The organism is Streptomyces sp. NPDC050842 (assembly GCF_044456565.1).
In the GTDB taxonomy this organism is placed as follows: domain Bacteria; phylum Actinomycetota; class Actinomycetes; order Streptomycetales; family Streptomycetaceae; genus Streptomyces.
Genome location: NZ_JBITGA010000001.1, coordinates 845,091 through 900,368, shown reverse-complemented (window position 1 = coordinate 900,368; position 55,278 = coordinate 845,091). Strand labels below are relative to the sequence as shown.

Sequence of the window (55,278 nt, the reverse complement as noted above, 5' to 3'; positions counted from 1 at the left end):
TCTGGGCGATCCGCGTGGTCGTCGGGTCGGTGAGGGAGATGGACTCGGTGCTGATCATGTAGCAGAGGCCGCGGCCGAGGAACATGCCCGCGAGAGTGACGATGAAGGGCTGGATCTCGAAGGCGTGGATCACCCAGCCCATGAGGGCACCGCCCCCTGCTCCCACCAGGAGGACCACCGGCACCGCCAGCGCGAGCGGCAGGCCGTTCTGTTCGACGAGCCAGGCCGTCAGCATGGTCGACAGGGCCACCATCGAGCCGACCGAGAGGTCGATCCCGCCTGTGAGGACGACGAACGTCATGCCGATCGCCACGACGAGCAGGAAGCCGTTGTCGATCAGGACGTTGAGCAGGACCTGCGCGGAGAAGAAGCCTTCGTACTGCACGGACCCGATCGAGAACATCGCGACCAGCAGCGTGGCCGTCACCATGAGCGGCAGGCGGGCGGCGTGCCGTGCCGAGAAGCGGTGGAGCGGCTTGGTGAGGGTGGTGCTCACGGGTGGACCTCCTGCCGGCGGGCCGTCAGGTCGCCGGCCGCGGATGCCGGGTCCGGGGCGGCCGTTCGGCGACGGCGTGAGAGTCGCGCGCGGAACGCGGGCGACTGGACGAGACACACGACGATGACGACCAGGGCCTTGAAGACGAGGGTGGTCTCGGGCGGTACGCCGAGGGTGTAGATCGTGGTCGAGAGGGTCTGGATGATCAGCGCGCCCAGGACCGTCCCACCGAGGGAGAAGCGACCGCCCGTCAGGGCGGTGCCGCCGATGACGACGGCGAGGATCGCGTCCAGTTCGATCCACAGGCCGGCGTTGTTGCCGTCCGCACTGGACACGTTGGAGCTGATCATCAGGCCCGCCACCGCGGCGCACACGGCGCTGACGACGTAGACCATGACCAGGAGGCCGACTGCCCGGATGCCGACGAGTCGGCTGGCGACCGGGTTGCCGCCCACCGATTCGATGAGCAGCCCGAGCGCGGTCCGCCGGGTGACGAGGGAGGTGACGGCGACGAGGGCCGCGGCGAGGAGGACGGCGAAGGGGAGGGTGAGCCAGTAACCGCCGCCGATCATCTTGTAGGCGCTGCTGGACACGCTGATGATCTGGCCGTCGGTGATCAGCTGGGCCACGCCGCGCCCGGCGACCATGAGGACGAGCGTGGCGACGATGGGCTGGACGCCGAGCCGGGCGACGAGGAAGCCGTTCAGCAGTCCGATCCCGGCGGCCACGCCGACCGCCACCGCGATCGCCGACAGGACGGTGGACAGGCTCCCCGGGTCCTTCGCGGTGGCGATGTGCTCGCACGCGAGGGCGCCGGCGATGGCGACCGTCGAGCCGACCGAGAGATCGATGCCCCGGGTGGCGATCACGAGCGTCATGCCGAGCGAGACGAGGATCAGGGGGGCACCGAACTGCAGGATGTCGATCAGGCTGCCGTACAGGTGTCCGTTCTGGAGGCGGACGGCGAGGAAGTCATGGGTGAACACGACGTTCCCCACCAGCAGGGCGGCCAGCACGGCGGCGGGCCAGAACAGGCGGTGCTCGATGAGCCGCCGGGTGCCGGGCGCCCGGACCGGGCGCCCCCCGGCGCCGGTGTCGTCAGGTGGTGTCATGAGGTGGCTCCGGTGGCGATGGCGCCCAGGATCCGGTCGGGCGTCAGGGTCGTGTCGTTGGGGAGGGTGGCGACGAGCCGGTGGTCGCGCAGGACGCCCACGCGGTGGCTCAGCCGCAGCACCTCCTCGAGTTCGGCGGAGATGAAGAGGACCGCTGTGCCTTCCGCGGCCAGGCTGGTGACCAGTTTCTGGATCTCCGTCTTGGCACCGATGTCGATGCCCCTGGTGGGTTCGTCCAGGATCAGCAGCTCGGGGTCGGTGAGCAGCCATCGGGCGAGCAGCACCTTCTGCTGGTTGCCCCCGCTGAGGTTGCGGACCTGCGCCTCGGGGGCGGCCGGGCGGATGTCGAGGACCTCGATCCACCGGGCGGCGATCTCTTCCTGCCGGGTGCGGGAGAGGGGCCTGGTCCAGCCGCGTGCGGCCTGGAGGGCGAGCACGATGTTCTCGCGGACGGTGAGTTCGCCGATCAGACCCTCCGCCTTGCGGTTCTCCGAGCAGAAGGCGATCTTGTGGGCGATCGCGGCGCGCGGCGAGCGCAGGACGGCGCGCTTGCCGTGGATCCGCAGCTCGCCTCCGTCGGCGTGGTCGGCGCCGAAGAGCAGCCGGGCGGCCTCGGTGCGTCCGGAGCCGAGGAGCCCGGCCAGGCCGATGACCTCGCCGCGGTGGATGTCCAGGTCATAGGGCTGGACGCCACCGGCCCGCGCGAGGCCGCGGGCGCTGAGGAAGGGCGTGTCCCCGGAACCGGGGCCGTCAGTAGTGCCGGTGTGGGATGTCTCGGCCAGTTCGTCGAGAATGCCCAGTTCGCTGCCGACCATGCGGTGTACGAGGGTGACGGGTGTCAGCTCGTCGATCCGGTACTCGCCTTCGAGGCGCCCGTTGCGCAGGACGGTCACCCGGTCGCACAGGTCGAAGACCTGGTCGAGGAAGTGGGTGACGAAGAGGATCGCGACGCCCCGGTCGCGCAGTCTGCGGACCAGGGTGAACAGCTGGGCGACTTCGTCCCGGTCGAGGCTGGAGGTGGGCTCGTCGAGGATGAGGACCTTCGCCTTGACGTCCACGGCCCGTACGATCGCGACCAGTTGCTGGACGGCGAGGGAGTGCGTGCTCAGCGGCATGCGGACGTCGAGGTCGAGTTCCAGTTCGGTGATGAGGCGTGCAGCGCGTTCGTGGAGGGCCGACCAGTGGACCAGCCCCAGGCGCCGGGGTTCACGGCCGATGAGGATGTTCTCCGCGACCGAGAGGTTGGGGCACAGGTTCACCTCCTGGTACACCGTGCTGATTCCGGCGTGCTGCGCTTCCAGCGGTTCGGCGAATCGCTGGGGGCTGCCGTCGACGGAGACCGTTCCCGCGTCGGGCGGGTGGACGCCGGTGAGTACCTTGATGAGGGTCGACTTCCCGGCGCCGTTCTCGCCCATCAGGGCGTGGACCTCGCCGGGGAAGAGGCGCAGGTCCACCCCGTCGAGGGCGAGGACGCCGGGGAACGCCTTGCGGATGCCCTGGGCCTCCAGGACCGGCCGGTCGGTGCGGGTGGGTGTGGGGGTGGGTGGGGCTGCCATCCGCCCTCCTCTCCTGAGGGGTCGGGGGCGGCGCGAGGACCGCCCCCGGTCTGGTGCGGGCGTCGGGTCAGTACTGGCGGCCGGGCAGGGCGGCCGCGGCCTGGTCCTGGGTGAAGACGCCCTCCTTGACCTCGACCCGTCGCGGGACGCTCTCCCCCGCCGCGACCTTCTTGGCGAGTTCCATCAACTGGTCGCCGAGGAGCGGGTTGCACTCGACCACCACGTTGATCTTCTTCTCCTGCATGGCGACGAAGGCGTCCTTGATGCCGTCGACGGAGATCACCTTGATGTCGGTGCCCGGCTTCTTGCCCGCCTCCTCGATGGCCTGGATGGCGCCCAGGGCCATGTCGTCGTTGTGGGCGTACAGGACGTCGATGTCCTTGTGGGACTTGAGGAAGGCCTGCATGACCTCCTTGCCCTTGGCGCGGGTGAAGTCCCCGGTCTGGGACGCGACGACCTTGAACTTGGGCTCTCCCTTGATGACTTCGGCGAAGCCGGCCTTGCGGTCGTTGGCAGGTGCGGAGCCGGTAGTGCCTTGGAGCTCGACGACGTTGACCGGTTCGGAGGTCCCCTCGTACTCCTTCACGAGCCACTTGCCGGCCTCCTGCCCCTCCTTGACGAAGTCGGAGCCGAGGAAGGTCCGGTAGAGGGAAGTGTCCTGCGAGTCGACCGCACGGTCGGTGAGGATCACCGGGATGCCGGCGCCCTTGGCCTCCTTCAGGACGGTGTCCCAGCCGGACTCCACCACCGGGGAGAAGGCGATGACGTCCACCTTCTGCTGGATGAACGTGCGGATCGCCTTGATCTGGTTCTCCTGCTTCTGCTGCGCGTCGGAGAACTTCAGTGTGATGCCGGCCTTCCCGGCCGCCTCGCGTACGGACTTGGTGTTGGCGGTGCGCCAGCCGCTCTCGGCTCCCACCTGGGCGAACCCGAGCACCAGCTTGCCGTCGGAGGAGCCCTTGCCGGTGCCGCCGGTGGTACCGGTGGGCGCGGGCTCGGTGGTGCAGGCGGTCAGCACACCAGCGGCCAGAACGGCGGCGGTGATGGCACGGAGGGCTCTGTGGGCCATGTCGTGGTTCCTTTCGGGACGTGCGTCGTACAGGGCGGTGCCCTGAAGGGGCGGGGCCCGGCGAAGGAGTGGCTGCGCAGCGGTGGTCGAGCTGGGCGGAGGCGCAGTGTGCGTAGGCCCCCGACGACCGGTGGGCTGCCGAACGCGACACATTGTGAGCGCTAACAGACTCGTAACTCAAGGGTTCGTACGGCCGTTACCCGTTTTTGATGCGGAGATACGAGTCGCTGCACAGCTAGTCGCGACTCAAAGATGTGAGCGTTAACAGGGGCTACTGAGACGCCTTGCGACGCAGAAGGCCCCGCAGAATGAGGCCCGTTGACACACCTCACCATGCTTCGTATCGTCGCGACACAATTTCGAACGACGCCCGAAATATCGAACGTCAGGAGTCGCCCCATGTGTTCCACTCCGCCCACCGCCCAGGGCGGCTTCCTGTGAGCCGCCGAGGGCAGGCTGTCGTCCTCGACGCTCCCAAGACGTTTCGCCTCGTGCAGCACGCGCCTCGACAGGCGGGGCCCGGCGAAGCCCAGGTGCGCGTGCACGCCGTCGGGATCAGCCGCAGCGACCGCGACGTCTACCTGGGTCGCCGCCCCGTTCCGTACGTGCGCTATCCGGTCACCCCTGGCCACGAGTGGTCCGGCACCGTCACCGCCGTGGGAGAGGGCGCGCCCGCTTCCCTGCTCGGCCGCAAGGTCGTGGGCGAAGGGCTGCGGAACTGCGAGACCTGCGCGCCCTGCCGCGACGGCGACACCAACCTGTGCACCGTCGGCTACGAGGAGACGGGGTTCACCCTCCCCGGCGCCATGGCTCCCACCCTCGTCCTCCCCGCTCGTCTGCTGCACACACTCGCACCGGACGCCGATCTCACCGCCGCCGCGTTCCTCGAGCCGGCCGCCTGCGCGGCCGCCGCGGTCCTCAAGTCGTCCCCCCTGCCCGGCTCACGGGTGGCCGTCATCGGCTCCGGTGCCCTCGGACTGCTCGCCGCACAGCTCCTCTGCGCCTTCTCCCCGACCGAGCTGACGGTCGTCGGTACGAGCCCCGACCGAGCCGATCTGTCCCGTCGTTTCGGAGCCACCGCCTATTGGACGTGGGACCGAGCCTCCGGTCTCGCGGACTTCGACGTGGTGATCGACACCGCGGGCGCGACGTCGAGCGCGCACACCGCGACGTCCCTGCTGCGACCGGGAGGACGCCTGGTTCTCACGGGCATCCCGGTCCAGGGGGCGGTAAGGCTCGATCCCGCCCTGGTCGTCGCACGGCAGCTGTCGATCGGAACCGCCTTCGGAGCCTCCTCCGGCGCCTGGTCCTACGCCGTAAGCGCCTTCTCCGCGGGAAGGCTGACGCCGCTCGAACTCCTCACGCACCAGCTGGGCATCGACGAGTTCGAGCGGGCCATGGAACTCACGGGCAGCGGGGATCCCGGCGTCGGGAGAGTTCTGCTCCGTCCTTGAAACTCAGAGACCCGGGATCGCGTTCGCGGCGATGGCCCTGGCGTACCAACGGGCGCTGTGCTTCGGGATGCGCAGCTGGCGGCGTAATCGACGTGGACGGCGACGAAGCGTCGCCGGCGGGTCGCCTCGATGGCGGTCGGCGTGGGAGAGGCGGCCTTCGAAGGACGGGGTGAAGCCATACGCTCGGGGCTTCTCCCCGGATTGGGAGCGCTCCCAACAGATGGCGTCGAAACCCTGCCAGTCACCTTGACGGCCTGTCAAGGTGACTGGCAGGGACGGGCTGTGCGTTGCGCACGGGTGCCCGTGGAGGTGGGGCACGGCGGCGTAGCGGGCCGGAGCTCGGGGTCGGCCGGCAGGCCGGGCGGCCCGTCAGGCGCTGGCGCGGATGACCAGACGCGTGGGGAGGATCAGCGGGGTGGGGGCCTGCCCGTTGATGAGCGCGACGAGCATGCGCGCCATCTCACGACCGAGACCCTCTACGGGCTGGTGCACCGTGGTCAGCGGCGGATCGGCGCTCCTTGCCACGGCCAGGTCGTCGAAGCCGATCACGGCGACGTCGGCGGGGACGCGGCGGCCGGCATCACGCAGTGTGCGCAACGCCCCGGCCCCCATGTTGTCGCTGGCGGTGAACACTCCGTCCAGCTCCGGGTGCCGCGCCGACAGCGCGGCCATGGCCTCCGCTCCGCTCGACTCGGTGAAGTCGCCGGCTTCCGGCGGATACGGTTCGAGGCCGGCCGCCAGCATGGCGTCCTGGTAGCCGCGGTAACGGGCGCGCCCCACCTCGGTGTCCAGCCGCCCGCAGATCGTCACGACCCTGGTCCGGCCGAGCGAGATCAGGTACTCGGTCGCCGCGCGCGCTCCTCCGACGTTGTCCACGTCCACATACCACCGCGGGTCCAAGCCGACCGGGCGCCCACCGAACACCACGGGAATCTCTGCCTCTTCCGCCATGCGGGCCAGCGGATCGTCCTCGCGCAGCGCCATCAGCATCACTCCGTCGGCCCCCTTGGACCGGAGAAGCTGCTCCACGCGCCGGCGCCCCCGGTCGGAGGCTGCCAGACACAGCATCAGGTGCAGTTCGGCCTCCTCCAGCGCGGCCGAGGCACCCACGATCACCTGAGCGAAGAACGGGTCCGCGAAGATCGACGGATCCTCTCCCGAGACGACCAGAGCGGCCGCACCGGTCTGACGGGTCGCCAGCGCCCGGGCGGTCGGATTCGGCACGTATCCGAGTTGAAGGACCGCCCGCTCGACGGCCTCGCGTTTCGCGCGGCTGACGTGCGGGGCGTTGTTGAGCACACGCGAGGCCACCGAACGCGAGACGCCGGCCAGTTCGGCCACCTCGTCGAGTGTCGACTGCCGGTTCGGCACACCTTGCGCCATGAGCTGCCCTCCTCCCTCCATCTGAACACCTGGAAGGCTGGAAGCGCTTCCAGTTTCAGGACTGTAAACCCTTCCCCTCGTCCTGTGAAGTGCTGTTCAAGTGGGCGCACTTGACAGTCCCGATGGGCGCATCACACGATACGGCCACACCTCGGCCCCACAGATCATGGTCTGGGAACGCTTCCAGTGGGAGCGCTTCCACGGGCTCTTGTGCGTCCGGAGTGCGCTGGTGTCCCCGCCGGGGCGCCGCGTCCGTGAGCCGCCGCACGGAGAACTTCGTACCACCGCAATTCCTCACCGCGTCGCACCGCTCGGGACGAGAACGGTCGACGCGTCCGCCGTCAGGAAACCGAGGTACAGCCATGCGCCGCAGAATCCGCGCCCTCGTCGCAGCCCTCTCCGCACTGCCGTTGGCGCTCGTCGTCGCCCCGTCCGCCCACGCTGCGGATCCCACCACCATGACCAGCGGGTTCTACACGGACCCGGACTCCAGCGCGAGGAAGTGGGTCGCCGCCAACCCCGGCGACGGCCGGGCCCCCGCGATCAACACCTCCCTCGCCAACACGCCCATGGCCCGCTGGTTCGGCGCCTGGAGCGGCACGATCGGCACCGCGGCGGGCGCGTACGTCGGCGCAGCGGACTCCCACGACAAGCTGCCCGTCCTGGTCGCGTACAACATCTACCTCCGCGACTCGTGCGGCGGGCACTCCGGAGGCGGAGCCTCGTCGGCCTCCGCCTACGCGACCTGGATCGCGCAGTTCGCCGGCGGAATCGCCAACCGCCCGGCCGTCGTCGTCCTCGAACCCGACTCCCTCGCGGACTACGGCTGCCTGAACCAGACCCAGATCCGCGAACGCCAGGGCATGATCAGCGGCGCCCTCGCCGAGTTCAACCGCCAGGCCCCCAACACCTGGGTCTACCTCGACGCCGGCAACCCCGGCTGGGTGAGCGCGGCGACGATGGCCCAGCGCCTCCACGAAGCCGGGCTCCGACAGGCGCACGGCTTCTCCCTCAACATCTCGAACTACTACACCACCGCCCAGAACACCGCCTACGGCAACGCCGTCAACAGCGAACTGGCCGCCCGCTACGGCTACACCAAGCCGTTCGTCGTCGACACCAGCCGCAACGGCAACGGCACCAACGGCGAGTGGTGCAACGCGGCCGGCCGCCGCATCGGCACGCCCACCCGGCTGGGCGGCGGCGCCGAGATGCTGCTGTGGATCAAGGCCCCGGGCGAGTCCGACGGCAACTGCGGCGTCGGAACCGGTTCCACGGCCGGCCAGTTCCTCCCGGAGGCCGCCTACAAGATGATCTACGGCTACTGACATCCGAGTCCTGTGGCCTGGTATCCGCCGCCCCGCGACCGGGCCACAGGCACCACCGGCCCTCCTCGCCCCCATCCCTCCGACCAGGAGCCCCCATGAATCCACGCAGCCTCCGGCGCCGTACGACCGCCGCCCTCGCGGCGCTCGCGGCCTGTGCCGCCCTCATCGCGACGCAGGCGCAGGCGCAGGCCGCACCCGTCGCGGACGCGCTCACCCCGGCCACGAGGTTCTACGTGGACCCGCACAGCAAGGCCGCCAAGCAGGCGCTCACCGACCTCGGGAACCGCGACTTCGCGAACGCCCTGAACATGGCCAGGCTCGCGAGCTGGCCGCAGGCCGAGTGGTTCACCGAAGGCACACCCGACGAGGTCCGGACCAAGGTGAGAAGCCTCGTCCGCGAGGCCCGGCTGGTGAACCGGACGCCGGTCCTGGTCGCCTACAACGTGCCGGGCCGGGACTGCACCCAGTACTCCAGCGGCGGCGCCGCGTCCTCCGCCGCCTACCGGCAGTGGATCGACGCCTTCGCCGCCGGCATCGGCGACAGCAAGGCCGTCGTCGTGGTCGAGCCCGACGGCCTGGCCCTCCTCCCGAGCGACTGCGGGCCGGGCGTGGACCCGACCGGCGAACTCACGGCGACCCGCGTCGCCGACCTCGCGTACGCCGTCAGGACCATCAAGGCCAAGGCCCGCACCGCGGTCTACCTCGACGCGGGCAACGTCCTGTGGCGGCCCGTCGGCGACATGGCGCGACGACTGCTCGACGCCGGTGTCCAGGACAGCGACGGCTTCGCCCTCAACGTGTCCAACACCCACCCCACCGATCACAACGCGCGCTACGGCAGCTGGATAGCCAAGTGCATGTGGTTCGCCACCGAAGGACCCGAGCACGCCCGCGGCCACACCGACTGGTGCGCCACCCAGTACTACTCGCCCGCCGCGCCCAACGACGGCGCCCCGGGCAACGCGGTCGACTCCGCCGACCCGGCCACCTGGCGCTGGACCGACGCCTGGTTCGACCAGAACGTGGGCACCCCGCCGAACGACGCCCTGCACCACTTCGTCATCGACACCAGCCGCAACGGCCTCGGCGCCTGGACGCCGGAGCCTGGCAAGTACAGCGGCGACCCGGAGATCTGGTGCAACGCGCCCGGCCGCGGCCTCGGCGCGCGCCCGACGGCCGACACCGGTGTCCCGCTCGTCGACGCCTACCTGTGGATCAAGATCCCCGGCGAGTCCGACGGCAGCTGCACGCGCAACACCGGCGGCACGATCGACCCCGAGTACGGCATCGTCGACCCGCCGGCCGGCACCTGGTGGCCCGACCAGGCCCACACGCTGGCCCGCAACGCGGCACCGCGGCTGACCTTCAACCGCTGAGTCCCGCTCAGCCCCCGCCCACGTCGGCCACGTCGGCCACGTCGGCCACAGCAGGCCTCCCGCTCGCGGCCGGCCTCGCGCGGAAGCAGGGCGCGTGACCGGCCCCGCCGGCTGGCGGGCGGCGGTTCGTCGCCCGTCAGCCGGTACGACGCGGAAGAGGAGGCGGCGTAGTGGGCGGTCCCGGCGGCGGTTCGGGCCACACGAGCAGCACCGGGCAGGGGGCGTGGTCGACGACGAAGCGTGCGGCGGGACCGAGGCTGCGCGGTCCGAGGTGGGCACGGTCGCCGTCCCGGGCCAGGATCAGCAGGTCGCACCCCTCGGCCGCGGCGACGACCTCGCACTCGACTCGTCCGGTGCGCTCGGTACGCGTGCAGGGGCGCCCCAGACGGTCGGCGGCATCCTGGAGCAACTGCCGCGCGGAGTCGGCCGCGAGGTGTTCCAGGTGGATTCCGGGGTCCCTCCCCCAGCCTTCGGCCGGGCGGTTCCCCGAGGGGTGGCCACGGCCCATGAGCCCGGCGAACGCGCCATGGGCCGCACCCGGGACATCGACCGAGGTGACGTGCAGCAGGACGATCTCGGCGTCCGCCGGCGTGTGCGCGCGGGCGGCGTCCACACAGGCGGGCCAGGTGCCCTCGGCGATCCGGACGACCACGGCCATGGGTATCAGCCTCCTCCGATGACGGTCAGCGAGAGCCACAGTGCCAGGACGGCGGCGAGGAGGCTCGCGGGGACCGCGTACACGCCGAGCCGGGTGAACTCCTTCAGCTCCACCTCACCGTCGTGGGCGTGGACGATACGCCGCCACAGCAGGGTGGCCAGCGAGCCGGCGTAGGTGAGGTTGGGGCCGATGTTGACCCCGAGCAGGACGGCCAGGACGGCACCGGGTCCCGCTGGGGCGGTCAGCGGTAGCAGCACGAGTACCGCGGGCAGGTTGTTGATGACGTTCGCGAGGACGGCGGCCAGCCCGGCGAGAGCGAGGAGTTCCGGGAGGCCGGTGCCGTCGGGGATCAGGTGCCCCAGGGCTTCGTCGAGACCGTTGTCCACCACCGCCAGAACCACGATCCCGAGAGCGAGGACGAAGGCGAGGAAGGGCACGGAGGCAGCCCGGACCAGGGCCCGGGGACTGGTGCGGTGGCGGATGAGGGCACGGACGGCGAGCGCGAGTGCCCCTGCCAGGGCGGCCCACGCCGGGTCGACGCCGGCCATCGAGGTCAGCACGAAGCCCGCGAGCGTGCATCCCACGGTCACCAGGGCGAACAGCGGAAGTGGCGGCGGTTCGACGGCGGCGGGCGCCCGCGCCCCGGCGTCCAGGTCGGTGGCGAAGAAACGCCGGAGGACCAGGTACTCGACGCCGATCGCCACCGCCCACGGCAGGGCCATCAGCGCGGCGAACCGGGTGAAGCTGAGCCCGCTGGCGGCGAAGGCGAGCAGATTGGTGAGGTGGGTGCAGGAGCCGGCGTGGCCGACCCGCCGCCGTACGCGCCATCCAGGCTCCCCATGCCTGGAACAACCCCTCGTCGTCACAGAGTTGGGCCAGCACCAGTACGGCCGCCAGGAACCCGATCACCGGCGCGAGCCGTTCCGCCTCCGCCAGTGCGTCGCCGTAGGAGACGGCTCCGGTTGCGATCACCACGACTGCGGCCGGGACGGCCACGACCGCCTCCGGCCACCCGAAGGGGCGCATGACCGCACAGGCCAGCACGAGAACGAGCAGGGCCACGGAGAGCGTCTCCGCGAGCTGGGGGTCCAGGATCCGTTCCTTCCCTCGCGACGGGCGGGTCACCTGTACCATCGCGCCGAACGCTACCCCGGTGGATCTCGCGCGTCGCGCTTCGACGGGCAGCCGACTTCGTAGTGCCCCGTCGGGACCGTTGACGGCGGCACCGGGCGTCACTGACGTCCGCCGGAGATCTCCAGTCTGTCGGCCGCGGTTGGATGCGACGCTCTTTGGGAGCGCCCCCCACCGACTGTGCCCCACCAGTTGCGCCGGCGAAGGAGAAGTGGGCCGCGGGCGGGAGTCAGTACCTGCTCATCCGAGATGAGCCCCGGCTCTCCGCCAGCTCGCGACGCCACCAGCGCTTCTTCCTGCTGACCCCACAACCCGCTCGCGCACGAACACACCGGAGGCACGCGCCACCGACTACGCGACTCGATACGTGCCCCTCGCGCCGTCGCGCCGACAGTCACAGGGGAGGCCGGTCATCCGCCACCCCTACAGTGATGAAGTGGAGAAAACCCCAGGTCAACGCGTCCGACCCCGCGCCCTCAGCAGAGTGGGCGGGACCTCAGGATCCTCCAGCCGATCACCGTCGTACCCCTTCACCTCGCCGAAACGGTCGCCCCGCGTCCAGCCCTCCCCCGCCTCGCGGATCTCCTTGTCCGTGCGGCCGACGAAGAAGTTCCACCACAACGCGGAAGTCGCGTTGGCGATCTCATGGATGAACCGCCGGCCAGAACTGCTGGCCAGATAGGGTGCCAGAGCGTTCCGCCGATCTGATTCGGCGATACATGTCATGGCTGTGAGGCCACGCGGGTGATCGGGTAGACGACTCCGTCAGCACTGGCGTGGCGTTCGATCGTTCCGTCCAACGAGGCGAGAGATTAGACGGGATTTTCGGCCGGCCCAACCCGGAGCCCTATCGACGTCGGCAACCGGGCGTGTTTCGCCGCCCGACCCGCCCACTCGTCCACAGGGGAACGCATCCATGACCGACACTGGCACGTCCTACCGAGGTCTCCGCGCCCTGGTGATCAATTGCACGCTCAAGCGTTCGCCGGAGCGGAGCCACACTCAGGGGCTGATCGACATCAGTAGCGGGATCATGGAGCGCCAGGGCGTCGAGGTCGAGGTGCTGAGGGCGGTGGACATCGACATCGCGACCGGTGTGTGGCCCGACATGACGGAGCACGGCTGGGAGACCGACGAGTGGCCCGTCATCTACTCGAAGGTCATGGCCGCGGACATCCTTACCTTGGCTGGACCTGTATGGCTGGGAGACAACTCCTCAGTCATGAAGAAGGTGATCGAGCGTCTGTACGCCTGCTCGTCGATCCTGAACGAGCGCGGCCAGTACGCCTACTACGGTCGTGTGGGCGGCTGCCTGATCACCGGCAACGAGGACGGCGCCAAGCACTGCGCGATGAACGTCCTCTACAGCCTCCAGCACCTCGGATACGTCATTCCGCCGCAGGCCGACGCGGGCTGGGTCGGCGAGGCCGGCCCGGGCCCGTCGTACCTCGACCCCGGCTCCGGCGGGCCGGACAACGACTTCACGAACCGCAACGCGACCTTCATGACCTGGAACCAGCTCCACCTGGCGAGGATGCTCAAGGACACCGGTGGCATCCCCGCCCACGGAAACCAGCGCTCCGAGTGGGACGCCGGCTGCCGGTTCGACTTCGAGAACCCCGAGCACCGTTGAGCGCGGGCCGGATCGGTCGGAGGTCCGGCGGAAGTCGGCTCCGGATCAACCAGGTCCTTCGTGCGGCCTGGCGCATCTTCACCGGACAGGTCCTCCATGCACGGGATCGCCCTGGTGACCGCGGTGAACTCCCTCCAGGTCGGCCTCACGGACTCGGTTTCCCCCACGCGATCCAGGCCGTGCAGATCGTGCGCCGTCGCCGGAACGCGTCCACGTGGTCAGCGATCTGACGGTGTCGTGGCGCCAGGGCCTCAGATGAGGTCGCGGTGGCGGCCCACCGTGGTGGAGAAGAGGTAGAGCGGGGGCAGGAGGGCGGCGGCGCAGACGGTCCACAGCGCGGTGTGGGCGCCGACGTGGGTGGCGAGGAGGCCGGCGGTGAGCGCGCCGAGCGGCATCGCGCCCCAGGAGACGAAGCGAACCGTGGCCATCACGCGGGACAGCAGTTCCGGGGGCGACTGCGTCTGCCGGTAGGTGCGGGTGGTGATCGAGCCGATGACGGTGCCGAAGGCGAAGCCGGCGTTGCCCAGGGCGAACCAGTACGCGTCCCCCGCCGACGTGGTCAGCGGGGCGAGCAGGAGCATCGCGCCGCCGGCCAGATCCGCCACGATGACGCCCCGCGCGGTGCCTAGGCGCGTGGTCACGCGGACCGCGACGGCGGCGCCGGCGAGCGCGCCGACCCCGTCCATGGCGAGGACGAGACCGAGCTGTACGGAGTCGAGGCCGGCCTCACGGACCAGGTAGAGGGGGGTGAGCGCGACGAGGGCGGCGTTGAGGAAGTTGGCGGCGGTCGCCCAGATCATGCAGGGGCGCATGACCGGGTGCTTGGTGACGTACCTCCATCCCTCGCGCATCAGCCGCAGCGCGCTCTCGCTGGTGCGGGGCGCGGGGCGGCTCTCGGGGAGGGTGCGCAGGAGCACGGCGGAGGCCAGGTAGCTGGCGGCGTCCACGACGAGTGCGCCGACCGGGCCTGTCGCGCCGATCAGGACGCCGCCGAGGGAGGGGCCGCCGGTGTCGGTGACGGCGTGCGTGCCCGACATGACGCTGTTGCGGGCGGCCAGCTGCTGGGCCGGGACGACGGCGGGCAGGAAGGTCGAGTTGCCGATGTCGAACAGCACGGTCGCCGAGCCGGTGACGAGCGCCGCGAACAGCAGGTGCGGATACGTGAGCGTGCCCATCCACCAGGCGAGCGGCAGCGATCCGAGCGCCGCGAACCGTACGAGGTCGAGCGTGACCTGGAATCGGCGCAGCGGCACGCGCTGCGCGAGGACGCCCGCCGGGAGGCTGAGCAGCAGCCACGGGACCTGCCCGGCGGCGGCGAGCAGGGCGACCTCGAAGGCGGTGGCGTCGAGGACGGTGAGGGCGACGAGCGGCAGGGCGAGGGCGGTGACGGCGGTGCCCGCGCCGCTGACGGTGGCGGCGGCCCAGAAGCGCCAGAAGACGCCCGGCGATGAGGTCTCCCGTTCGTCGTCGCGTCGGTCGTGTTCCTGGATCGCTTGTGTTCCGCTCATACGGCGCCCACCCCCGGGTCTTGTTAGTCTCTTTTGGGAACTCACTTGTTCCAGGTGAGTTTCTATCCGGAACCGACCTCGTGGCGCAAGATGGTCCCGACGAGCGGCCGCCGTGCGCGCAGAAGTGGAGACGCAGTGATGAGGTCGGTTCCCGAGCGGGACGCCGCCTGCGCGATCGCGCAGGCCGCGGCGGTGGTCGGCGACTGGTGGAGCCTGCTCCTGATCCGGGAGACCGCCCGAGGGCACCACAGGTTCGACGCACTCCAGGAGGAGCTGGGCATCTCCCGGAAGGTGCTCACCGAGCGCCTGGCGCACCTGGTGGAGACGGGGGTGCTGGAGAAGGTCCCGTACCAGGAGCGGCCGACGCGGCACGAGTACCGGCTGACCGAGAGCGGCCGGGGGCTGCTGCCGGTCCTGCTGTCGATGCAGGACTGGGCCGACCGCTGGCTCCTCGGCGACGGCTCGCTCAGCGGCACCGCCGACGAGACGAGCGCGGAGGCACGGCGCGTCGCGGACCTGACGGGCCGGCGACTGCCGCGCCTGCGGTTGCCCGGTCACCGGGACGGCGCGCCGGTCGACCCGGTGGCCGGCGGCGTGGCCACCGTCCTGTTCTGCTATCCGGCGACCGGGAGCCCCAGTCCCCTACCGGAGGGCTGGTCACACATCCCCGGCACCGTCGGCTGCACGCTGGAGAACCGGCTCTTCCGGGACGCCTACGAGGAGTTCCGCGCCGCGGGCGCGGAGGTGCACGGGGTCAGCACCCAACGCCCCGACGAACAGCGCGTGTTCGCGAGCCAGGAGGACATCCCCTTCACCCTCCTCTCCGACGTCGACCTCCGCCTCGCCGCCGCCCTGCGCCTGCCCACCTTCCGCGCCGGACAACTGCTGCGACTGAAACGAACCGTGCTGGTCATCGACCGTGACGGCACGGTGCGGCACGCGCGGTTCCCGGTGACGGACATCCCGGCAGCGGTGAGCGAGGCGCTGGCCGAGGTACGGCGCCTGGCCGCGGAGGACTGACACGTACGGGACAGGCGCAAGAAGGATCTGGCAGAGGCGCTGATTGACGGTGACCGTTCTCCCCGGGAGGTTCGCGAGGCGATCGACACGTTGAACGGCCTGATGGCCGACGCCCGCACGAAGGTCGCCCAGTACAGCGTCAAGGCCAACCTCACTGACGTCAGCACCGCCGAGCTGCGGAAGGAGTGGGAGGACCACTCCGTGCCCCGGAGGCAGTCGGTGTACCTGGGGCTGATCAAGGAGATCCAGATCCACCCCACGACCCGGCCCTTCAACGTCCGGAACCCGGACCGAGTCGAGGGCCAGTGCAGCCAAAACGGCGCGCTCACCCGGTGCCCGGAGAAGCCCTACGCCCCGGAGAACCCCACCGACGCCGGGTACTGCGGGGGCTGGCACCGCGTCCTCGTGCCCGCCCATCAGTCGAGCACCTTCACCGGGGAAGGCGGCCTGACCCTCACCCGGTTCATCGTGGAAGCTGCGGCCGGTGAGCGGATTCCGTTCTGCTGACGCACGGCCGGGCGACATCCCGGGCTACGCGCTGCCGAGAATCTCGCTCCGGCTCCATCTCTACGGCCCGCCGCGCCTGCACCTGGAAGTCGGCGCACCGGTCGACAGCGCCGGCCTGCTCACCGACCTACTCGGCCCGGCCGTCTGAACACGCTGTGCCCTCCTGCCCGCTTCCTTCTGCGCGCTCCGGAGAGTTCCTGCTGTGCTCGTCGCCCGTCAGCCAGCAGCAGCCCCTCACTTCCACAGTTGCGGACAGGCCGGGGTGACCACAGGCGAATGCCCCGGGTACGGCGGGCGTACCCGGGGCGGGGGTGTCCACGATTCCCGGCCTGCGGCACGTTGCAGATCCGCGCCCAACTGCTTGCTGGTTGGACCTGTAGAGGCACCGGCCCCGCGTGGACGACGCTGTGGGGCGTAGGGCGGCGGCCGGGATGGTGCGCCTGGTGCGGAAGTGCTGACAGGAGCGAGAGGGCGGTAGTCGTGAGGCGACCACACCGGCCCACATGCGATGAGGTAGGCCTCTGGAGATCCCGTCACGGGCAGGTTCCTAACATGTGCACATGGTTGCCCGTGATACCCAGCACTCCGATGCGGGAGGGAAAGCAGTGTCCCGAGATGATGTCGAAGCCGGCGGCGGCTCTTCCGCACCGAGGGTCGAAGGGCGCGAGCCGACCGGCCGTACCTCCGGATCGCACCGGGACGAGACCGCCGAGGGCTCCCACCCGGTCGCCGATCTCGTCGAGCGGGCTGCCGATCTGGTGGAACCGATCAAGCCGAAACTACGTGGCTGGCTCCACGCCGGCATGGTCCCCGCCTCGCTCGCCGCGGGCATCGTCCTCATCTGCCTGGCAGGGACGCCCCAGGCGGTGCTGGCCTGCACCGTGTACTCCGTCACCGCCTGGCTGCTGTTCGGGACCAGCGCCGTCTACCACCTCGGCACCTGGGGACCACTCGGCGAGGCCGTTCTGCGCCGCCTCGACCACGCCAACATCTTCCTGATCATCGCCGGTACGTGTACGCCGCTCGCGGTGCTCCTGCTCTCCCCGGACCAGTGGTCCGTCCTGCTGTGGATCGTGTGGACGGGTGCTCTGGTCGGCATCGCCTTCCGTGTCCTGTGGGTCGGAGCGCCCCGCTGGCTGTACACCCCCTGCTACCTGGCTCTGGGCTGGGCGCCCGTACGATACCTGCCCGATTTCCTGCACAGCGGCGGGGTGGCCGTGGTCTCCCTGGTCGTGACCGGCGGGGTTCTCTACAGCGCGGGCGCGGTTGTCTACGCCCTCCAGCGCCCAAACCCCTCACCCCGCTGGTTCGGCTTCCACGAGGTCTTCCACGCACTGACAGTGGCAGCCTTCACCGCCCACTACATCGCCATCTTTCTTGCTGCCTACTGAGCGCTCAAGGTGCGGGCTGCCTCACCCACTCGCCGGCCGTCCGGAGGGCCTCGCGGGATCGGCACCGGTCGTCAGAGCGTGATGCGCCTGCCTCGGCGGGAACGCAGTATCGAGCGCACCAGCAGGTACAGCACGGCGACGACGAGAAGCAGCACCCCGGTGGAGACCAGGTACAGCATTCCGTCCACGACAGCGCCGATGACAATCAGGGCGATGGCGCTGCCGAGCAGAATCAGGACACTACGCCTCCCTGCGGCAGGGCGGCCCGGTGAAGACTTGACCATGGGGGGCTGCGTCGGCTCGGAGCCAAGCCGCCTACCAGTAATGACGGCGTCCGCCGACCGCGTGACCGACCGCCCCGAGGATCCACAGGATGATCCCGATCACGACCAGGATGATCCCGATCGTCCACAAGATGGAAATGCCGGCCACAAACCCGATGACAAGCAGGATGACCCCGAGAATGATCATGGTGACCTCCGGCCTCGCCGGTACCTCAATTTCAGAATAGGCGCACCCCTGCGAGGTGGCCTGTCAGGCTGCTCCTGGTCCTTCCAGCGGGCATGAACAGAAGCCGTCTGATCGGCAAGCCGATCAGGTGCGATGTGACGGCCAGGGCGACCGGGAGCCGGCGGGTGGGATTCCGTCCCTGGATACGGCGGGGAATTCTCAGTCGACCCGGTGAGCGTGGTGACGGACTTCCCGGAGGCTGACCTCCGCCGGGAGACGGTCCAGGCCGGCCGAGTTCCGTGCGCGTGCGAGCGTGTCCCGGTCGAGTCGGTCCAGGATCCGTTCCGGTTCCGCGTGAGGCTCCAGCCACAGCCGCATTCGCGCGACCGGGGCGGTAGGTCGGCCCCTCAGGCGCACCCGTGCCCGTGCGACTCCGTCCAAGGCTTGCGCGTCTTCCTCGATGACGTCCTCCAGGGCGCGGCCGTCGAGTCGGGCCACCGTCCCGTCCTGGCTGTCGACAGGGACCTGGTGCAGCCGGTCTTTGCGCAGCAGTGCCCAGAGCCACCACAGCAGCAGCGCCAGCAACGCGGCGAGCACCGCGATGACGGTCGGCCACCACCAGCCCTCCACCCGCCACCGTAGGCGTCCCTCGTCGCCCAGGACGACATCGGCCGGGCCGCGGAAGGGCCACCAGCCCGGCACGTCGAAACCCCACCGGCGCTGCAGATCCAGACCGCCCAGTAGCACGCCGCCGCCCAGAGCGAACAGCCCGAGGCCGAACAGCCCCAGCAGCACCCGGTTCACTGTCTTGATCATCGGGATCAGCGTCAGCCTTTCTTCGGGCGTCGGACGTGGACGGTCAGCGTGGGTCGCCGGGCGAGACCCAGACTCGCCACGGCTTCGCCCAGCGCGGCATCGAGGTCGGCACGGACCTCGTCGAGATCGCGGAAATGCACCTGCGCCCGGGCTTTGATCTTCCGGCGCCCGACATCGACCCGAGCCGACTCGACACCGGATACGCGCATGGCCCTGTCGCGCAGGATCAGCGCGACCGCCCGGCGGTCGAGACCGGCGCGGACCTCGCCTGTTCCTCCGGTGCCGGTGGGCTGCCGCATGGGAAGCAGTCTGCGCAGTCCCGGTGTCACCGCCAGCAGGACGAGGCACAGGCCGAGGGCCATCGCCACCGCGGCCCCGACGATCATCCAGACGTCGTCCAGCGGCCGTGTGGCCAGCTCATCCGCGAGCCGGCGTCGCCAGCCCATTCCGGGCTGACCCGCCCGCACCGAGACCACGTCGTACAGGAGCAGCCCGACGGCTGCGAGGGACAGCAGAGCCACGACGCCCGCAGGAACCCGCCGCGCGGACCAGAAACGACGCGGCGATCCGACCGTTTCCCGCTCTGCCGGTGTCGCGTCGGTGTCCGGGGCCCGTGCGGAGGAAGCCGGCCGCCCGGGTTCGGGGGGAAGAGCGCTGTCGCCGGGCTGCCGCCTCGTGTGCGCGCTCATCTCACCCTCTCCCGTTCTGTCCGCCGTGAGCGGGCCGAGTGCAGCCTCTCGACGGCCACCACGAGGTCGGACACCTCCACACCGGCCCATGCCGTGACGCCTTCGGTGACCTCTCGGCGCACCGCCGCGCACTGCGCGCCGATGTCCGACGGATAGCCCAGTTCCACGGCGATGCGCATCCGCACCTGCCCGAGCACCGGTCGGCTCTCGGGAGGACCGCCCGCCCTCTCCGAGCCGTTCCTCTCCGGTGCCCTTCGCACCACCGCCGTCACGTGCGGTGTGCGGTGGCCAGGGGGCACGTGACCGGTCGGCTCGGGGAAACGACTCAGCGCCTCGCGCGCCACCTGGGCGGCGATCTTCGCGACGCCCCGGTCGGCGACCGAGGTCGCACCCCGCTCCCGGCGCGGCACGGCCGGGCGCCTATCGGCTTCCCTGGTCACTGCCGCCAGTCTCTCCGTGCCCGGCGCTGGTCGTCATGAATACGTTGCCGATCGTCCCGGCGGCGCACGAAGTCACCGGGTTCGAGATCGCCTTCCATCAAACGCCCGACCACGAGTCCGACAACTCCCAGCACCAGCACCAGCAAGAAGGCCCAGAAGCCACCGAAGTACGCGGCGAAACCCAGCGCCATTCCGGCGGCCAAACCCACCACGGATCTGCTCATCACACGCTCCTTCACCCGGTAGCCGACTCCGTCCGGCTACTGGAGCCGCTGCCGCTCCTGCCCCTCGCCCTCCTCGTCCTCCTCGTCGGGCAGCTTCACATCGCCGACCATGATGTTGACTTCCACGACTTCCCGACCCGCCATCCGCTCCACCGCGGAGATCACGTTCTCCCGCACCGCCCCGGCCACGTCCGTGATCGAGACGCCGTAGTCGACGACGAGCTCCAGATCGATAGCCGTCTGCACCTCTCCGACCTCGACGCTGACCCCGCGGGTGACGGACTTGCCACTACCGGCGCCAGGCATCCGCTCCCGCATGGATCCCATCGAGCGCGCGAACCCGCTGCCCAGGGCGTGGACGCCGCGCACGTCCCGTGCCGCCATCCCGGCGATCTTCTCCACCACCACATCGGCGATGGATGTCCGGCCACGAGAACTGGGCTCGCCGCCATACTTCGCACCGGTGTGCTCAGTCATCAGGCACTCCTGCCTCGAGAAGTCAGCCGTGCACCCTTTATTCGAATTATATTCGCTATAGACCGTTTCATCCGGTCGTCGTGAGTCGAGGGAGAGGGCGGAGAGGTGAAGACCGAGGCGTTGATGCAGTCAGTACGTGGTCGGCTCGGCCTGGGGCGACTGCTGCCTCTCGGGGGGCCGGGCGACGGCACGTGGATCACCGAACAGGCGGCCGTCCGGGCTCTCTGGCGCAAGGCCGCCGGGGTTCACGGCGTTCGACTGGAGAGCATGCGCATCGGGCCGGTCCCGAACGAACCCGTGCTCGAACCGGCTGTTCGCCCGCCTGCCAGCGCGCTCCCGCCCGGCCCGCTCAGGATCGAGGCGGCCTTCACCGGTTCCGTGACACTGCCCGTACCTCAAGCCGCCGAGCAGTTGAGGACGACTCTGTTCAAGGCGGCCGACGAGGAACTCGGCCTGAGGACTGTGACAGTCGATCTGCGCGTCACGGATCTCCACGAGGGCACGGAGGCCGACGGAGGGCCGCAGACCGCGGAGAACGTCATGACGCCCCCGGCCCAAGAAGCGACCACGCGAAGCTCGACCCCCGCGACCGAAACCGTACCCCTGCGGGGGCCGATCGGAGAGCTGGCCGACGTCGCGTCGGCCGTGCCGGGCGTCGCCCGCCTCACCGCCCCACTGGGCGGCCACCCCGTCAGGGTGACGCACCAGGACGATCCGCCCGCCCGACACATTCAGGTCCAGCTCGCGGTCGCACCCGGCCGCCATCCCCTGGAAGTCGCCCGGGCCGTCCGGGACGCCGTGACCGTCGCGGCCACGAGTGACGTCCGGGTCCCGACAACCGCTGCCGTCCTCATCACCGAAACCGCGGCGTAGCCGCAGCGACATGGAAGGTCTTCAGGCCGACGGCCTGGGTACATTCGGCTTCACGGCGCGCCAGGCGGGGCCGTATGCGGCAGGGAGGGAACGAGCATGGACCGCGACGCACCGCGAGTCCGGTGAAGACCTGGACCTACGAAGGCGGCGGGCAGGCCGGAGCGGCCTGACCCGACTCGAGCCGGTCGCAATGTGGCAACGTCCGGTCCGTCAACCTGCCCCGGTCCCCGGCTATGGCGACTCTTCTGCGCCAGGTCCCATCGGCATCGCCGGGCCTTGCTCATTCCGCCAGTTTCACGGTGGCGACAAGGCCATGAGCGCGTTCCGGGACACCCAACCCGGAACGCGCGAAGCAGCCGTGCGCCCTGAGCCCAGTGCCCCGGTTCCGCCGGTGGGTGGAACGGGTCAGGCGGGGGTGATGTTCTCCGCCTGGGGGCCCTTCTGGCCCTGGGTGACGTCGAACGTCACCATCTGGCCCTCCTGGAGCTCACGGAAGCCCGTCGAGTTGATCGCCGAGTAGTGAGCGAAGACGTCCGGGCCCCCGCCGTCCTGGGCGATGAAGCCGAAGCCCTTCTCCGCGTTGAACCACTTCACAGTTCCCGTAGCCATGTCTCATGCCTTCCAGTCGATGAACGCCGCCCACACGGTGTGGGAGGCGGAGGTGATCGCCCTGGTTCCTGCGGCACAGCACAGCAAAAAAGCCCACGCCGAAGGCATGGGCAAAGGGGAAGATCCGAACCACGACAGCAAACGGGGACGGTACACGTCCACACACCCCGTGACCAGAAGGGCTCCTCCACGTGGGAGCGGGCCGCCCAGATACGGCGGGGCGCGCACCGTCTCAGGCCGCGGCCGGCGGGCCGTCCGCCTCGGCGGCGCGGCGGTATTCGGCGTTGATGCGCTGCGCCTCTTCGAGCTGGTCCTCGAGAATGATGATGCGGCAGGCGGCCTCGATGGGGGTGCCCTGGTCGACGAGTTCGCGGGCGCGGGCGGCGATGCGCAGTTGGTAGCGGGAGTAGCGGCGGTGGCCGCCCTCCGAGCGCAGCGGGGTGATGAGGCGGGCCTCGCCGATGGCGCGGAGGAAGCCCTGTGTGGTGCCGAGCATCTCGGCGGCCCTGCCCATCGTGTAGGCGGGGTAGTCGTCGTCGTCGAGACGGCCGTACGAGTCATCTGCTGTCATTTGCACCCCTCTGGGAAACGCGTGGAGGGGCCCTGGTGCCGTACTGGCACCAGGGCCCCGAAGGAACTACTACACCACCTGCCGGCCCTGATACTGCGCCGGCGTTCTGTGTCCGCGTACCCGACCTGACTGCTGTCGGGGGTGCGGGGATCGCGGTTGCTTGACCGGAGACCACCTCACTATCGATGTCCTGCGGTACCCGGGCTCACGACTTCCGCCCGGGCGATCCTGATGGCGTCGGGTTCCTCCGTTCTTCCTCGGTGATCAACTACGTACTGCTGGGTACTGCTGGGTACTGCGGGTACTGCGGGTGATGCGAACTGCTCAGTGGCCTGTGACAGCGCCACCCTTCGGCAGCCAGCCCCGTCGCCCGTCCTGCGTCTTCTCTGGCTTGGAACCCCACTGCCGAACTTCCCGATGCGCGCGTCCGCAGCCGACGCCTTCACCAGGGCTACCGCTCACTCTTCACTGCTGGGTACTGCGCACTGCACTCGCGGGTACCGCACCTGCCATGACAGCGGTCCCGCTCGCGGCGGCCCCTGATCACTGCGGGCCACCCGGTCCGGCCGTCAGTCCCGTCGCCGTCCTGCAACAACCCTGGCTTCGAAACTCCACCACCGCACCGTCCTGCGAACTGCAACTACCTGTACTGCTGGTACCGCTTGCCGGCAGTTCGTCTCTGCCAGGCCCTGCTGTCTCTCTGGGCTACGAGAGAAACCATAACCAGGCCGCCACCCAATGTCTACTCCAGCCGACATAGATTTCTGTGTGTCCGGCCGTGAGGTAATCGACCTCGAACGGCGAGCCTTTTCCAACCTCACGCTGACACGTGGTGAAGGGCGAGGACGGCCTGGACGATCGCTGTGATGCGGCTGGTGCTGCAGCGGAGCTTCCGTAGGAGGCGCCAGCCCTTCAGGGTGGCCATGGCCTGCTCGCCGAGGCAGCGGATCTTGGCATGCGTGCTGTTGTGGCGGCGCTGCCACCGCTTGAGGCGACGGCCGCGGAAGGGCACCCGGATGGAGCTGCCGGCGCCCTGGTATGCCTTGTCGGCCCAGCACTTGAGGCCGGCCTCGGTGAGTGCTTCGACGATGCCGTGGGTGCGGGCGGCGGTCAGGTCGTGGGGGAGCCGGGAAGCGCGGGCGAGGCCCACAGCAGGCGGCCGAACGGGTCGGTGAGGACTTGGACGTTCATGCCGTGACGTTTGCGCTTGCCCGAGTAGTACGGGGTGCTGGCGGCGATCCGGTCGATCAGCAGCAAGGTGCCGTCCAGGATCACGAACGCCTTGGTCCGCGCGACGTGCATCGCCTCGGCCAGGGCGGGCGCGAGGGCGGCCAGCACGTCGACAGCCTCGTGTACGTAGCGGTATGCGGTCGCGATGCCGATACCGAACCCGGCGGCGAGCTGGATCGGCGAGGTCGGGCCAAGGCCCTCGTACCTCGATCCGGGTTCGACCGGGCCGGACAACGACTTCACCAACCGCAACACCAGCTTCATGGCGTGGAACCTGATGCATGTCGCCGGGCTCCTCAAGCGGGCGGGCGGGATCCCGGCGCACGGCAACCAGCGCTCGGCGTGGGACGCCGACTGCAAGCCGGAGTTCGCGAACCCCGAGCACCGCTGACCGGACGTCCGGGGCGCCGGAGGGCGATCCGGCCACCCCCGTTTTGGATTGTCGGAGGATCATCAATACGATCCGGCGATGATCACGAGAAAACGGCTGGCGACCGGGGCCTTCGCGCTGCTCGCCGCCCTGACCGCCGCGCTCCTGCCGACGAGCGCGGCCGCCGACGAGCCGGTGGCGAAGGAATCCCCCAAGGTCGAGCTGGTGCTCGACGTCAGCGGGTCCATGCGGGCCAAGGACATCGACGGCAAGTCCCGCATGTCCGCTGCCAAGCAGGCCTTCAACGAGGTCCTCGACGCGGTGCCCGAGGAGGTCCGGCTCGGCATCCGCACGCTCGGCGCCGACTACCCCGGTCCCGACCGCAAGCGGGGCTGCAAGGACACCCGGCAGCTCTACCCGGTCGGCCCGCTCGACCGGACCGAGGCCAAGACCGCCGTGGCCACGCTCGCCCCGACCGGCTGGACGCCGATCGGTCCGGCGCTGCTCGGCGCGGCAAAGGACCTGGAGGGCGGCGACGCCACCCGCAGAATCGTGCTCATCACCGACGGCGAGGACACCTGCGCCCCGCTCGACCCCTGCCAGGTCGCGCGGGAGATAGCGGCGAAGGGCATCCACCTCGTCATCGACACGCTGGGCCTGGTGCCGGACGCCAAGACGCGGCAGCAGCTCACCTGCATCGCGGAGGCGACCGGAGGCACGTACACCTCGGTCCACCGCACCGAGGAACTCTCTCGCCGCGTGAAGCAGTTGGTCGACCGCGCCGCCGACCCGGTCGTCACCCCCGTGGGGACGAAGGGCACGGCGCGGTGCGTCGACGCTCCGCAGCTCAAGGCCGGTCTGTACACCGACCGCGAGACCTTCGGCGAGCACCGCTGGTACCGGGTGGACCTGCTGCCCGGCCAGGAACTGCGCGCCTCCGTCAGTGTGTCGGCCGACCGGGCCGTCAACAACGACTACGGCGTGCTGCTGCGCGCGGTGACCCTCCACGGCCGGGAGATCGTCCGGGGCTCCGAGGCGGGCGACGGGCGTACGGACGTGATCTCGACCGGCCTCCGCTACCCGAAGCCGGACCTCGACGACGAGCCGGGCGACGCCAAGCCGGCCGCCGAGACCGTCTGTCTCCAGGTCAGCAACTCCTTCTCCGCTCCCCCGTCGGTCAAGACGACGCCGGGCATGCCGATCGAGCTGACGGTCGACGTCGTCGACGGGCCGTCGGCCGCCTCGGACGTGGCCGCCTTCGGTCTCGGCCGCGGCTGGTGGCTGCTCGGCGTGCTCGTGCTCGCCGGTTTCCTGGCCGGTCTGCTCTGGGGCTGGGTGTCCCGCTGGCGCGTCGCTGTCTGGAGGACCAACTGATGCGTACCGTACGCATGCTCGCCACGGCCGCCCTCGCGGGCGCCGCGCTCCTGGGTCTCGCGGCGCCGGGCGCGACGGCCGACTCCCCCACCCCCACGGCGGACCCGGGGGCGAGTGCCGGTCCGACGGAGGCGGGGACCACGTTCCGTACGGCCGCGCGGTTCCTCCCGGGGCAGCAGGCCACCGCGCAGGCCGCCACGGGTGACTACCTGTACTGGGTGTTCCCGGCGGACGCCGGGCAGCGGCCGACGGTGAACGCGACGGTCACGCTCCCCGACGCGGCGCTGCGGCACGGGCCCACCACCTGGCGGGTCGACGTGTACGACGGGCTGCGGCGGCGTCAGCCGTGCATGTACGGGACCCAGTCCCGTACGGCGGCCAAGGACACCGCGTCGGTGCAGCTCGCCTGTGTGCTGCGGCCGGTCCGCGCCTCGGCGGACGCCTGGGCGAACGACCCGCTGCCCGGCAGCTACTACGTCCGACTGACCGTCACCGGACTGCCGGACGAGGACCTCGGCCAGCCGTTCACGGCCCGGGTCGGGGTGACCACCCTCGACAAGGGCGGCGCCTACGCCACGGACGGCTCGCTCGCCGCGCCGCTCGTGCCGGGGGCGACCACCGCCGACCAGGCGGAGGCGGACGCCGACGCGGGCAGGCCCTCCGCCGTGGAGGCGGCCGCCCCGGAGGACGGCTGGTCCTCGGGCTGGTGGTCCGACCGCTGGATCTGGACCGTCGCCGGTGGCGTCCTCGCGGCGCTCGCGGGCATCGGCGGTTACGCGCTGACGCGTGGGGCGGGCCGCTCGTCCCGGGTCCCGCCGACCGTCTGAGCCACCCCGCTCGTACGGCAGAAGGCCCCCACCGCCCTGGCGTGGTGGGGGCCTTCACGCACTCCGGCACGTCAGGGGCGCCGGTGTACGGGGAAGCCGTGGGCGCGGGCTCCCGTGACGACCGCGACGACGGGGATCAGCAGGAGCAGGACGCTCCAGGGGAGGGCCCCCGCGCCGAGGCCGCCGAGGAGGAGGCCGCCCGCGATACCGCCGGCCGCCATGGCCGCGTTCCAGAGGCTGACCAGCATCGTCTGGGCGGTGTCGGCGGCGTCGCCGCCCGCGTCGGCGACGGCCGTCTGGAGCAGCGTCGGCGCTCCGCCCCAGCCCAGGCCCCACAGTCCGGCGGCCACCAGGACGAGCGCGGTGCTCCCGGCCGGTACGGCGAGGGCGGCGACGCCGACGGCGACGAGGACCGTCCCGGCGAGGGTCAGGGTCCGGAGCCTGCGGTCGATGTACCGCCCGGTGATCCAGATTCCGGCCAGTGAGGCCACGCCGAACACGAGCAGGACGAGCCCGGTGGAGCCGGTCAGGCCGAGGTGGCCGAGGTAGGCGGCGACGTAGGTGTAGAGGACGGTGTGGGCGAGGACGAGGGCGAAAGTGACGGCGAGGACCGGCAGGACCCCGGGGACCTTCAGCGTCCGGGCGGCCGGGGCCCGCCCGCCGCGCTGTTCGCCCGGAAGGTCGGGGACGGCGAGGGCGATCCAGCCGAGGAGCAGGACGGCAATGACGGTCATGGCGGTGAAGGCGGTCCGCCAGCCGGCGGCGGCGCCGAGGAAGGTGCCCGCCGGGACGCCGAGCGACAGCGCGAGCGGGATGCCGGTCATGGCGACGGCGACGGCCCGGCCCTGGAGGTGCGGCGGGGCGAGGCGGCGCGCGTAACCGGCGAGCAGGGCCCAGGCCACCCCCGCGGCGACGCCGGCGAGGAAGCGGGCGCCCATGGTGAGGACGTACGAGGAGGAGACCGCGGTGACCGTGTTGGCGGCGGCGAATCCCGCGACCGAGGTGAGCAGCAGGCGCTTGCGGCGCCAGCCGGCGGTACGGGCGGCGAGGGGGACGGCGGTGAGGGCGGTGCCGAGCGCGTATACGGTGACCGACTGCCCGGCGGCGGCCTCGCCGACGCCCAGGTCGGCGCTCATGCCGGGCAGGACGCCGGCGGGGAGGGTCTCGGTGAGGCTGGTGACGAAGACGGCGGTGGCGAGGGCGAGCAGGGCGGCGAGGGGCAGTCGGCCGGCGGGCTTCGCAGGGGTGGTCGTGGCGGGAGTGGTCGTGGCGGGAGTGGTCGTGGCGGAACCGGCCGCCACTGTCGTGTGGTTGCTCATGGACCTATGCTCGAACCCTCACATTGATGTGAAGGTCAAGCGAGTCCCGGGAGGGGGCGTCCCATGCGGATCGGGGAACTGTCGGAACGCACCGGCACACCGCGCAGGCTGCTGCGCTATTACGAGGAACAGGGCCTCATCGTCGCGGACCGGCTGCCGAACGGCTACCGCGTCTACGACGAGTCGAACCTGGACCGGGTCGCGCAGATCCGGGGGCTCCTCGACGCCGGGCTGCCGACCCGGCTGATCAAGCAGATCCTGCCGTGCCTGAACAAGCCGAGGATCATCCACTTCCCGGACGCCACGCCGGAGATGCTGGCGACCCTCGAGGAGGAGCGGGACCGGATGACCGAGCGGATCCGGTGCCTCACCCGGAACCGGGACGCGGTGGCGGAGTATCTGGACGCCGTACGGGAGAAGTTGGCGGCCGGGGCGGCGTAGAGCCGCTCCGGCGGTGCGAACCGCTCTCACTCCATGCGGCGGGACCCTTCCAGGACCGCCTGCCGGATGCGGTGGTAGGTGCCGCACCGGCAGATGTTGCGGATCGTGTCGAGGTCGGCCTCGGTGATCTCCCGCCCGGCCTCCCGCGCCCGGCGGACCGTCGCCACGGCCGCCATGATCTGGCCCGGCTGGCAGAAGCCGCACTGGGCGACGTCCAGGTCGAGCCAGGCCTCCTGCATCGGATGCAGGTCGGCGCCGACGGTGTCCGGGAGCCCCTCGATCGTGGTGATCTCGTCGGTCGGGGCGAGGTCGTCGACGGGCACGGCGCAGGGCGTGAACGCCTTGCCGTTGAGGTGGCTCGTACAGGCCCGGCAGACGCCGACCCCGCAGCCGTACTTGGGGCCGGTGACGCCGAGGACGTCCCTGAGGACCCAGAGGAGCCGGACGTCGCCCTCGACGTCGGCGGTGACGGCCTTGCCGTTCAGGATGAAGGTGTGCTGCGGCACGGGGACTCCAGCTCTCAGATGGTGCGGTCGCGGCCGTCGGTGGGCGAGGCCGGGACGGGCGGGACGGTCGGCAGGGGGGTGAAGGCGAGCGGCTCGGCGTGGTTGACGGGGAAGACCGTCGGCATCGTGCCGGTGGCCCGCCCGTAGGCGCAGGCGACGGCGGCCGTGGCGCCGGCCACCGCCAGCTCCCCCGCCCCGCCCGGCTTCTCGCCGTTCGACGGCATCACGATGATCTCCAGCTCGGGCGGGGTGTTCCACTGCCGGGTGTAGAAGTACTGGTCCCAGCTGCCTTCGAGGAAGTGTCCGTCGCGCAGGTGGAGTCCGGACGTGAGGGTGATGGCGATGCCGTCGGCGATGCCGCCCATCATCTGGGCTTCCAGGCCGCGCGGGTTGACGGCGAGACCGACGTCGACGGCGCAGACGACCTTCGTCACGCGCGGTCCCGTGTACGCGTTGGGGATCGTCCGTCCGCTGGTCTCGGGGCGGCAGTCGATCTCGGCGAGGACGGCGACGTGCGAGTGGTACTCGGTGTGGACCGCGATGCCCTGGGCCGTACCGGGCGCCATCGTCCGGCCCCACTCCCCCGCCGCGGCGACCTTGTCGAGGACGGCGCGCGCCCTCGGGTCCTTCATGAGCCCGCGTCGCATCGCGTACGCGTCCTTGCCCATGCGGCGGGCCAGCTCGTCCATGACGAGTTCCTGGGCGCAGCGCACGTTGGGCGAGTAGATGCCGCGCATGGACCCGGTGTTGAAGCCCTTGTCGGTCTCGGAGAGCAGCTGGGTGGTGACGCCGAGGTGGTAGGGGCTCACCTGGGTGAGCTGGAACATCGTCTCGGAGAAGGCGAGGTCGGCGACGGGGAGCCGGGCCACCTCGGCGGTCAGGAGCTCGCCGATGCCGTGCCCGAAGTCGGTGGCCACGGAGGTGTGGCGCTGCTCGTACGTGAGGACCTCGCCCAGCGAGTACGTGGCGCGGACCCGCGAGGTGGACATCGGGTGCGTACGGCCCTGGCGGAAGTCGTCGGTGCGGTGCCACATCAGCTTGACGGGCTTGCCGAGGGCTTGGGAGACCTCTGCGGCCTCGTGGGCCGCGTCGTGGAAGAGCTTGCGGCCGAAGGATCCGCCGCCCTCGGTGACGTGGACGCGGACGGCGGTGGGCGGCAGGCCGAGCTTGAGCGCGATCTGTTCCTGGGCGACGATCGGGGCCTTCAGCGAGGCCCAGATCTCCGCGGAGTCCTCCCGTACGTCCGCGATGGCGCAGTTCGTCTCCACGGCGGCGTTGCTGGAGAAGTGGAAGGTGAAGCGGGCGTCGACCGCCTTGGTGAGGAGCGGCAGCGGCGGGACCACCAGCGGGAGTTCGGCCCGGCGGAGCTTGGCCAGGACGGTGGCGTCGGAGGCGCCCTCGGCGGTGCCGGGGCCCCAGTCGACGTCGAGGGCCCGGACGGCGTCGACGCACTGGCCGAAGGTGCGGCCGCGGACGGCGACGCCGGTGGAGACGGTGACGACGTCGGTGATGCCGGGCATGGCGCGGACCACGGCGAGGTTGGCCACGGAGCGGACGGTGCCGTTGATGGTGGGCGGGCGGCAGATCATCGTGGGCAGGGCGTCCGGGACCTGGAGGTCCATCGCGAACTTCTTGCGGCCGGTGACCGCGTCGAGGGCGTCCAGCCTGCGCTGTGCGGTGCCGATGACGCGGAAGTCGGCGCGGTCCTTGAGCTCCACCTCCACCGCCGTGTCGGTGAGGGCGGCGGCCTTCGCGGCGAGTTCGCCGTAGCCGAGGAGCGCGCCGGCCGGGGACACGACGGCGCCGGCCTTCGTCGTGAGGGTCTCGACGGCGTCGCCGAGGACGAGGGCGGCGGCGCGCAGGAGGCGGCCGCGGGCGACGGCGGCGGCGACCCGGATGGGGGTGTAGGTGGAGTAGGTGGTGTTGGAGCCGCCGGTCAGCTGGTTGAAGAGGAGCTCGGGCCGGGCGTCGGCGAGGGTGACCTTCACCTTGTCCAGGGGCAGGTCGAGTTCCTCCGCGACGATCATGGCGCTGGAGGTGGTGACGCCCTGGCCGACCTCGGCACGGGGCAGGGCGAAGTGGGCCGTGCCGTCGCTGTCGATACGGATGGTGATGAGGTTGCTGGTCGGCACGGCCGCGAGCGTCAGCAGGTCGTTGAGGTCGAGGAGTTCCGCGGGGCCGGGCAGCGAGGGGATGAGCGCCGGGGCCGCGGCGGCGGCCTGCCGGGGCACGAGGGCCTCGGCGCCGAGCTGGGCGGCGACGGTGAGGGTGGGGGCGGCCAGGACGTACCCGAGGAACCGGCGCCGGGCGATCCCGGGTTCGTTCCCGGCCGGCGGCGCGGAGGGCGCGGCTCCGTCCCTGGTGCCGCTGATGTGGTCCTTGTCCCGCGCGGGGTGCCGCCTCGGCATGCGGTGTGGCCTTTCGTCATGGTCCCGGTCTTGCTACCGCCGGGTATCGTCCGATGCGCCGATCATCGCTCATGCGGGGGACCTCCGGGGACCGTTCGGAGGGAAGCCGCCGGTAGGATGCCGCGATGACCGAAGCCGCGCACCTCACCGCCACCCGCCGTTCCTACGACACCGTCGCCGTCGACTACGAGCGCCTGCTCGGCGCTCAGTTGGCGTCGACGCCGCTGGACCGCGCGATGCTCGCCGCCTTCGTCGAGCAGGTGAACGCCCTCGACGGACCGCGCACAGTGGCCGATCTCGGGTGCGGTACGGGGCGGGTGGCGTCGCATCTGCGGGAGCTGGGGGCGGACGTGTTCGGGGTGGACCTGTCGCCGGGGATGATCGCGGTGGCCCGGGAGACGTACCCGGGCCTGCGCTTCGAGGTGGGATCGATGACCGCGCTCGACCTGCCCGACGCCTCACTCGGCGGGGCGCTCTCCTGGTACTCCACCGTGCACATGCCGGAGGAGGAACTGGCTGCCGGCTTCGCGGAGTTCCGCCGTGTCCTCGCGCCGGGCGGATTCGTCCTGGTCGCCTTCAAGGTCGGGGACGGGAAGGTACGGCTGGAGCGGGCGTACGGTCACGAGGTGGCGCTCGACGTGTACCGCTGGTCGCCCGACCGCGTCGCGGAGCTCCTGGCCGCCGCGGGCCTGGTCGTGGCGGCCCGCCTGGTGCGGGAGGCGGACCCCGAGGAGAGCACGCCCCAGGCCTTCCTGCTGGCCCGCAGGCCGCGCGACTGAACCCGGCCGCCGCAGGAGCGGAGCTGCGCCCCGGAGACCCTGGCGCGCTGCCCGCCGCCCGCGATGAGGGCGTTCACGGAGGCCATCGGGTCGCCGCCCGCCGACCTGACGAGCAGGGCGCCGAGCACCACGGGGCCGAGGGCCACCGCGAGCGCGGTGCCGGTGGCGGTGACGTGCTGGAGGGGGCGGGGGCGCCGGGCGTCGGAGGTCATGCCTCTATTCCAGCGGCGGACGGCGGGCCGCGTATCGGTCGACGTACTCAGCCGGGCGGCGCGGCCTACTCAACTGACGCGCAGCCGATCACGGGGGCGACCCCAGGGGCTCCCCCTCGGACGCTTCTTCGGAGATCCTCGGGGAATCGAACACCCCGGGCGTCCCCGGGCCGGAGCATGGAGGCGCGACCGCCGTGACGAGCGAGACGAGCGAGATGAGCGGGACCAGCGGGGCCACGTTGACCGGCGAGATGGCCGGGGTTGCCGAAAGCCCTGCGGGCCGGGGCACGGCCCCGGCCGTTCTCGTCGTCCAGCACGAGGAGGACGCGGGCCCCGGGCTCGTCGGGGACCGTCTCGTACGGACCGGCCTCCGTCTCGACATGGTGCGCGCCTGGCAGGGCGAACCCCTCCCGGACGACCTGGGCGGCCACGCGGGGCTCCTCGTCCTCGGCGGATCCGTCGGCTGCCGGGACGACACGTCCGCCCCGTGGCTGCCCCGCGTCCGTGCGCTCGTCCGCGAGGCGGTCGCCGACGAGGTGCCGCTCCTCGGGATATGTCTGGGCGGCCAGCTCGTCGCCGACGCCCTGGGCGGTTCCGTCGTGGCCCGGAGGCGGGGGCCCGAACTGGGCGCCGTCCCGCTGCGGCGACTTGCCGCGGCCGATGGGGACCCCGTACTCGGCGGGGTGCCGGAGGGCGCGCCGGCGGCGCAGTGGCACTGGGACGAGGTGGACCGGCTGCCGGCCGGCGCCGTACCGCTGCTGACGGGTGACGACTGCCCGCACCAGGCGTTCCGGGTGGGGCGTGCGGGCTGGGGGCTCCAGTTCCATCCGGAGGCGGGGTCCGGCACGGTCGCGCGGTGGGCGGAGGCCGACGACGCGCAGGTCCGCGCGGACGGGGGCGACCCGGCGGCCGTGGTGGCCTCGGTACGGGAGGCGGAGCCGGAACTCCGTACGGTCTGGGGCGCGGTGTCCGAGGCGTGGGGCGCGGTCGTGCGGGCTCATGCCGGAGCGCGCGCCGCCCGGGCGTGATCAGGGCCAGTCGACGAGGGCGAGGAAGAGGAGATAGAGGAGGACGACGGCGGCGGGGGCGAGGGCGGCGACCTTCCGGCGCCGGGCCGTGTTGCGGTGGCGCCACGGCAGGACCCAGCTCGTCACGAGCAGCCCGAGCGGCAGCAGCAGGCCGATCGCGAAGGTCCAGAAGGCGGGCATGAAGCTCGCGCTGAACGCGGAGCTCCGCGCGCCGGAGCAGCTGTCGCAGGCCATCGGGGCGAGCGCGACGAAGACGAAGGCGACGAACGCGAGCGGCAGGGTGACGACGGTGGCGACGGCCGGTGCGATCCAGGCGCGCGGAGCGCGGTCGTCGGCGACGGGCGTGGCAGCGGGGGCGGGCGTCGCGGCGGCGGCTGTGGCGGCGGCGGGCGTCGCGGCGGCGGGCGTGGCGGCGGCGGTGCGGTCGGGCATGGTGGCATTCCACCGGACTCGCGTGCGCGGCACATGAGTGCGGATACTCACGTCCGGGGCGGGTGCGCGACGGGCGCGTCCGCTTGGCGGGGCCGTGACCGTGGGGTTGTGTGGCGGTCGACCGTACCGCCACCGCACGACAGCGAAGGAGCTCCGCCGCCATGGCCGACTACCGGATCGAAACCGTCCGCACCGGGTACCGGAACTGGACCGCCCGCAACGACCGGGGCGCGGAGGTCCGGATGGCCGCCGCCGACGACGCGGACGCGCAGCCGTCGTTCACCCCGGTCGAGTTGCTGCTCGCGGCGATGGGCGGGTGCGGCGGCCTGGTCGTGGACCGGACCGCGCGCGCCGTGGACCACGACGACCTGCGGATCGTGGTGGAGTCCGTCTCTGGCCCCGAGGACGACGGCCGGGTGGGCCGGATCAGGGTCAGCTACGAGTTCGACCTGCCGGACAACAACCCGAAGGCGGACGAGGTGTTCGCCCGGGCGGTGCGCCTGACGCACGAGAAGTTCTGCACGGTGAGCCGGACAGTGGAGCACGGCGCACGGGTCGAGGCGATCCTCCCGGACGGCACGGTCGGCTTCGAGGGCTGACGCAACACGAGACGCGGCAGACGCTCAGTCGTTCGGCGTGACCGGTGACCACACGCCGAACCACTGCTCGGCGCCGTACTCCTCGAACCGCTCCACCTCGGTGAACCCCAGCTTCACCGCGAGGCGCATCGCGCGGTCGTTGGCCGTCTGGGTGGAGAGCACCACCGGCTCGCCGGGAAGCGCACCGGCGAACCAGTCGAGTGCCGCCGCGCACGCCTCGGCGGCGTACCCGCGTCCCCATGCCTCTGGCCGGAGCAGGTAGCCGAGCTCGGCCTCGCCGGCGTCCGGACGGACGTGCCCCGGGCGTTCGGCGTCACGCCGATCGAGTGTGATCATGCCGATCATCGCTCCGTCGAGGTCGATCACGAAGAGTCCGGGGCGCCGCCCGGGCACCTCGGGTACCGCGCGTTCGAGTGCGTCACGCGGCCGGGCGCCACCGATGTACGTGCCCACCTCGGGCGAGGCGAACAGCTCGACGAACGCCGCGCGGTCCCGGGCCTCGGACTCCCGGAGCACGAGCCGTTCGGTCGTTATCGGGGCGGGGGGCCAGGCGAGGGGGCGCGGTCCGGGTCCGGTCATGGTCGGCAACCTACCGCAGCCCGTAGAAGCGGCTCCGGAGAGACGACCTAGCCGACCGTGACGTGGGCGAGGGCCCAGGAGGTGTGGTCGAAGGACGTCCTGGCGTTGGCGTCCGTCACCTCCAGGCGCAGGACGCGGACACCGCGTACGTCCACGTCCACCGGTACGGGGCCGGTGGCGGCGGTGAGAGTGGGGGTGGTGAGGAGGACGCGGTCGTCGCCGTACACGGTGGCGCGGGTCGCGCCCGTGGAGCTCTGGCGGGCCGAGAAGTCGTCGATGCCGACGAGCGCGGTGAAACGCTGCGCCGCGCCGCCGAGGTGGAACGACACGTCGCTGTACGCGTGGACTCCGAGGCCCTTGGGGTACGTGGTGCCGCCGAAGGAGATCGGGGTGCCGTCACCGGCGCCGTTCTTTCCGTTGGAGCTGTCGCGCTCGACCGGGCCCCAGCCGTTGACGGCGCGGATCCAGGGGAGGTCGGAGAGGTAGCCGTCCCGGGCGGGCGCCGGGGGCGGGGTGGTGACGACGCCGTCGGCGGCGTACCGGACGGGGCCACCGGGTGCGAGGGATGTGCCCTCGGCGGTCAGCGTCCACGGGGTGCCCGCGGGGGCGCCGGTGGGCGGGGTGACCTGCCAGGCGGTGGCGAGCCGGGCACCGGGGGCGAGCCGGGCGGTGGCGGTGGCCGTGGTGGACCGTACGGTCCAGCCCGTGGGGGCGCGGAGGGTGACGGCGGCCGAGTCCCAGGCCCGCGAGGAGCCGTTGGCGAGGGCGGCGGTGACGGTGAACGGCTGCCCCGGTACGGCGAGTTGAGGGACGGCCAGGGCCGCCCCGAAGTCGGCGCGGGGGTAGGTGTCCTGCCAGGAGGAACGCATCAGAGCGACGAGTTCGGCGACTCGTGCGGGGTACCGGGCCGCGAGGTCGGAGGTCTCGCCGAGGTCCGTGGCGAGGTCGTACAGCTCGACCTGCCACTGGTCGTCGGGCAGGGCGTGGTCGCGGACGGGAGCGAAGCGCACGGCCTTCCACCGGTCCTTGCGGAGGGCCTCCGCGAGCCAGGTGGACCGCTTCTCGTCCTGGGCGTCGGCGCGGCTCGTGACGCCGCGCTCGTCGCGGAACCAGTAGAGGTGGTCGTGGTGGGCGGCGCTCCCGCCGCCGGCGAGGAGGGGCGCGGCCGAGAGGCCGTCGACGTCGGAGGGGGCGGGGGCGCCGCCGAGTTCGGCGAGGGTGGGGAGGAGGTCGGTGAGCGGGGTGGGGCGGTCGCTCGTGCCGGGCAGGACGCGGCCGGGGCCCCAGGCGATGAGGGGGACGCGTACGCCGCCTTCGTACAGATTGCGCTTGTAGCCGCGCAGTGGGCCGTTGGCGTCGAACAGGTCGGGGTTGACGCCGCCCTCCTCGTGCGGCCCGTTGTCGCTGGTGACGAGGAGGACGGTGTCGTCCGCGAGTCCGAGGGCGTGGAGCCGGTCGACGACGTCGCCGACGAGGGAGTCGAAGAGGCTCACCTGCGCGGCGTGGCCCTTGTTGGCGGCGGTCCAGGTGCGGGATGCGTAGGCGCTGGTGTCGGGGATGTCGCTGGGCGCGTGCGGCACGGTCGGGGTGAGCAGGAGGAGGAACGGTTCGGCGGCGTGGCGGTCTAGGAAGTCGAGGGCACGCTGCCGCAGCAGGTCAGGCGCGTAGGTGCCCTTGGCGCCGGACGCGTTGCCGGGGACGGGCTCCTTGGCGCCGTTGTGCCAGAGGTACTCGGGGTAGTACTGGTGCGCGTGCCCGTGGTCGATGTAGCCGTGGAACTCCTCGAAGCCGCGGGCGTTGGGGTGGCTGTCCTGGCCGGCGCTCTCCGGACCGAAGCCCCACTTGCCGATCACGCCGGTGCGGTAGCCGCGGGCCCTGAGCACCTGGGCGAAGGTGGTGTCGGCGGCGGTGAGGGAGCCCTGGGCGCCGGACGGGTTGGCGCGGACGGTCGCGTGCCCGGTGTGCAGCCCGGTGAGGAGCGAGCAACGGGAGGGAGCGCAGACGGCCGCCGTCGAGTACGCGTCCGTGAACCTCAGCCCGTCGGCGGCGAGTCCGTCGATGCGCGGGGTGGAGATGAGCTTCTGGCCGTACGCGCCGAGCTCGCCGTGACCGAGGTCGTCGGCGAGCACGACGATCAGGTTCGGCGGCCGCGTGGTGTCCTCGGGCACGGCGGCCCCGGCCGGTCCCGCCGCGACACCGACGACGCCGGTCCCGGGCAGCGCGCCGAGCCCGAGCGAGGCGGCGGACCCGGCGAGGAAACGACGACGGCTGGCCATGACGGGGCTCCTCAGGCAGGGGCGGGCGCGACGGACGACGCTTCAGGAGACGTCCCGGGCCTCCTTGCCGTACGGCTCCGGGCCCCTGCCGATCATCGACGCACCCGCCCCGGCGGACCATGCACAGCACATGAAGAACGTGTGACACACGCCAGGCGAGGTTCGCCCTCCACGTGCCCAAACGGTCCTCGCCGAGCTTCGGGTCACCGCAGTGACGACCGTGTCTTTCGGCGAGGTGCCCTGGTCGTTCGCCCAGGCCGAGGGCGAGGGCTATCCCGACGCCGCCCACTGGCGCTGTGTCCACGCCGATTACTGGCAGGACAGCGAGGGCCGTGTCATCACTGACGACACCCCCCGTGGTGTGCATGCACTTCCCGCGCACGACCCCGGCGTCGGACTGATATGCGTGGAATAAGGTGTCAAGGCCGAGGCCGAGCGGTGGAAAGGTGCGGCGGACCGGCGCGCCCGGTCCGCCGCACCGGCGTCAGGACGGGAGCCACGCCCGCCAGGTTCCCTCGTTCTCCTTCACCCAGCGCCCCGCCGCCTCCTGCGGCGACAGCTTCTGCTCCGCGATCATCAGGGCGACGTCGTTCTGCTCCTCGGTCGTCCACCGGAACTTCTTCAGGAAGGCGGCGGCGTCACCGCCACTGTCGGCGAAGCGGGCGTTGAGGAACTTCTGCAGCGGCGTGTGCGGGTACGCGCAGGCCACCTTCTCCGGGTCGGCGTCGCAGCCCTCCTTGTAGGCGGGCAGCTTCACCTCCGTCATCGGGACCTTCTCGAACAGCCACTGGGGCTTGTACCAGTAGGTCAGGAACGGCTTCTTCTCCTTGGCGAACTGCTTGATCTGCGTGATCTGCGCCGCCTCGGAGCCTGCGAACACGACCTGGTAGTCGAGGTCCAGGCTGTTCACGAGTGCCTTGTCGTTCGTGACGTAAGACGGGGAGCCGTCCAGCAGCTGGCCCTTGCCGCCGCTCTCCGCGGTACGGAACTCGTCGGCGTACTTGTCGAGGTTCCTCCAGTCGGTGACGTCCGGGTGTTCCTCGGCGAAGTACGTCGGCACGTACCAGCCGATGTGACCGGTCACCCCGAGGTCTCCACCCCGTTCGATCGTCCCCTTGTCGTCGATGTACCGCTTCTCCTGCTCCGGGTGGCCCCAGTCCTCCAGGATGGCGTCCACCCGGCCCTGGCTGAGCGCGTCCCAGGCGGGGACCTCGTCGATCTGGACGGTGTCCACCCGGTAGCCGAGCTCGTGCTGGAGCAGGTACTGGGCGACGGCGACATTGGCCTGCGCGCCCACCCACGACTGCGTGGACAGGGTCACCGTGCGAGAGCTCTTCGCGTCGGCGTACGGGGACGCCTGGCGGGTCATGTCGGCGGCACCGCAGCCGGTGAGGGCCGTCAGGGCGACGGCTGCCGCGAGCGCGGCACCGCCGAGTGCGATGCGGGTACGAGCCATCTCAGGCCCCCTTTCCGGCGAGGCCGCGGCGTTCCGTCGGCTGGGTGACGCGGTCGAGCACCAGGCCGAGGCAGACGATCGCGGCACCGGCGACCAGACCGGTCGCCAGGTCGCCCTGGGCGAGGCCGAAGACCGCGTCGTAACCGAGTGCGCCGCCGCCCACGAGGCCGCCGATGACGACGACGGCGAGGACCAGCACCACGCCCTGGTTGACGGCAAGCAGCAGCGCGGGCCGTGCCAGCGGCAGCTGTACGTGGAACAGCTGCTGCCGCCCTGTCGCGCCCAGGGAGCGCGAGGACTCCAGGGCGGCCGGGTCCACCGTACTCAGCCCCTGGGCAGTGATCCGCACCACCGCGGGCAGCGCGTAGACCACGGCGGCCGCGACCGCCGGGGCGCGGCCCACACCGAACAGGGCGACGACGGGGATCAGATACACGAACTGCGGCATCGTCTGGAAGACGTCGAGAACCGGACGCAGCGCGCGTCCCAGTCGTGTGCTGCGCGCCGCGGCGACCCCGAGGGCGAGGCCGAGCAGCAGTGTCACGGCGACGGCGGCCATGACCTGGGACAGCGTGTCGAGCGCCGGGTCCCAGACACCGAGCACACCGATCGCCGCCATCGCGAGGACGGCGGTCGCGGCGGTGCGCCAGGTGCCGATGAGCAGGGCGAGTGCGCCGACGGTCAGCAGGACCGCCCACCAGGGCAGCCATTGGAGCCCGTCGCGCAGGGGGTTGAGGACCCATGTGGTGAGACGTCCCGCCCAGTCGGCGGTGCCACCGACGAGGGGCACACCGGAGTAGAGGTGGGCGGTCATCCAGTCGACCGCCCCGTTGACGGGCTCGGCGAGGTCGACCGTCCACTCGTCGGGCCAGACGAGCCGGTCGGACAGGCGGCCCGCGACGGCGACGACGGAGGTCGCCACGAGAGCGACGGCCCAGCCGAGTCCGGCCCGGCGGGCCGGAGCCGCGCCGATCCGCTCCCCGGCCGCGGCGGTGACCCGGTCCAGGACGATGGCAAGGAGCACGATCGGCACACCGGCGGCGAGCGCGGCACCGACGTCGACGGAGCCCAGTGCCTGGTAGACGCGGTCGCCAAGGCCTCCCGCGCCGATGACGGACGCGACCACGGCCATCCCGAGCGCCATCATGATGGACTGGTTGACGCCGAGCAGGAGTTCCTTGCGGGCCAGCGGCAGCTGGGCCGTCAGCAGCCGCTGCCTGCCGGTGGCGCCGAGGGACGCGGCGGCCTCCACGACCCCGGCGTCCGCGCCGCGCAGCCCGAGTGCGGTGAGGCGGGCCATGGGCGGGGCGGCGTAGACGACGGTCGCGAGGACGGCCGCGGGTACACCGATGCCGAAGACCAGGACGACGGGCAGGAGATACGCGAAGGCCGGCAACACCTGCATGGTGTCGAGGACCGGGCGCAGGATCCGGTGCATGCGGTCCGACAGTCCGGCGGCGAGGCCGAGGAGACCCCCGAGCAGTACGGACGCGGCGACGGCGACCACCATCAGGGCGAGCGTCTGCATGGTGGGCACCCACATGCCGAGCAGTCCGCACACGGAGAAGGCGGCGACGGAGGTCAGGGCGAGCCGCACGCCCGCGACACGCCAGGCCACAAATCCGGCGGCGGCGGTGACGCCCGCCCAGCCGAGCGCGAGCAGCACCAGGTACACGGCGCGGACGGACACGACCACGACGTTGCTCACGTGCCCCAGGAAGTAGAGGAACAGCGGGTGGCCGTCACGGTTGTCGATGATCCAGTCGCTGGTGCGATCCAGCGGCCCGGACAGATCGACGGCGAGCGCCGCCGGCCAGCTGCCGCCGCCCAGGAGTACGGCGCCGAGGACGAGCACGACGGCCGTGCCGGCGCCGATCAGCCGGCCGCGGTGGCGCGCGAGGGAGCGCAGCGCACCGGACCCGGCGTCAGCGGCGGTCGTGGAGCCCGGAGAGGCAGGGGTGACGGTGGTGGTCATCGGCCCCACCGCCCCAGGACGGGGGCACCGGTCATGCCGCCCGGCGGCGGCCAGGTCGTATGGGAGTACATCAGGCCGCCGCCTTCCCCGTCACGGCCGGGATCCCGGCGACGACACCGAGGAGTCCCGCCTGGTCGACGACGCCGAGGCAGCGGCCGTCCTCGACGACCCGCGCGTTCTCGCCCGTACGGGCGACGGCTTCGATGGCCTCGTGGACGCTGGCACCGGGGGCGAGCGCGGGGCCGGTCTCGCGCTCGTCGGCGAGCGCGGGGCGCATCGCCGAGCGGACGGTCAGTACGTGCTCGCGCGGCACGTCCCGGACGAAGTCCCTGACGTAGTCGTCGGCGGGGGCGCCCACGATCTCCTCGGGCGTGCCCAGCTGGACCACGCGGCCGTCACGCATCAGCGCGATGCGGTCGCCGAGCTTCAGCGCCTCGCTCAGGTCGTGGGTGATGAAGACCATCGTGCGTCCCTCCTCCCGGTGCAGACGGATGACCTCCTCCTGCATGTCGCGACGGATGAGCGGGTCCAGCGCGCTGAACGGCTCGTCGAACAGCAGGACTTCGGGGTCCACCGCGAGGGCTCGAGCAAGTCCGACCCGCTGCTGCTGGCCACCGGACAACTGGCTCGGCCTGCGGTGCTCCATGCCGTCGAGGCCGACCTTGGTGACGAACTCCGCCGCCCGCTCGCGCCGTTCGCCGCGTGCCACGCCCTGGATCTCCAGCCCGTAGGCGACGTTGTCGAGCACCGTCCGGTGCGGCAGCAACCCGAAGTGCTGGAAGACCATGGCCGCCCGGTGCCGGCGCAGCTCGCGGAGCCGGCCGGGATCCATGGACAGCACGTCCTCGCCGTCGAGGGAGATCCTGCCCGAGGTCGGCTCGATGAGCCGGGTCAGGCAGCGGACGAGCGTCGACTTACCGGAGCCCGACAGGCCCATGACGACGAAGACCTCACCTTTGCGGACGTCGAAGGAGACGTCGCGGACGGCGGCGGTGCAGCCGGTCCTCTCGCGCAGCTCGGCGGCGTCGAGGGAGGCGAGCTCCTGGTCGGCGGGCACGCGCTCGGCCTTCGGGCCGAAGACCTTCCAGAGCTCGCGTACGGAGAAGACCGATTCGGCGGTGTCCTGCTGCACGTCGTTCATCGTCGCGAGCCTCCAAGCAGGTCCACACATTTCTCGCCGACCATGAGAACGCCGATCATGGGATTGACGGCGGTCATGGTCGGGAAGACGGACGCGTCGGCAATCCGGATGTTGTCGAGGCCCCGGATCCTCAGGTCGGGTGCGACGACGGCGAGTTCGTCGTCGACGGCCCCCATCCGGCAGGTGCCGGCCGGGTGGTAGACGGTGTGCGCGACGTGGCGGGCGTACGCGCTGAGTTCCTCGTCGGAGGTGACCTCGGGCCCGGGGCACACCTCGCGCTTCAGCCATCCGGCCAGCGGCTCGCTCGCCGCGATCCGCCGGGCGATCCGGATCCCGTCGACCAGGGTCCGGCCGTCGTAGTCGTCCTCATCGGTGAAGTACCGGAAGTCGAGCGCGGGCTTGACCTCGGGGTCGGCGCTCGTCAGGTAAAGCCTGCCGCGGCTGCGCGGCTTGGGGATGTTCGGGGTCATCGACACTCCATGCGCGGGACGTTCGTAGCCGATCCGCTCGGGGTTGTCGGTGAAGGGGATCTGGTAGAAGTGGAACATCAGGTCCGGCCCCTCGGACTCCGGGTCTCGTCGGACGAACAACCCGGCGTCGGAGTCCATCGCGGAGTTCTCCGGGATCGGGCCGTGCGTCTCCCACACGATGACCGACTCGGGGTGGTCGAGCAGGTTCTCCCCCACGCCCGGCAGGTCGTGCACGACGGGGATACCGAGCTTCTCCAGGTCGGCACGCGGCCCGATGCCTGAGTGCAGCAGCAGGCGCGGGGTGTCCACTGCCCCCGCGCACACCAGGACTTCGCGCCGGGCGCGTACGACGTGTTCCGTGCCCTCCTTGGTACGGATGTGCACGCCGGTGGCGCGGGTGCCCTCCAGCTCCAGCCGGAACGCCCAGGTCTCCAGGGCGATGTGCAGGTTCGGCCGGTCCAGGAACGGGTGCAGATAGGCGACGGACGCGGACGACCGCTTGTTGTTCTCCGGGTGGTAGGCGAGGTCGAAGAATCCGACTCCCTCGTAAAAAGAGCTTCGGTTGAAGCCCTCGACGCGCGGAACACCGAGCGCGGTCTGCGCGGCGTCGACGAAGTCCCGGGCTATCGCGTTCCGGTCGGCCTCGTCGACGGGGAGGATGTTGTTGCGCAGCCGGGCGAAGTAGGGATCCATGGCTGCCGCGTCCCACCCCTCGGCACCGGCCTCCGCCCACTCGTTCCAGTCGGAGGGAAGGGGCTTGAACGCGATGAGGGTGTTATGCGAGGAACAGCCCCCGAGGACCCGCGCCCGGCTGTGGCGGATGTGCGAATTGCCCCGGGGCTGCTCGGTGGTGGGATAGTCGTAGTCCAGCTCACCGCCGAGCAGGCCCATCCAGCGGCGCAGGGTGAGGACCTCGTCGCGGCCGACGTCGCTGGGGCCGCCCTCGATGACGGCGACGCTGACGTCCGGATTCTCGGTCAGCCGGGAGGCGATCACCGAGCCCGCGGTGCCACCGCCGACGACGACGTAGTCGTACACGTGCTGGTCGTTCATGCCTGGTCCTTCTCCGTCGTGCCCGCGAACCAGCGCACGGGGCGCGGAGCGAGGTTCTGGTAGATGTGCTTGGCCTCGCGGTACTCGGCGAGACCGCTGGGGCCCAGTTCGCGGCCGATGCCGGACTTTCCGAAGCCTCCCCATTCCGCCTGCGGCAGATAGGGGTGGAAGTCGTTGATCCAGACGGTGCCGTGGCGCAGCCGGGCCGCGACCCGCCGGGCTCGGTGTTCGTCGGAGGTCCACACCGCTCCGGCGAGGCCGTACTCGGTGTCGTTGGCGAGGGCGATGGCCTCCTCCTCGGTGCGGAAGGTCTCCACGGTGAGAACGGGGCCGAAGACCTCTTCACGCACGACCCGCATACGGCGGTGGCACCGGTCCAGGACCGTGGGCCGGAAGAAGTAGCCGGGTCCGGCCGGCTTCTCGCCGCCCGCACGCAGGACGGCGCCCTCACCGAGGGCGGAGGCCACGTACTCCTCGGTCCTCGCCAACTGGGCTGCGGAGACCAGCGGACCGCATTCGACGCCCTCGTCGGTGCCGCGCCCCAGCCGGATCAGTTCGGCCCGGCGGGCGAGTTCGGCGACGAAGCGGTCGCGCAGCGACTCCTCGACGATGAGGCGCGATCCGGCGGAGCAGACCTGGCCGCTGTGGATGAAGGCGGCGTTGAGTGCCTGGTCGACGGCGGTGTCGAACCCGTCGGGCGTCGAACAGGCGTCGGCGAAGACGACGTTGGGGTTCTTGCCGCCCAGTTCGAGGGCGATCTTCTTCACGCTGTCGGCGGCCGCCCTGGCTACCTTCGTGCCGCTGACGAGACCGCCGGTGAACGACACGAGGTCGACATCGGGGTGCTCGGCGAGCCGGGCACCGACGGTGCCGCCGGGGCCGGTGACGATGTTGGCCGCGCCGAGCGGCAGTCCGGCCTCCAGGAGCAGTTCGATCAGCACGACGGTGGTCAGGGGCGTGATCTCGCTGGGCTTGATCACGAACGTGTTGCCGGCCGCGAGGGCGGGCGCGATCTTCCAGCTTGCCTGGAGCAGCGGGTAGTTCCACGGTGTGATCAGGGCGCAGACCCCGACCGGTTCGTGCACGACGACGCTGCGGATCTCGTCGGAACCGGCGTCGACGACCCGTCCGCCGCTCTCGTTCGCCACGAGGTCGGCGAAGTACAGGAAGGCGTCGCGGACGCAGTCGACGTCGACGCGGCCCTCCTCCAGCGTCTTGCCCGCGTCCTGGCTCTCCAGGGCGCCGATCCGCTCGCGGTCCCGCTCAAGCAGGGCGGCGACCCGCCGCAGCAGGGCGGCCCGCTCGGCGATCGGCGTACGCGGCCAGGCGCCGTCGTCGAAAGCGGCTCGTGCCGCGGCCACGGCGTCGTCGGCGTCCTGGACATCGCCCTCCGCCACGACCGCGAAGGCGGTCGCGTCGACGGGGTCGATGATCTCGCGCGTGGCGCCGGTCAGAGCCGAGCGCCATTCTCCGCCCACATGGATGGTCTGTTGTGCTGCCGTCACGTCGCGTCTTGCCTTCCGTTCCTGTGGATCCCCCTGCCGGTTTGCACCGGCGATCCGGCCGCCTGCCCCGACTCCCGGCATCCATGCGCAATGCATTGCCAAGAGTGTTCTGCCTCACCCCGTAAAGAGACACAGACATGGACATAGGACCGATAACGCGAAGGGGGAACGCGGGGCGCGGGCGCGTATCCCGAGCCCTGGACCAGCCGGAGCTCGGCCGTGAGCACCTGCCGGCAGCGCCACTCTCCGCCGCGAGGACGCGGGAGCCGAGTACAGAAGGCGCTGCCGGGGCCGGATGAGCGCGTACGGTCCGCTCAGCCTTGGTCGGCCACGAAAGAGGCAATCCAGGTCAGGGCGGAGTTCCAGTTGATGGTGAGCTCGTTGGTGGACCAGGACTGGATGTCGTCGATGTAACAGAACTGGCCGGTGCATCCCTGGAGTCGGCTCTGTGCGAGCGGGTCCTGAATGCTTGAGTTCGGACCGCCGGACAGTGAGCCGGCAGGCGGGTGCGGCAGCTTCGGGTCGAGCTGGTGGGCGTACCAGCGGCTGTGCTGGTTCTGCGTGCTGACCTCGCCGTATCCCGTGACGTAGGAGATGTTGAGGGCGTTGCGGCCCAGGACGTAGTCCATGCTCTGGACGGCCCCGTCGCGGTACTTCGCGCCGCCGGTGATGTCGTAGGCGGTGGCCAGGACAGCGGCGTTGTTGAGGATCTGGTGGGTGGAGCCCCAGTCGTACCTCTGCCCCTCCGGGGCGTACGGCATGCCGTAGGGATGGGCTTTCAGCGTGGCCAGGTAGCGGTCGGCTCCCTCGCGTACGGACTGGCCGACCTTGTCGCGGCCGGGCAGCCGGTTCGGTACGGTGGCCAGGTCGAGCCGGGCGGGGACGGCCGTGCGCGCCCAGTCGAAGCTGATCGGCCCGAAGATGTCGGCACGGTGGACGGGCGAGTTCAGGATGTGGTCCTGGAACTCCTTCCCGCCCGTGGTCAGGTACAGCTCGGTGGCCGCCCAGTAGAACTCGTCGCTGATGTCAGGGTCGGCGTAGGCGCCGCCGCCGATGCCGTCGCTCTCGGAGGCGAGGACGTCCGGGTGGGCGAGCGCCGCGGCCCAGGCCTTGCGGGCCGCCGTGAGCGCGGTGGCGGCGAACCGAGGGTCGTACGCCTTGTACAGACGGGCCGCCTGGGCGGCGGTCGCCGCGAGGTTCAAGGTGGCCGCGGTGGTCGGGGCGTGCAGTTCGCGCTTCTGGGGGTCGTCGGACGGCATCAGCGGCAGGCCGGTCCACTGCGCGTCGTGGATCTTGTGGTGGACCATGCCGGCGAGCGCCTTGCCGTCCGGCACCTGCATCTTGAGCAGGAACTCCAGCTCCCAGCGGGCCTCGTCGAGGATGTCCGGGACCTTGTTGCCACTCTCCGGGATGTTCAACGTGCCGTCGCCCAGCTTCTCGACCTGCCCTGTGCGGGCGAGTCGGGCACGCTCGTAGGTACTGAGGAGCTGCCAGACGGAGATGCCGCCGTTGACGACGTACTTGCCGTGGTCGCCGGCGTCGTACCAGCCGCCGGTGACGTCGAGCGTGTAGTCGCACTCGCCCGGCCGACAGGTCACGTTCCCGTCCCCCTGGTTGGGGGCGACGTCGATGTGACCGGCCTCTCGGCCGTAACCGGGCCGCAGGCCGTCGCGGATCTCGACCCCGCTGCGCTGGGTGTAGTAGAACTTCGCGGCGTCCAGGCGGAGCTTCTCGTAGGCGGCGGTGCCGATGTCGAAGGGCCGGCTGGTCTCACCGTCGGTGACCAGGGTGAGGCCCGACCCGGCACCGCGGTGATCGCCGAAGTCGATCGAGTGGACGTTCTGCCCGGAGGAGGGGTCCACGCCGCGCGGCACGGTCCAGCCGTGTGCGACGACGGTGCCGGACGCGTTCTTCAGCTGCCAGGGCAGCCGCCCGGTCTCGTCCGTGACGAGCGTGGCGTTCTTCGGCCCGCGGGGCAGGTAGGCGACCTGGTTGACCCGAACCCGGGGGCCCGTGTCGGGCTCGTACCGCTCCGGCGGCACCCCGCCCAGCAGGGACACGTCGTCGAGGCAGAACCCCCAGGGGTCGGCGGCGCCGCCGAGGTGGAAGGCGACTTGCCCCTGGGCGGTGTCGACGGGGGACGCGAAGGTGTAGGTGTAGGTGTCTCCCGAGATGCTCAGCTGCGGGGTGATCTCGTAGTACGCGTCGTACGGCGAGACCTGCAGGCCCACGATCGCGCGGACGGAGTTTCCTTCGGGGGCGCCGGTCGCGCTGAAGGTGAAGCGGTACGACTCCCCCTTGACGAGTGCGAGGTCGTTCTGGCCGACGGCGGCGTCCCAGCGGTTCGCGGTGCCACCCGGCACGTCGGCGCAGAGTCTGCCGTCGGACGGCCGGACGGTGACGTTGTTCGTCCACCACGAGTCGGTGCCGGTGTCGAAGGTGCCGTTCCTGACCTGCTCGGCTTCGTCCGCCCCCGCCGGGCCGACGGGCACCGCGGTGAGTCCCGCTGCCAGCAGGGTCGTCAGGGACAGCAGGGCGGTTCTGCGTCTGTTCACGTCTGGGCTCCTCGTAGGGGGTACGGAGCGACTTACCGGTGGGAGCGCTCCCAGAATGCGGTGGACATCCTTGTGGCCGGAATGCGGGGACGTCAACGGCCCGGACGGGACGGGGTGGACAGGACAGGGCGGGCAGGGCGGGGTGGGCCCCAGCCGTGACTGTTCAGGCGCTCCGGCGGAACGCTGCCATCGCGCGAGCCCGCCCGGCGGCTGGAGTTCGCCGCCCCGACCGGGACCGCTCCCGGAACCCACTCCACGCGCTCGCCCCTGATGGGTTGTCAGAGGTGCCGCAAGACCCTACAGTGCCCCGAAGCCGTACGTGGGAGCGCTCCCAAACAGTCGGGAACAGTCCCGCGCCCCCCATCACCGCACCCGGTCGTCCCTCCCTCATCCCTCCCAGAGAGGCCACGCATGCGAGCGTCACCCCACCGCCCGAGAACCGCGCGCGGCGTGCTCGGCGCGCTGCTCATCGCCCTCGCCACCGTGATGGCGACGCTCGTGGGCACCGCACCGGCGGCCCACGCCGACACCCTGATCTGCGAACAGTACGGCTCGACCACGATCCAGGGCCGCTACGTGGTCCAGAACAACCGCTGGGGCACCAGTGCCCCCCAGTGCGTCACCGCCACCGACACCGGCTTCCGGGTGATCCAGGCCGACGGAGCCGTGCCCACCAACGGCGCCCCGAAGTCGTACCCCTCGGTCTTCAACGGCTGCCACTACAGCAACTGCTCGCCCGGGACCAAGCTCCCAGCACAGCTCAGCGCCATCACCAGTGCCCCCAGCAGCATCTCGTACGGCTACGTCGACGACGCCGCGTACAACGCCTCGTACGACATCTGGTTGGACCCCACGCCCAAGACCGACGGGGTGAACCGGACCGAGATCATGATCTGGTTCAACAAGGTCGGTCCGATCCAGCCGATCGGCTCACAGGTCGGCACCGCCACCGTGGGCGGCCGCACCTGGCAGGTGTGGACGGGCGGCAACGGCTCCAACGACGTCATCTCCTTCGTCGCGCCGTCGGCCATCCCCGGCTGGAGTTTCGACGTCATGGACTTCGTCCGGGAGACCGTCCATCGCGGCATGGCCCAGAACGACTGGTATCTGACCAGCGTCCAGGCCGGGTTCGAGCCGTGGCAGAACGGCGCCGGGCTCTCGGTGAGCTCCTTCTCCTCGGAGGTGAACCTCGGTACTCCCGGTACCGGTGAACCCGGCCCGGCGACGGCCTGCAAAGTGACGTACACGACGAACGTCTGGCCCGGCGGCTTCACCGCCGGCGTCACCGTCACCAACACCGGATCGGCCCCTGTCGACCCCTGGACGCTGTCCTTCGTCCTGCCCTCCGGGCAGCGCATCACGACCGCGTGGAACGCCGCCGTGACACCGACCTCCGGGGACGTGACAGCGACCGGCCTCACGCACAACGCGCGGATCGCGCCCGGAGCCGGCCAGACGATCGGCTTCCAGGGCACCTACAGCGGCGCGTTCACCCAACCGACCGGCTTCCGTCTCAACGACGCCGTCTGCGCGTGACCGGGAAGCGCGGGGCTCCGCCACCAGACGGAAACGCAAGAGGAGAGATCACCGACCGGACGGCAATCCCCACACACGCACAGGAGACACGATGGCTGGACACAAGAAACGACTTGCCTCCCTGGCGGCGGTGCTCGCGACCCTGCTCGGCGGAATCGGCCTGACCCTGCTGGGCCAGAACAGCGCGCAGGCGCACGGCGTCACGATGACACCCGGGTCGCGCACCTACCTCTGCCGGCTGGACGCCATGACCAGCACCGGCGCCCTGGACCCGACCAACCCGGCATGCGGAGCGGCGCTCGAAGAGAGCGGCGCGAACGCGCTGTACAACTGGTTCGCCGTGCTCGACTCCAACGCCGGCGGACGCGGCCCCGGTTACGTCCCGGACGGAAAACTGTGCAGCGCCGGTGACCGGTCACCGTACGACTTCACCGGATACAACGCCGCCCGCGCCGACTGGCCCCGCACGCACCTGACGTCCGGGAGGACGATCCAGGTCAAGCACAGCAACTGGGCCGCGCACCCTGGTTCCTTCCGGGTCTACCTGTCCAAGCCCGGCTACTCCCCCACCGCCGAACTGGGCTGGGACGACCTGGAGCTGATCCAGACCGTCACCGACCCACCACAGACGGGCTCACCGGGCACGGACGGCGGCCACTACTCCTGGGATCTGAACCTGCCCTCGGGGCGCTCGGGTGATGCGGTGTTGTTCACCCAGTGGGTGCGCTCGGACAGCCAGGAGAACTTCTTCTCCTGCTCCGACGTCGTCTTCGACGGCGGGAACGGAGAGGTGACCGGCATCCGTGACTCGGGCGGCACTCCGACCCCGACCCCGACTCCGACCCCGACCCCGACGCCCACCGACCCGCACGCCGGGTGCATGGCCGTCTACAGCGTGACCAACGCCTGGAGCGGCGGCTTCCAAGGTTCCGTCGAGGTGATGAACCACGGCACGACCCCGCGTAACGGCTGGGCCGTGCAGTGGACGCCCGGCGCGGGCACCCAGGTGAGCAGTCTGTGGAACGGTGCGCTGACCACCGGATCCGACGGCACCCTCACGGTCGGGAACCTCGACTACAACCGGACCATCCCGCCTGACGGCAGCGTCACCTTCGGGTTCACGGCGACGTCGACCGGCAACAACCTTCCGGCCGGCTCGATCGGATGCGTCAATCCATAGGCCTTGACGGAGGCGCCGGTCCGGCGCTGCGACGTTCTTCCGCGACATCGCAGCGGACGAGTGCCTCCTTCTCGGCCGCCGTCATCCGCGCGAGGAGGGCGTGGTGGTCGGGGGCGGTGGAGGATCTTGAACCGTGTGCCGTCCGCCCGCTGTCCCGGCGTGGTGATCAGGGACAGCGGGCGTCGGCCGCGTGGTCAGTCGAGCCAGATCGAGCGCACCCCGCTCAGCGGGTCCTCGGCGATTCGGGGCTCGGTGTCCCAGATCATCGTGGCGCGCCGGTCGGTGGTGTAGCGGGGCCAGTCGGTGCCCGGGTCCTGGTCCGTCACGAAGGCGACCCAGGCCCGGTGCATGGCGTCGGCCAGGGCGCGCGGCGGTGTGGACCCGGCGACGGGTGCGACGCCTTCGGAGTCGAGGACGTCGAAGGCGAAGGGCAGGTCGAGGCAGTGGAAGGCGATGCCCATGACCGGCGAGCGCCAGGCGAACTCGTAGAGCCAGGTGGGCTGTTCCCGCGCCGCGCGGGCGTCCGCGAGGGCGAGGTTCGGGGCGCGGAAGACCGCGTCCGTCATCGCCTGGCCGAAGAGGGCGGCCTCGCCGCCCTTCGCGTACGCCGCGGTGAAGGCGTCGGCCTGGGCAGCGTCGAGGCCGACGCCCCCGAGCAGGAGCGGCAGCGGGACGCCCTCGGGCGCGGGGACCATCGTGAACTCGTGCTCGGTGAAGCCGACCATCAGCGGGACGCCTTCGCCCGCGCCGCCCGTCGTCAGGGCCTCCTGCGCGGGTACGGGGATCAGGTCGCCGTCCGCGAACGGGGCGAGGGCCAGCAGCGGCGGCAGGCCCTCGCGGTCCGGTCCCTCCTCGGCCAGCCGGTCCTGGAGGGCGAGCATCTCGTCGTCGCCGAGGTCCCGCAGCGCGGCCGCGGTGGCGGGGACGCCGGTGCGGGAGGTGAGGAGCCGGGCGGCGGCGCGGGCGACCTCGGGGCCGTCGGGGTGCAGGACCGCGCCCGAGACGGAGATCACGCCGCGGAACAGGTCCCGGGCGGACGGGACGGCCAGGAGGGTCTGGACGGCGCCGCCGCCGGCCGACTGTCCCGCGATGGTGACCTTGGCCGGGTCGCCGCCGAAGGCCGCGATGTTGTCGCGGACCCATTCCAGGGCGGCAATCCAGTCCCGTACGCCGCGGTTGTCGGGCGCGTCCTCCAGGTGGAGGAAGCCCTCGATGCCGAGCCGGTAGCCGAGCGAGACGACGATGACGCCGTCGCGGTTGAAGGCGGCCCCGTCGTACCAGGGGCTGGCCGCCGAACCTGCGACGTAGCCGCCGCCGTGGATCCAGACGAGGACGGGGAGCCCGGCCTCGGGGGCGGTGTCGGGGGTGAAGACGTTGAGGTTGAGGACGCCGTCGCCCGGGATCGTGGGCTCGGGGATGATCACGACCTCGCCGAAGGGCCGGCGCTGCGCGGTCGGGCCGTACGCGGTGGCGTCGAGCGGCTCCGTCCACGGCTCCGGCGGGACGGGCGCGGCGAACCGCAGGTCGCCCACGGGGGGCTGCGCGTACGGAATGCCCAGGAAGCGGAGGCTGCCGTCGGCACGGCGTTCGCCGCGGACGGGCCCTCGGGCGGTGGTGACGGTCGTGCTCATACGGTGCTGCTCCTTCTGCGCGGGGGCGACACGGGGCCGGGCAAGGAGCGTGTCACCGTCCACTTACACGTGTCAATCCCGGTGTCGGCTCCACCCCCGCGACCGCCTCGCGCCGCGGGAGCAGCAGTGGCGTCGCCAGGAGGACAACGCCCGCGAGGGCGATCGCCGCCCGGGGGCCGACGAGACCCGCCAGGACGCCCCACAGGGCGGTCAGTGTCGCGGTGGTGGCCTTGCCGGTGACGGACCAGGCGGTGAGGGTGCGCGCGACCCGGCCGGTCTCGGTCAGGCGAATCCGGTGGGCGGCGAACACCGGATTGAAGACACCGATGCAGGTGATCAGCGCGAGCTCGACGGCCATGACGAGCAGGAGTCCGGTGGCGCCGGGACGGACGAAGACCAGACCCACCGGCCAGCACACGCGCAGCGCGCCTGAGACGAGGAGAACGCGGTGGCGGCCGAACCGGTCGACGAGTCCGGGCGCCAGGCGCGCGCCGATGAGCCCGCCGACGCACGGGACGGCGAACGCGAGGCCGTACTGCCAGGGCGTGAACCCCAGCGGCCCGAGCATCAGGACGGCGAGCAGCGGTGCTGTGGCCATGATCAGGCCGTTGACCAGGACGGTGTGGAAGAACAGCGGGCGCAGCAGCGGGTGGGCGAGGACGTGGCGCCAGCCTTCGACGAGGTCGCCGAAGCGCGCCCCGGCCCCCTTTTCCCGTGGGTTCTCCCGCCGCGAGCGGGGCTCCCGGCCGCGGATGGCCCGGATGCCCGCCGCCGAGAGCAGGTAGCTGAGGGCGTCGGCCGCCACGGTGGCGACCGGGCCGAGGAGCGCGATCAGGGCGCCGCCGAGCGGCGGTCCGACGACGGTCGCGGTCCAGGTCGTGGACTCCAGACGGGCCTGGGCGGCGACCATGCTCTCCGGCCTGACCAGCACCTTCAGGAAGGCACCGGCCGCCGCGCCGAAGGTGATGTCGGCCGCGGCGACGACGACCGAGACGAGCAGGAGCTGGGCGAGGCCGAGCCGGCCGAGGGCGTACGCGACGGGGACGCTCAGCAGCGCCGCGCACCGGACGAGGTCCATCGCCACCATCACGGACCGTTTGCGGCGGAACTCCACCCACGGCCCGAGCGGGACCGCGACCGCCGCACCCACAGCGGCGCCCACCGCGGCCAGCGAGGCCACCTCGGCGGCGCCCTTGTGGAGCACGGTGATCGCGAGCAGCGGGAAGGCGCTGAACGCGAGCCCGGTGCCGAGTGCGCTCGCCGCGTAGGCCGCCCACAGCCAGCCGAAGTCGCGCCCCGGCGTCGGCCGTCCGCCCCCCATGTCCGTACTCCTCTCCCCTCCGCGGCACGTCGAACAACCGCGCGTCGGTCGCCGCCATCCAACCGACTCGGCTATACCGGGAGCAAACAACCCGATGGCGCGCAGGGCACAACCAGCGGTTGTCGGGATAGCGTGAGGGCCGTGGATCTCGAAGCCGTACGCACCTTCCTCGCCGTCCTGGACTCGGGCCGTTTCCGGCAGGCGGCCGACGAGCTGGCGATCACCCAGCAGGCCGTCTCCAAGCGCGTCGCCGCGCTGGAGAAGGAGCTGGGCGTGCGGCTGCTCACCCGTACCGCGCACGGCGCCGAGGTCACGATCGACGGACAGGCGTTCCTGCCGCACGCCCGCGCCCTGCTCCAGGCCGAGGCCCGGGCGATCGCCTCCGTACGGCCGGGCAGCCGGGCACTGCGCGTGGACGTGATCGGCAGGCGGCTGGCGCCTGCGGCGCTGCTGCGCGCGTTCCACCGGACGCATCCGGAGATCGAGCTCGACGTCGTCACGCTCTTCGACGCCGACGCGGCCGTCGCGGCCCTGAGGTCCGGCACGATCGACGCGTCCTTCCGCGCGGTCACCATGCCCGGCCGGCAACTCCCCGAGGGCATCGGGGCCCTGCCCGTCCTGGACGAGCCGCTCCAACTGCTCACGGGACCGGCCCACGCGCTGGCGTCCGCCCGTTCCGTCACGCTTGCGCGTCTCGCGGGGCACCGGATCTGGGTGCCCGGGATCGTCAGCGGAACCGAGTGGGCCGCCTACTACGCCGACCTCGCCGCCGAGTTCGGCCTCACGATCGAGGTGACGGGGCCCGACTTCGGCACCGAACCACTCCTCGACACCGTCGCCGACTCCCCCGAACTCGCAACCCTTGTGGGCGCGGGAACGCGCCTCGTCTGGCCCGAGGCCCACGACCTGCGCCGCATCCCCGTGCACGGCCCGACGCCGGTCTACCCGCACTCGCTGCTCTGGTCCATGGACAATCCGCACCCGGGGCTCCTCGCCCTCCGCGACCACCTCGCCGCTCCCCGGAACGAGGCCTCGGGGGCCGACATCTGGACACCCTCCTGGGCACGCCAGCGGACGAGGCTCCCCGCGCCCTAGAATCGGACCGACCGGCAGCCGGACCGGCGGTACTGGGGGAAGGCGACGCGCGATGACCTGGAACCTCAATACCGTGATCGGGCTGCTCGTCCCGCTCGTCGGGTTGGGACTCATCACGGCGGGCATCGTCTGGAAGGGCCGTGCCGTACGGCCGTTCGCCGCTTCCCGGGCACGGTCCGTCGCCCAGCGGGAGTACGCGCGCGACCTCCAGCGGGCCGCCGACCAGGTGATCGCGACCGCCCGCAGCTCCGCCGGCGACGGCGAACCGGCCATCGTCACCGTCGACGCCGTGGTCCGCGTGACCGAGAACCGCTACGGGTACGCCGAGGTGGAGCGGCAGCACGCGGCGGCGGCGCTGCGGCGACGGTTCGAGCACTGGCGGTGCGCCGTCGACTGCGTCACGGACGCGTACACCTAGCGTCGCGCACGTGTGGGGGACATGGGTGGACCGAAAAGTACGACGGGCTGCGGGGACACAGTCCTTCACGGACCTACTGCGGCATCCGAGTCGCCTCATCGAGCAACTCACCGGAGACGACGCTCGGCATCGCGCCGAGGCGGACGTCGTGGCGTTGAAGGCTGGAGGGGCCCGCGAGGTCTCCGCGTTCGTCCGTGAGGGCCGCCGTCTCCGGCAGGGGTCGCTGATTCTGGATCCCGCCGCAACGTCGCCAGTGGTGTGGCGGCCGTTTCGCGTCCTCGGCGGATTCGCTGAAGACGTCGCCCTTGTTGCTCCGTTCCACGTTCATGGGGCGGGCCCTGTTGCAGGCCCGGGAAGTGGGGCGGTGGACAAGGGAGTGTTCCGTCAATTATCCGTGCAAGCCGCTGATCGCTACTGGGAACTCGCCCTCCCCGCTACGGACATCGCGCTGGTCCATGCCGCGCTGCGCGGGGAAGGCGCCAGAAGCTAGTGCCGCATCAGGTCGGCCGGCATGCCGGCTGACCGCCGAGCAGCGCACGTCACGACAGGTCCCCTCAGGCGTCGAGTGGGAGTTCCAACAGTTCCTCCGGAGGCTGGAATCCGGAGCGCTGATAGAGCGGGGTGCTGCGCTCTGACGGCCAGACGATCAGGCCTTCGAGGCCGACGCCGCGTGCGTGCTGCTTCAGTGCTTCGAGGAGCGCCGAACCAACTCCCTTGTTCCGACGTGACGGCGTCACGAAGAAGTGCGTGACGTAGCCGACCGGGTTGTTGTCCGCGTAGGGCTCCGGCAT

At 71.3% G+C, this 55,278-nt stretch carries 52 protein-coding genes and 3 pseudogenes (2 of these 55 running past the window's edge); 21 read left to right on the top strand and 34 right to left on the bottom strand.

Features of this window, described 5'->3' with window-relative positions; translation table 11 throughout:
- The 4 genes from yjfF to ACIBG6_RS04000 all read right to left on the bottom strand — a co-directional run.
- Positions 1-496, bottom strand: partial view of a galactofuranose ABC transporter, permease protein YjfF gene (yjfF, locus tag ACIBG6_RS04015; protein ID WP_329625142.1) — the beginning only. Its footprint begins 503 nt before the window's first position; only the first 496 of its 999 coding nucleotides appear in the window; the start codon lies at positions 494-496; the stop codon falls past the left edge of the window.
- Positions 493-1,608 carry an ABC transporter permease gene (locus ACIBG6_RS04010; RefSeq protein ID WP_399220902.1) on the bottom strand — a complete coding sequence of 372 codons (1,116 nt, stop codon included), beginning with the start codon at positions 1,606-1,608 and terminating at the stop codon, positions 493-495. The genes yjfF and ACIBG6_RS04010 overlap by 4 nt, the downstream gene beginning before the upstream one ends.
- Complete coding sequence (locus tag ACIBG6_RS04005; RefSeq protein ID WP_399220901.1) at positions 1,605-3,164, bottom strand: sugar ABC transporter ATP-binding protein; 1,560 nt, start codon at positions 3,162-3,164, stop codon at positions 1,605-1,607. Before ACIBG6_RS04005 ends, ACIBG6_RS04010 begins: the two co-directional genes overlap by 4 nt.
- Before the next feature lie 67 nt (positions 3,165-3,231).
- Positions 3,232-4,233 (bottom strand): ABC transporter substrate-binding protein, encoded by a 1,002-nt coding sequence (locus tag ACIBG6_RS04000; RefSeq protein ID WP_399220900.1) that lies wholly within the window; start codon positions 4,231-4,233, stop codon positions 3,232-3,234.
- A 491-nt stretch (positions 4,234-4,724) separates the two neighbouring features.
- Here ACIBG6_RS04000 and ACIBG6_RS03995 point away from each other — a divergent pair, with 491 nt between their 5' ends.
- Entirely contained in the window at positions 4,725-5,687 is a 963-nt protein-coding gene (locus ACIBG6_RS03995; protein ID WP_399220899.1) for a zinc-binding dehydrogenase, read from the top strand.
- A gap of 369 nt (positions 5,688-6,056) precedes the next feature.
- On the opposite strand, the gene ACIBG6_RS03990 is transcribed toward ACIBG6_RS03995, so the two are convergent.
- The gene (locus ACIBG6_RS03990) at positions 6,057-7,070 is read right to left on the bottom strand and encodes a LacI family DNA-binding transcriptional regulator (RefSeq protein WP_399220898.1); all 1,014 of its coding nucleotides are present in this window, start codon (positions 7,068-7,070) and stop codon (positions 6,057-6,059) included.
- Positions 7,071-7,432: 362 nt separating this feature from the next.
- Between ACIBG6_RS03990 and ACIBG6_RS03985 the strand changes: the two genes are divergently transcribed.
- Together ACIBG6_RS03985 and ACIBG6_RS03980 are read left to right on the top strand one after the other, a co-directional pair.
- Positions 7,433-8,398 carry a glycoside hydrolase family 6 protein gene (locus ACIBG6_RS03985; RefSeq protein ID WP_399220897.1) on the top strand — a complete coding sequence of 322 codons (966 nt, stop codon included), beginning with the start codon at positions 7,433-7,435 and terminating at the stop codon, positions 8,396-8,398.
- A gap of 95 nt (positions 8,399-8,493) precedes the next feature.
- Positions 8,494-9,774, top strand: coding sequence for a glycoside hydrolase family 6 protein (locus ACIBG6_RS03980; RefSeq protein ID WP_399220896.1), 1,281 nt, complete (start codon positions 8,494-8,496; stop codon positions 9,772-9,774).
- A 136-nt stretch (positions 9,775-9,910) separates the two neighbouring features.
- On the opposite strand, the gene ACIBG6_RS03975 is transcribed toward ACIBG6_RS03980, so the two are convergent.
- Positions 9,911-10,432 carry a universal stress protein gene (locus ACIBG6_RS03975; protein WP_399220894.1) on the bottom strand — a complete coding sequence of 174 codons (522 nt, stop codon included), beginning with the start codon at positions 10,430-10,432 and terminating at the stop codon, positions 9,911-9,913.
- Between the two features lie 5 nt (positions 10,433-10,437).
- A pseudogene (locus ACIBG6_RS03970) lies at positions 10,438-11,524 on the bottom strand (SLC13 family permease).
- A gap of 955 nt (positions 11,525-12,479) precedes the next feature.
- Here ACIBG6_RS03970 and ACIBG6_RS03965 point away from each other — a divergent pair.
- Positions 12,480-13,196 (top strand): flavodoxin family protein, encoded by a 717-nt coding sequence (locus tag ACIBG6_RS03965; RefSeq protein ID WP_399220893.1) that lies wholly within the window; start codon positions 12,480-12,482, stop codon positions 13,194-13,196.
- A gap of 251 nt (positions 13,197-13,447) precedes the next feature.
- On the opposite strand, the gene ACIBG6_RS03960 is transcribed toward ACIBG6_RS03965, so the two are convergent.
- On the bottom strand, positions 13,448-14,704 hold the full coding sequence (locus ACIBG6_RS03960) for an MFS transporter (RefSeq protein WP_399220892.1): 1,257 nt from the start codon (positions 14,702-14,704) through the stop codon (positions 13,448-13,450).
- A 138-nt stretch (positions 14,705-14,842) separates the two neighbouring features.
- On the opposite strand from ACIBG6_RS03960, the gene ACIBG6_RS03955 reads away from it, so the two are divergent.
- The 4 genes from ACIBG6_RS03955 to ACIBG6_RS03940 all read left to right on the top strand — a co-directional run bounded on the left by ACIBG6_RS03955 (position 14,843) and on the right by ACIBG6_RS03940 (position 17,622).
- The gene (locus ACIBG6_RS03955; RefSeq protein WP_399220891.1) at positions 14,843-15,724 is read left to right on the top strand and encodes a winged helix-turn-helix transcriptional regulator; all 882 of its coding nucleotides are present in this window, start codon (positions 14,843-14,845) and stop codon (positions 15,722-15,724) included.
- A gap of 102 nt (positions 15,725-15,826) precedes the next feature.
- A complete protein-coding gene (locus tag ACIBG6_RS03950) occupies positions 15,827-16,231 on the top strand; it encodes a hypothetical protein (RefSeq protein WP_399220890.1) in 405 nt (134 codons plus the stop codon).
- A complete protein-coding gene (locus ACIBG6_RS03945; protein ID WP_399220889.1) occupies positions 16,209-16,379 on the top strand; it encodes a hypothetical protein in 171 nt (56 codons plus the stop codon). The genes ACIBG6_RS03950 and ACIBG6_RS03945 overlap by 23 nt, the downstream gene beginning before the upstream one ends.
- Before the next feature lie 457 nt (positions 16,380-16,836).
- On the top strand, positions 16,837-17,622 hold the full coding sequence (locus ACIBG6_RS03940; RefSeq protein ID WP_399220888.1) for a hemolysin III family protein: 786 nt from the start codon (positions 16,837-16,839) through the stop codon (positions 17,620-17,622).
- Positions 17,623-17,693: 71 nt separating this feature from the next.
- On the opposite strand, the gene ACIBG6_RS03935 is transcribed toward ACIBG6_RS03940, so the two are convergent.
- The 7 genes from ACIBG6_RS03935 to ACIBG6_RS03905 all read right to left on the bottom strand — a co-directional run bounded on the left by ACIBG6_RS03935 (position 17,694) and on the right by ACIBG6_RS03905 (position 20,718).
- The gene (locus ACIBG6_RS03935; RefSeq protein ID WP_399220887.1) at positions 17,694-17,906 is read right to left on the bottom strand and encodes a hypothetical protein; all 213 of its coding nucleotides are present in this window, start codon (positions 17,904-17,906) and stop codon (positions 17,694-17,696) included.
- Between the two features lie 31 nt (positions 17,907-17,937).
- Positions 17,938-18,093 (bottom strand): DUF6131 family protein, encoded by a 156-nt coding sequence (locus tag ACIBG6_RS03930; RefSeq protein WP_399220885.1) that lies wholly within the window; start codon positions 18,091-18,093, stop codon positions 17,938-17,940.
- Positions 18,094-18,291: 198 nt separating this feature from the next.
- A complete protein-coding gene (amaP, locus tag ACIBG6_RS03925; RefSeq protein ID WP_399220884.1) occupies positions 18,292-18,888 on the bottom strand; it encodes an alkaline shock response membrane anchor protein AmaP in 597 nt (198 codons plus the stop codon).
- Between the two features lie 11 nt (positions 18,889-18,899).
- Entirely contained in the window at positions 18,900-19,577 is a 678-nt protein-coding gene (locus tag ACIBG6_RS03920; protein ID WP_399220883.1) for a DUF6286 domain-containing protein, read from the bottom strand.
- Complete coding sequence (locus tag ACIBG6_RS03915; RefSeq protein ID WP_399220882.1) at positions 19,574-20,017, bottom strand: Asp23/Gls24 family envelope stress response protein; 444 nt, start codon at positions 20,015-20,017, stop codon at positions 19,574-19,576. The genes ACIBG6_RS03920 and ACIBG6_RS03915 overlap by 4 nt, the downstream gene beginning before the upstream one ends.
- Positions 20,014-20,241 (bottom strand): DUF2273 domain-containing protein, encoded by a 228-nt coding sequence (locus ACIBG6_RS03910; protein ID WP_399220881.1) that lies wholly within the window; start codon positions 20,239-20,241, stop codon positions 20,014-20,016. Before ACIBG6_RS03910 ends, ACIBG6_RS03915 begins: the two co-directional genes overlap by 4 nt.
- A gap of 36 nt (positions 20,242-20,277) precedes the next feature.
- The gene (locus tag ACIBG6_RS03905) at positions 20,278-20,718 is read right to left on the bottom strand and encodes an Asp23/Gls24 family envelope stress response protein (protein ID WP_399220880.1); all 441 of its coding nucleotides are present in this window, start codon (positions 20,716-20,718) and stop codon (positions 20,278-20,280) included.
- A 267-nt stretch (positions 20,719-20,985) separates the two neighbouring features.
- Between ACIBG6_RS03905 and ACIBG6_RS03900 the strand changes: the two genes are divergently transcribed.
- Positions 20,986-21,591, top strand: a complete 606-nt coding sequence (locus ACIBG6_RS03900; RefSeq protein ID WP_399220879.1) for a hypothetical protein — start codon at positions 20,986-20,988, stop codon at positions 21,589-21,591.
- Between the two features lie 405 nt (positions 21,592-21,996).
- Here ACIBG6_RS03900 and ACIBG6_RS03895 read toward each other — a convergent pair whose 3' ends face one another.
- The 3 genes and pseudogenes from ACIBG6_RS03895 to ACIBG6_RS03885 all read right to left on the bottom strand — a co-directional run.
- Positions 21,997-22,200, bottom strand: a complete 204-nt coding sequence (locus ACIBG6_RS03895) for a cold-shock protein (RefSeq protein WP_399220878.1) — start codon at positions 22,198-22,200, stop codon at positions 21,997-21,999.
- 232 nt (positions 22,201-22,432) lie between these two features.
- Entirely contained in the window at positions 22,433-22,771 is a 339-nt protein-coding gene (locus ACIBG6_RS03890) for a MerR family transcriptional regulator (RefSeq protein ID WP_399220877.1), read from the bottom strand.
- Between the two features lie 817 nt (positions 22,772-23,588).
- Positions 23,589-24,175: pseudogene (locus ACIBG6_RS03885) on the bottom strand (transposase family protein); the annotation flags it as partial.
- Between ACIBG6_RS03885 and ACIBG6_RS03880 the strand changes: the two are divergent.
- The 3 genes and pseudogenes from ACIBG6_RS03880 to ACIBG6_RS03870 form a co-directional block, all read left to right on the top strand.
- Positions 24,156-24,392, top strand: a pseudogene (locus ACIBG6_RS03880) (flavodoxin family protein); the annotation flags it as partial. The pseudogenes ACIBG6_RS03885 and ACIBG6_RS03880 sit on opposite strands and share 20 nt — an antisense overlap.
- Positions 24,393-24,470: 78 nt before the next feature.
- Positions 24,471-25,745, top strand: coding sequence for a VWA domain-containing protein (locus tag ACIBG6_RS03875; protein ID WP_399220876.1), 1,275 nt, complete (start codon positions 24,471-24,473; stop codon positions 25,743-25,745).
- Positions 25,745-26,572, top strand: a complete 828-nt coding sequence (locus ACIBG6_RS03870; RefSeq protein ID WP_399220875.1) for a hypothetical protein — start codon at positions 25,745-25,747, stop codon at positions 26,570-26,572. The genes ACIBG6_RS03875 and ACIBG6_RS03870 overlap by 1 nt, the downstream gene beginning before the upstream one ends.
- A gap of 71 nt (positions 26,573-26,643) precedes the next feature.
- Here ACIBG6_RS03870 and ACIBG6_RS03865 read toward each other — a convergent pair whose 3' ends face one another.
- Positions 26,644-27,891 (bottom strand): MFS transporter, encoded by a 1,248-nt coding sequence (locus ACIBG6_RS03865; protein WP_399220874.1) that lies wholly within the window; start codon positions 27,889-27,891, stop codon positions 26,644-26,646.
- A gap of 63 nt (positions 27,892-27,954) precedes the next feature.
- On the opposite strand from ACIBG6_RS03865, the gene ACIBG6_RS03860 reads away from it, so the two are divergent.
- Positions 27,955-28,332 carry a MerR family transcriptional regulator gene (locus ACIBG6_RS03860; RefSeq protein ID WP_399220873.1) on the top strand — a complete coding sequence of 126 codons (378 nt, stop codon included), beginning with the start codon at positions 27,955-27,957 and terminating at the stop codon, positions 28,330-28,332.
- Between the two features lie 26 nt (positions 28,333-28,358).
- Here the strand turns inward: ACIBG6_RS03860 and ACIBG6_RS03855 are convergent, their stop codons facing one another.
- The gene (locus ACIBG6_RS03855) at positions 28,359-28,838 is read right to left on the bottom strand and encodes a 2Fe-2S iron-sulfur cluster-binding protein (protein ID WP_317593015.1); all 480 of its coding nucleotides are present in this window, start codon (positions 28,836-28,838) and stop codon (positions 28,359-28,361) included.
- Positions 28,839-28,852: 14 nt separating this feature from the next.
- The gene (locus ACIBG6_RS03850) at positions 28,853-31,246 is read right to left on the bottom strand and encodes a molybdopterin cofactor-binding domain-containing protein (protein ID WP_399220872.1); all 2,394 of its coding nucleotides are present in this window, start codon (positions 31,244-31,246) and stop codon (positions 28,853-28,855) included.
- A gap of 125 nt (positions 31,247-31,371) precedes the next feature.
- On the opposite strand from ACIBG6_RS03850, the gene ACIBG6_RS03845 reads away from it, so the two are divergent.
- Complete coding sequence (locus ACIBG6_RS03845) at positions 31,372-32,025, top strand: class I SAM-dependent methyltransferase (protein WP_399220871.1); 654 nt, start codon at positions 31,372-31,374, stop codon at positions 32,023-32,025.
- A gap of 406 nt (positions 32,026-32,431) precedes the next feature.
- A complete protein-coding gene (locus tag ACIBG6_RS03840; protein WP_399220870.1) occupies positions 32,432-33,265 on the top strand; it encodes a type 1 glutamine amidotransferase in 834 nt (277 codons plus the stop codon).
- Here ACIBG6_RS03840 and ACIBG6_RS03835 read toward each other — a convergent pair whose 3' ends face one another.
- A complete protein-coding gene (locus ACIBG6_RS03835; RefSeq protein ID WP_399220869.1) occupies positions 33,266-33,697 on the bottom strand; it encodes a hypothetical protein in 432 nt (143 codons plus the stop codon).
- Positions 33,698-33,858: 161 nt separating this feature from the next.
- On the opposite strand from ACIBG6_RS03835, the gene ACIBG6_RS03830 reads away from it, so the two are divergent.
- Positions 33,859-34,296, top strand: a complete 438-nt coding sequence (locus tag ACIBG6_RS03830) for an OsmC family protein (protein ID WP_399220868.1) — start codon at positions 33,859-33,861, stop codon at positions 34,294-34,296.
- A gap of 24 nt (positions 34,297-34,320) precedes the next feature.
- On the opposite strand, the gene ACIBG6_RS03825 is transcribed toward ACIBG6_RS03830, so the two are convergent.
- Complete coding sequence (locus tag ACIBG6_RS03825) at positions 34,321-34,875, bottom strand: GNAT family N-acetyltransferase (protein WP_399220867.1); 555 nt, start codon at positions 34,873-34,875, stop codon at positions 34,321-34,323.
- A 47-nt stretch (positions 34,876-34,922) separates the two neighbouring features.
- The gene (locus ACIBG6_RS03820; RefSeq protein WP_399220866.1) at positions 34,923-37,151 is read right to left on the bottom strand and encodes a sulfatase-like hydrolase/transferase; all 2,229 of its coding nucleotides are present in this window, start codon (positions 37,149-37,151) and stop codon (positions 34,923-34,925) included.
- Positions 37,152-37,362: 211 nt separating this feature from the next.
- On the opposite strand from ACIBG6_RS03820, the gene ACIBG6_RS03815 reads away from it, so the two are divergent.
- Positions 37,363-37,566, top strand: a complete 204-nt coding sequence (locus ACIBG6_RS03815; protein ID WP_399220865.1) for a hypothetical protein — start codon at positions 37,363-37,365, stop codon at positions 37,564-37,566.
- 69 nt (positions 37,567-37,635) lie between these two features.
- On the opposite strand, the gene ACIBG6_RS03810 is transcribed toward ACIBG6_RS03815, so the two are convergent.
- The 6 genes from ACIBG6_RS03810 to ACIBG6_RS03785 form a co-directional block, all read right to left on the bottom strand.
- On the bottom strand, positions 37,636-38,607 hold the full coding sequence (locus ACIBG6_RS03810; RefSeq protein ID WP_399220864.1) for an ABC transporter substrate-binding protein: 972 nt from the start codon (positions 38,605-38,607) through the stop codon (positions 37,636-37,638).
- Between the two features lies 1 nt (position 38,608).
- Positions 38,609-40,582 (bottom strand): ABC transporter permease subunit, encoded by a 1,974-nt coding sequence (locus ACIBG6_RS03805; RefSeq protein ID WP_399220863.1) that lies wholly within the window; start codon positions 40,580-40,582, stop codon positions 38,609-38,611.
- A gap of 70 nt (positions 40,583-40,652) precedes the next feature.
- Positions 40,653-41,723 carry a glycine betaine/L-proline ABC transporter ATP-binding protein gene (locus ACIBG6_RS03800; RefSeq protein ID WP_399220862.1) on the bottom strand — a complete coding sequence of 357 codons (1,071 nt, stop codon included), beginning with the start codon at positions 41,721-41,723 and terminating at the stop codon, positions 40,653-40,655.
- Positions 41,720-43,246: a GMC family oxidoreductase gene (locus tag ACIBG6_RS03795; RefSeq protein ID WP_399220861.1), complete on the bottom strand. Its 1,527-nt coding sequence runs from the start codon at positions 43,244-43,246 to the stop codon at positions 41,720-41,722. Before ACIBG6_RS03795 ends, ACIBG6_RS03800 begins: the two co-directional genes overlap by 4 nt.
- Positions 43,243-44,751, bottom strand: a complete 1,509-nt coding sequence (locus tag ACIBG6_RS03790; protein ID WP_399220860.1) for an aldehyde dehydrogenase family protein — start codon at positions 44,749-44,751, stop codon at positions 43,243-43,245. Before ACIBG6_RS03790 ends, ACIBG6_RS03795 begins: the two co-directional genes overlap by 4 nt.
- A gap of 314 nt (positions 44,752-45,065) precedes the next feature.
- A complete protein-coding gene (locus ACIBG6_RS03785) occupies positions 45,066-47,306 on the bottom strand; it encodes a glycoside hydrolase family 9 protein (RefSeq protein ID WP_399220859.1) in 2,241 nt (746 codons plus the stop codon).
- Between the two features lie 411 nt (positions 47,307-47,717).
- Here ACIBG6_RS03785 and ACIBG6_RS03780 point away from each other — a divergent pair, with 411 nt between their 5' ends.
- Positions 47,718-48,842: a cellulose binding domain-containing protein gene (locus ACIBG6_RS03780; protein ID WP_399220858.1), complete on the top strand. Its 1,125-nt coding sequence runs from the start codon at positions 47,718-47,720 to the stop codon at positions 48,840-48,842.
- Between the two features lie 91 nt (positions 48,843-48,933).
- The gene (locus tag ACIBG6_RS03775) at positions 48,934-50,022 is read left to right on the top strand and encodes a lytic polysaccharide monooxygenase (RefSeq protein WP_399220857.1); all 1,089 of its coding nucleotides are present in this window, start codon (positions 48,934-48,936) and stop codon (positions 50,020-50,022) included.
- Positions 50,023-50,216: 194 nt separating this feature from the next.
- On the opposite strand, the gene ACIBG6_RS03770 is transcribed toward ACIBG6_RS03775, so the two are convergent.
- Entirely contained in the window at positions 50,217-51,653 is a 1,437-nt protein-coding gene (locus ACIBG6_RS03770; RefSeq protein ID WP_399220856.1) for a carboxylesterase/lipase family protein, read from the bottom strand.
- Positions 51,654-51,705: 52 nt separating this feature from the next.
- Positions 51,706-52,974, bottom strand: a complete 1,269-nt coding sequence (locus tag ACIBG6_RS03765; protein WP_399220855.1) for an MFS transporter — start codon at positions 52,972-52,974, stop codon at positions 51,706-51,708.
- Between the two features lie 141 nt (positions 52,975-53,115).
- Here ACIBG6_RS03765 and ACIBG6_RS03760 point away from each other — a divergent pair, with 141 nt between their 5' ends.
- Both ACIBG6_RS03760 and ACIBG6_RS03755 read left to right on the top strand, forming a co-directional pair.
- Positions 53,116-54,069 carry a LysR family transcriptional regulator gene (locus tag ACIBG6_RS03760; RefSeq protein WP_399220854.1) on the top strand — a complete coding sequence of 318 codons (954 nt, stop codon included), beginning with the start codon at positions 53,116-53,118 and terminating at the stop codon, positions 54,067-54,069.
- 52 nt (positions 54,070-54,121) lie between these two features.
- On the top strand, positions 54,122-54,487 hold the full coding sequence (locus ACIBG6_RS03755) for a hypothetical protein (protein ID WP_399220853.1): 366 nt from the start codon (positions 54,122-54,124) through the stop codon (positions 54,485-54,487).
- 73 nt (positions 54,488-54,560) lie between these two features.
- On the opposite strand, the gene ACIBG6_RS03750 is transcribed toward ACIBG6_RS03755, so the two are convergent.
- Together ACIBG6_RS03750 and ACIBG6_RS03745 are read right to left on the bottom strand one after the other, a co-directional pair.
- On the bottom strand, positions 54,561-54,815 hold the full coding sequence (locus tag ACIBG6_RS03750) for a hypothetical protein (protein WP_399220852.1): 255 nt from the start codon (positions 54,813-54,815) through the stop codon (positions 54,561-54,563).
- 226 nt (positions 54,816-55,041) lie between these two features.
- On the bottom strand, positions 55,042-55,278 hold the 3' end of the coding sequence (locus ACIBG6_RS03745; RefSeq protein WP_399220851.1) for a GNAT family N-acetyltransferase. Its footprint extends 237 nt past the window's final position; only the last 237 of its 474 coding nucleotides appear in the window; the start codon falls outside the window, past its right edge; the stop codon is at positions 55,042-55,044.

Bases quoted from the DNA above. Each gene is read 5' to 3' on its own strand.
- ACIBG6_RS03965 (WP_399220893.1), top strand. From the start codon at position 12,480: ATGACCGACACTGGCACGTCCTACCGAGGTCTCCGCGCCCTGGTGATC.
- ACIBG6_RS03800 (WP_399220862.1), bottom strand. From the start codon at position 41,723: ATGAACGACGTGCAGCAGGACACCGCCGAATCGGTCTTCTCCGTACGC.
- ACIBG6_RS03865 (WP_399220874.1), bottom strand. From the start codon at position 27,891: ATGAGCAACCACACGACAGTGGCGGCCGGTTCCGCCACGACCACTCCC.
- ACIBG6_RS03825 (WP_399220867.1), bottom strand. From the start codon at position 34,875: ATGACCGGACCCGGACCGCGCCCCCTCGCCTGGCCCCCCGCCCCGATA.
- ACIBG6_RS03805 (WP_399220863.1), bottom strand. From the start codon at position 40,582: ATGACCACCACCGTCACCCCTGCCTCTCCGGGCTCCACGACCGCCGCT.
- ACIBG6_RS03935 (WP_399220887.1), bottom strand. From the start codon at position 17,906: ATGGTCAAGTCTTCACCGGGCCGCCCTGCCGCAGGGAGGCGTAGTGTC.
- ACIBG6_RS03770 (WP_399220856.1), bottom strand. From the start codon at position 51,653: ATGAGCACGACCGTCACCACCGCCCGAGGGCCCGTCCGCGGCGAACGC.
- ACIBG6_RS03750 (WP_399220852.1), bottom strand. From the start codon at position 54,815: ATGAACGTGGAACGGAGCAACAAGGGCGACGTCTTCAGCGAATCCGCC.
- ACIBG6_RS03830 (WP_399220868.1), top strand. From the start codon at position 33,859: ATGGCCGACTACCGGATCGAAACCGTCCGCACCGGGTACCGGAACTGG.
- ACIBG6_RS03795 (WP_399220861.1), bottom strand. From the start codon at position 43,246: ATGAACGACCAGCACGTGTACGACTACGTCGTCGTCGGCGGTGGCACC.
- ACIBG6_RS03810 (WP_399220864.1), bottom strand. From the start codon at position 38,607: ATGGCTCGTACCCGCATCGCACTCGGCGGTGCCGCGCTCGCGGCAGCC.
- ACIBG6_RS03930 (WP_399220885.1), bottom strand. From the start codon at position 18,093: ATGATCATTCTCGGGGTCATCCTGCTTGTCATCGGGTTTGTGGCCGGC.
- ACIBG6_RS03955 (WP_399220891.1), top strand. From the start codon at position 14,843: ATGAGGTCGGTTCCCGAGCGGGACGCCGCCTGCGCGATCGCGCAGGCC.
- ACIBG6_RS03990 (WP_399220898.1), bottom strand. From the start codon at position 7,070: ATGGCGCAAGGTGTGCCGAACCGGCAGTCGACACTCGACGAGGTGGCC.
- ACIBG6_RS03875 (WP_399220876.1), top strand. From the start codon at position 24,471: ATGATCACGAGAAAACGGCTGGCGACCGGGGCCTTCGCGCTGCTCGCC.
- ACIBG6_RS03845 (WP_399220871.1), top strand. From the start codon at position 31,372: ATGACCGAAGCCGCGCACCTCACCGCCACCCGCCGTTCCTACGACACC.
- amaP (WP_399220884.1), bottom strand. From the start codon at position 18,888: ATGATCAAGACAGTGAACCGGGTGCTGCTGGGGCTGTTCGGCCTCGGG.
- ACIBG6_RS03765 (WP_399220855.1), bottom strand. From the start codon at position 52,974: ATGGGGGGCGGACGGCCGACGCCGGGGCGCGACTTCGGCTGGCTGTGG.
- ACIBG6_RS03850 (WP_399220872.1), bottom strand. From the start codon at position 31,246: ATGCCGAGGCGGCACCCCGCGCGGGACAAGGACCACATCAGCGGCACC.
- ACIBG6_RS03905 (WP_399220880.1), bottom strand. From the start codon at position 20,718: ATGACTGAGCACACCGGTGCGAAGTATGGCGGCGAGCCCAGTTCTCGT.
- ACIBG6_RS03960 (WP_399220892.1), bottom strand. From the start codon at position 14,704: ATGAGCGGAACACAAGCGATCCAGGAACACGACCGACGCGACGACGAA.
- ACIBG6_RS03755 (WP_399220853.1), top strand. From the start codon at position 54,122: ATGACCTGGAACCTCAATACCGTGATCGGGCTGCTCGTCCCGCTCGTC.
- ACIBG6_RS03980 (WP_399220896.1), top strand. From the start codon at position 8,494: ATGAATCCACGCAGCCTCCGGCGCCGTACGACCGCCGCCCTCGCGGCG.
- ACIBG6_RS03920 (WP_399220883.1), bottom strand. From the start codon at position 19,577: ATGAGCGCGCACACGAGGCGGCAGCCCGGCGACAGCGCTCTTCCCCCC.
- ACIBG6_RS03985 (WP_399220897.1), top strand. From the start codon at position 7,433: ATGCGCCGCAGAATCCGCGCCCTCGTCGCAGCCCTCTCCGCACTGCCG.
- ACIBG6_RS03890 (WP_399220877.1), bottom strand. From the start codon at position 22,771: ATGACAGCAGATGACTCGTACGGCCGTCTCGACGACGACGACTACCCC.
- ACIBG6_RS03870 (WP_399220875.1), top strand. From the start codon at position 25,745: ATGCGTACCGTACGCATGCTCGCCACGGCCGCCCTCGCGGGCGCCGCG.
- ACIBG6_RS03860 (WP_399220873.1), top strand. From the start codon at position 27,955: ATGCGGATCGGGGAACTGTCGGAACGCACCGGCACACCGCGCAGGCTG.
- ACIBG6_RS03900 (WP_399220879.1), top strand. From the start codon at position 20,986: ATGCGCATCGGGCCGGTCCCGAACGAACCCGTGCTCGAACCGGCTGTT.
- ACIBG6_RS03835 (WP_399220869.1), bottom strand. From the start codon at position 33,697: ATGCCCGACCGCACCGCCGCCGCCACGCCCGCCGCCGCGACGCCCGCC.
- ACIBG6_RS03780 (WP_399220858.1), top strand. From the start codon at position 47,718: ATGCGAGCGTCACCCCACCGCCCGAGAACCGCGCGCGGCGTGCTCGGC.
- ACIBG6_RS04005 (WP_399220901.1), bottom strand. From the start codon at position 3,164: ATGGCAGCCCCACCCACCCCCACACCCACCCGCACCGACCGGCCGGTC.
- ACIBG6_RS03910 (WP_399220881.1), bottom strand. From the start codon at position 20,241: ATGAGCAGATCCGTGGTGGGTTTGGCCGCCGGAATGGCGCTGGGTTTC.
- ACIBG6_RS04010 (WP_399220902.1), bottom strand. From the start codon at position 1,608: ATGACACCACCTGACGACACCGGCGCCGGGGGGCGCCCGGTCCGGGCG.
- ACIBG6_RS03775 (WP_399220857.1), top strand. From the start codon at position 48,934: ATGGCTGGACACAAGAAACGACTTGCCTCCCTGGCGGCGGTGCTCGCG.
- ACIBG6_RS03895 (WP_399220878.1), bottom strand. From the start codon at position 22,200: ATGGCTACGGGAACTGTGAAGTGGTTCAACGCGGAGAAGGGCTTCGGC.
- ACIBG6_RS03975 (WP_399220894.1), bottom strand. From the start codon at position 10,432: ATGGCCGTGGTCGTCCGGATCGCCGAGGGCACCTGGCCCGCCTGTGTG.
- ACIBG6_RS03950 (WP_399220890.1), top strand. From the start codon at position 15,827: ATGGCCGACGCCCGCACGAAGGTCGCCCAGTACAGCGTCAAGGCCAAC.
- ACIBG6_RS03820 (WP_399220866.1), bottom strand. From the start codon at position 37,151: ATGGCCAGCCGTCGTCGTTTCCTCGCCGGGTCCGCCGCCTCGCTCGGG.
- ACIBG6_RS04000 (WP_399220900.1), bottom strand. From the start codon at position 4,233: ATGGCCCACAGAGCCCTCCGTGCCATCACCGCCGCCGTTCTGGCCGCT.